This window comes from Rhodococcus sp. W8901 (assembly GCF_013348805.1).
Classification (GTDB): Bacteria; Actinomycetota; Actinomycetes; order Mycobacteriales; family Mycobacteriaceae; genus Prescottella.
On record NZ_CP054690.1, the window covers coordinates 4,911,887 to 4,969,557 of the forward strand.

31 protein-coding genes, 1 tRNA gene and 2 pseudogenes (1 of these 34 cut by a window edge) are annotated in these 57,671 nt (G+C 64.8%); 8 read left to right on the top strand and 26 right to left on the bottom strand.

Annotation, left to right across the window (positions count from 1 at the left end; genetic code table 11):
- Positions 1–17,191: the 5' portion of a non-ribosomal peptide synthetase gene (locus tag HUN07_RS23020; RefSeq protein ID WP_174913119.1), read on the bottom strand. 1,583 nt of this gene lie to the left of the window's left edge; only the first 17,191 of its 18,774 coding nucleotides appear in the window; it begins with the start codon at positions 17,189–17,191; its stop codon lies beyond the left edge, outside the window.
- A 250-nt stretch (positions 17,192–17,441) separates the two neighbouring features.
- On the opposite strand from HUN07_RS23020, the gene HUN07_RS23025 reads away from it, so the two are divergent.
- The gene (locus tag HUN07_RS23025) at positions 17,442–19,247 is read left to right on the top strand and encodes a DUF4012 domain-containing protein (protein WP_254623042.1); all 1,806 of its coding nucleotides are present in this window, start codon (positions 17,442–17,444) and stop codon (positions 19,245–19,247) included.
- A 16-nt stretch (positions 19,248–19,263) separates the two neighbouring features.
- Here HUN07_RS23025 and HUN07_RS23030 read toward each other — a convergent pair whose 3' ends face one another.
- The 12 genes from HUN07_RS23030 to dcd form a co-directional block, all read right to left on the bottom strand.
- Positions 19,264–19,848, bottom strand: coding sequence for a YdcF family protein (locus HUN07_RS23030; protein WP_174913124.1), 585 nt, complete (start codon positions 19,846–19,848; stop codon positions 19,264–19,266).
- A gap of 68 nt (positions 19,849–19,916) precedes the next feature.
- Positions 19,917–20,708, bottom strand: a complete 792-nt coding sequence (locus tag HUN07_RS23035) for a polysaccharide pyruvyl transferase family protein (RefSeq protein ID WP_254622645.1) — start codon at positions 20,706–20,708, stop codon at positions 19,917–19,919.
- Positions 20,709–20,787: 79 nt separating this feature from the next.
- Positions 20,788–22,839, bottom strand: a complete 2,052-nt coding sequence (locus tag HUN07_RS23040; protein WP_174913129.1) for an acyltransferase family protein — start codon at positions 22,837–22,839, stop codon at positions 20,788–20,790.
- Positions 22,836–24,218 (bottom strand): O-antigen ligase family protein, encoded by a 1,383-nt coding sequence (locus HUN07_RS23045; RefSeq protein ID WP_174913132.1) that lies wholly within the window; start codon positions 24,216–24,218, stop codon positions 22,836–22,838. The genes HUN07_RS23040 and HUN07_RS23045 overlap by 4 nt, the downstream gene beginning before the upstream one ends.
- Before the next feature lie 11 nt (positions 24,219–24,229).
- Positions 24,230–25,492, bottom strand: coding sequence for a glycosyltransferase (locus HUN07_RS23050; protein ID WP_174913135.1), 1,263 nt, complete (start codon positions 25,490–25,492; stop codon positions 24,230–24,232).
- On the bottom strand, positions 25,492–26,541 hold the full coding sequence (locus HUN07_RS23055; RefSeq protein WP_174913138.1) for a polysaccharide pyruvyl transferase family protein: 1,050 nt from the start codon (positions 26,539–26,541) through the stop codon (positions 25,492–25,494). The genes HUN07_RS23050 and HUN07_RS23055 overlap by 1 nt, the downstream gene beginning before the upstream one ends.
- Before the next feature lie 66 nt (positions 26,542–26,607).
- Positions 26,608–28,083: a lipopolysaccharide biosynthesis protein gene (locus HUN07_RS23060; protein WP_174913141.1), complete on the bottom strand. Its 1,476-nt coding sequence runs from the start codon at positions 28,081–28,083 to the stop codon at positions 26,608–26,610.
- Positions 28,080–29,123, bottom strand: coding sequence for a glycosyltransferase (locus HUN07_RS23065; protein WP_174913144.1), 1,044 nt, complete (start codon positions 29,121–29,123; stop codon positions 28,080–28,082). The genes HUN07_RS23060 and HUN07_RS23065 overlap by 4 nt, the downstream gene beginning before the upstream one ends.
- A gap of 57 nt (positions 29,124–29,180) precedes the next feature.
- The gene (locus HUN07_RS23070) at positions 29,181–30,140 is read right to left on the bottom strand and encodes a glycosyltransferase (RefSeq protein WP_174913147.1); all 960 of its coding nucleotides are present in this window, start codon (positions 30,138–30,140) and stop codon (positions 29,181–29,183) included.
- Positions 30,141–30,280: 140 nt separating this feature from the next.
- The gene (locus HUN07_RS23075) at positions 30,281–31,609 is read right to left on the bottom strand and encodes a UDP-glucose dehydrogenase family protein (RefSeq protein WP_174913150.1); all 1,329 of its coding nucleotides are present in this window, start codon (positions 31,607–31,609) and stop codon (positions 30,281–30,283) included.
- Between the two features lie 103 nt (positions 31,610–31,712).
- Positions 31,713–33,269, bottom strand: a complete 1,557-nt coding sequence (locus tag HUN07_RS23080) for a sugar transferase (RefSeq protein WP_174913153.1) — start codon at positions 33,267–33,269, stop codon at positions 31,713–31,715.
- Between the two features lie 763 nt (positions 33,270–34,032).
- Complete coding sequence (dcd, locus tag HUN07_RS23085; RefSeq protein ID WP_114721457.1) at positions 34,033–34,620, bottom strand: dCTP deaminase; 588 nt, start codon at positions 34,618–34,620, stop codon at positions 34,033–34,035.
- 160 nt (positions 34,621–34,780) lie between these two features.
- Between dcd and HUN07_RS23090 the strand changes: the two genes are divergently transcribed.
- A tRNA-Gly gene (locus HUN07_RS23090) sits at positions 34,781–34,854 on the top strand.
- 242 nt (positions 34,855–35,096) lie between these two features.
- Here the strand turns inward: HUN07_RS23090 and HUN07_RS27160 are convergent.
- Positions 35,097–36,113, bottom strand: coding sequence for a hypothetical protein (locus HUN07_RS27160; RefSeq protein WP_254622646.1), 1,017 nt, complete (start codon positions 36,111–36,113; stop codon positions 35,097–35,099).
- An 802-nt stretch (positions 36,114–36,915) separates the two neighbouring features.
- Positions 36,916–37,695, bottom strand: a complete 780-nt coding sequence (locus tag HUN07_RS23100) for a hypothetical protein (RefSeq protein WP_174913159.1) — start codon at positions 37,693–37,695, stop codon at positions 36,916–36,918.
- Between the two features lie 71 nt (positions 37,696–37,766).
- On the opposite strand from HUN07_RS23100, the gene HUN07_RS23105 reads away from it, so the two are divergent.
- Positions 37,767–38,944, top strand: a protein-coding gene (locus tag HUN07_RS23105; protein WP_174913161.1) for an IS3 family transposase whose coding sequence is annotated in 2 segments (ribosomal slippage) — positions 37,767–38,051 and positions 38,054–38,944 — 1,176 coding nt in all. Because the reading frame shifts where the segments join, the coding sequence is not laid out codon by codon here.
- A 288-nt stretch (positions 38,945–39,232) separates the two neighbouring features.
- Here the strand turns inward: HUN07_RS23105 and HUN07_RS23110 are convergent.
- From HUN07_RS23110 to HUN07_RS23135, 6 genes and pseudogenes are all read right to left on the bottom strand, one after another.
- Entirely contained in the window at positions 39,233–39,556 is a 324-nt protein-coding gene (locus HUN07_RS23110; RefSeq protein ID WP_174913164.1) for a hypothetical protein, read from the bottom strand.
- Positions 39,557–39,569: 13 nt separating this feature from the next.
- Positions 39,570–40,415: an IS21-like element helper ATPase IstB gene (gene istB / locus HUN07_RS23115; RefSeq protein ID WP_174913167.1), complete on the bottom strand. Its 846-nt coding sequence runs from the start codon at positions 40,413–40,415 to the stop codon at positions 39,570–39,572.
- A pseudogene (gene istA / locus HUN07_RS23120) lies at positions 40,412–41,772 on the bottom strand (IS21 family transposase). The gene istB and the pseudogene istA overlap by 4 nt, the downstream one beginning before the upstream one ends.
- 122 nt (positions 41,773–41,894) lie before the next feature.
- Positions 41,895–42,422, bottom strand: coding sequence for a hypothetical protein (locus HUN07_RS23125; RefSeq protein WP_174913170.1), 528 nt, complete (start codon positions 42,420–42,422; stop codon positions 41,895–41,897).
- A gap of 98 nt (positions 42,423–42,520) precedes the next feature.
- The gene (locus HUN07_RS23130) at positions 42,521–43,678 is read right to left on the bottom strand and encodes a hypothetical protein (RefSeq protein ID WP_174913173.1); all 1,158 of its coding nucleotides are present in this window, start codon (positions 43,676–43,678) and stop codon (positions 42,521–42,523) included.
- A 734-nt stretch (positions 43,679–44,412) separates the two neighbouring features.
- Positions 44,413–45,498: a TY-Chap domain-containing protein gene (locus HUN07_RS23135; protein WP_174913175.1), complete on the bottom strand. Its 1,086-nt coding sequence runs from the start codon at positions 45,496–45,498 to the stop codon at positions 44,413–44,415.
- 465 nt (positions 45,499–45,963) lie between these two features.
- On the opposite strand from HUN07_RS23135, the pseudogene HUN07_RS23140 reads away from it, so the two are divergent.
- Positions 45,964–46,743: pseudogene (locus HUN07_RS23140) on the top strand (transposase); the annotation flags it as partial.
- Between the two features lie 331 nt (positions 46,744–47,074).
- On the opposite strand, the gene HUN07_RS23145 reads toward HUN07_RS23140, so the two are convergent.
- Positions 47,075–48,004 (bottom strand): barstar family protein, encoded by a 930-nt coding sequence (locus HUN07_RS23145; protein WP_174913178.1) that lies wholly within the window; start codon positions 48,002–48,004, stop codon positions 47,075–47,077.
- A gap of 671 nt (positions 48,005–48,675) precedes the next feature.
- On the opposite strand from HUN07_RS23145, the gene HUN07_RS23150 reads away from it, so the two are divergent.
- Together HUN07_RS23150 and HUN07_RS23155 are read left to right on the top strand one after the other, a co-directional pair.
- On the top strand, positions 48,676–48,927 hold the full coding sequence (locus HUN07_RS23150; RefSeq protein ID WP_217487157.1) for a hypothetical protein: 252 nt from the start codon (positions 48,676–48,678) through the stop codon (positions 48,925–48,927).
- Positions 48,924–49,766, top strand: coding sequence for an alpha/beta fold hydrolase (locus HUN07_RS23155; protein WP_174913181.1), 843 nt, complete (start codon positions 48,924–48,926; stop codon positions 49,764–49,766). Before HUN07_RS23150 ends, HUN07_RS23155 begins: the two co-directional genes overlap by 4 nt.
- 253 nt (positions 49,767–50,019) lie before the next feature.
- Here the strand turns inward: HUN07_RS23155 and HUN07_RS23160 are convergent, their stop codons facing one another.
- The 3 genes from HUN07_RS23160 to HUN07_RS23170 all read right to left on the bottom strand — a co-directional run bounded on the left by HUN07_RS23160 (position 50,020) and on the right by HUN07_RS23170 (position 53,540).
- On the bottom strand, positions 50,020–51,261 hold the full coding sequence (locus tag HUN07_RS23160; RefSeq protein ID WP_174910361.1) for an IS256 family transposase: 1,242 nt from the start codon (positions 51,259–51,261) through the stop codon (positions 50,020–50,022).
- A gap of 346 nt (positions 51,262–51,607) precedes the next feature.
- The gene (locus HUN07_RS23165; protein ID WP_174913184.1) at positions 51,608–52,327 is read right to left on the bottom strand and encodes a DUF6226 family protein; all 720 of its coding nucleotides are present in this window, start codon (positions 52,325–52,327) and stop codon (positions 51,608–51,610) included.
- A gap of 352 nt (positions 52,328–52,679) precedes the next feature.
- The gene (locus HUN07_RS23170; RefSeq protein ID WP_174913186.1) at positions 52,680–53,540 is read right to left on the bottom strand and encodes a haloalkane dehalogenase; all 861 of its coding nucleotides are present in this window, start codon (positions 53,538–53,540) and stop codon (positions 52,680–52,682) included.
- A gap of 173 nt (positions 53,541–53,713) precedes the next feature.
- On the opposite strand from HUN07_RS23170, the gene HUN07_RS23175 reads away from it, so the two are divergent.
- Both HUN07_RS23175 and HUN07_RS23180 read left to right on the top strand, forming a co-directional pair.
- Positions 53,714–54,340 carry a TetR/AcrR family transcriptional regulator gene (locus HUN07_RS23175; protein ID WP_174913189.1) on the top strand — a complete coding sequence of 209 codons (627 nt, stop codon included), beginning with the start codon at positions 53,714–53,716 and terminating at the stop codon, positions 54,338–54,340.
- A 1,716-nt stretch (positions 54,341–56,056) separates the two neighbouring features.
- Complete coding sequence (locus HUN07_RS23180; protein WP_174913192.1) at positions 56,057–56,851, top strand: alpha/beta hydrolase; 795 nt, start codon at positions 56,057–56,059, stop codon at positions 56,849–56,851.
- Positions 56,852–57,025: 174 nt separating this feature from the next.
- On the opposite strand, the gene HUN07_RS23185 is transcribed toward HUN07_RS23180, so the two are convergent.
- Positions 57,026–57,412 carry a transposase gene (locus HUN07_RS23185; RefSeq protein ID WP_174913195.1) on the bottom strand — a complete coding sequence of 129 codons (387 nt, stop codon included), beginning with the start codon at positions 57,410–57,412 and terminating at the stop codon, positions 57,026–57,028.
- Between the last annotated feature and the right edge of the window lie 259 nt (positions 57,413–57,671).

The window sequence follows — 57,671 nt, forward strand, 5'->3', positions numbered from 1 at the left end:
GGGACCAACCGTGCGCCAACGGGACCGGCAACCTCTCGCCTGCCGATACCACGGTCAGGCTCCGAGTGAATCCGGCCGGTTCCAGCGTCGCGAGGACGGTAGGCGTCAGGTTCAGGTGGGTGACGGCCTCGTCCTCGACCACCGCCTGCAAGTCTGCGCCCGCGTAGGCGAACTCCGGTGCACACACCAAGGTCGCCCCGTGCGCGTGCGCCGCGAGCAGTTCGAACACCGACGCGTCGAAGATCGGCGAAGCCGCCTGCAGAACAACGGATTCGTGGGTGACGAGCAGTCGATCGGCCTGTAGATCGACGAGCGCCGACAGTCCCTCGTGCGTTACCGCGACACCCTTGGGCTCCCCGGTCGTCCCCGACGTGTACAGCAGGTAGGCCAGCGACCCGTCCGTCGATCCGCGCGCGCTGTCGAGCACCCGTCGGCGCCTGTCGTCCGGGAGCTTCGGATCGACCGGCACCCAGGCCGCTCCGATTCGGGTGATCGCCCACACGTCGAGCACCCAGTCCGGGCCGCGTACCGCTCGGATCGGGACGACGTCACCCGCGCGGACGCCCTCGGCTTGCAGAAGGTCGGCTCGCTGGGCCGCCGCGACGTCCAGTTGGGCGTACGTCCACTGCCGGTCACCGGCCCGGAGCGCGATTCGGTCGGGATATGTGCGAACCGACCCCGCCAGTATCTCGCGCAGGGTGCGGGCGACCGGGGCCGAGCTCCCGTCCGCGACGGACGGGTCGAGCGCGAGCTCGAGATCACCCACCGGGGTGGCCGCGTCGGCCGTGGCATGAGCCAGCAGGCGCACCCAGGACGTGAGCAACATGTCGGCGGTTCTGGAGTCGAACAGGTCGGTGGCAAACACCAAGCGCACGTCGATGCCCGATCCATCCGGTGACTCCACGACATCCCACGCGAGATCGAACTGCGCCGTCGGCGCACCCGCCGCGAGGTCTGCCACCTCCACGTCGGGCAGGCTCGGCAATTCCGGTGTCGCCGTCGAGTGTGCGAGCAGCACTTGGAAGATCGGGTGGTGTGCGGCAGTACGAGTGGGCGCGATGCAGGCCACGACATCGTCGAAGGGCACGTCTCCGTGGGCCAAGGCCGCGAGGTCCACGTCGCGCACCCGTCGGACGAGATCCGCGAACGGTTCGGTCGGATCGACCCGGGTCCGCAGGGCGAGCGTACCCACGAACATCCCGACGAGAGGGGCGAGTCGAGCGTCGGTCCGACCGGCGACGACGGTGCCGACCGTGACGTCGTCGCGGCCGCCGAGTCGTGCAAGGAGCGCGGCGAGGGCGGCGTGCAGGACCATGAATGCGCTGACCCCGTGGGTACGCGCCAGATCGGTCACTGCCGCGTGCAGATCCGGACCGATTTCGGCGTGTACGACGCCGCCGCGGTGCGTAGGGACGTCGGGTCGAGGGCGATCGGTCGGTAGATCCAGCGGCGTGTCAGGCGCTCCCGCGAGGGTGTGCGCCCAGTACGCGAGTTGACGACCACCGACAGTGTCCGGATCGCGGACATCGCCGAGCATCTTCGTCTGCCAATGCGCGAAATCGCTGTAGCGCAGCGGAAGCGGCGTCCACGGCGGCGCCGTACCGGCGAGACGTGCAACGTACGCGCACTCGAGGTCACGCAGAAGCGGTACGGCCGACGCGCCGTCCAGAGCGATATGGTGCACGGCGATCGCGAGGACCCACTCCGTGTCGTCCACCTGGAACAGACCCGCACGCAGAGCAGCCTGTTCCACGAGATCGAGAGGACGCTCGACAAGTTCGCGCACCCGGTGGTCCACGTCGTCAGGATCGACGGATGCAACCGTGTAGTCGATCACGAACCGATCGGCGCTCAACACCCGTTGAGTGTGTTCGTCGGGGTAGACGGTCCGGAGCGGCTCGTGGCGTTCGACGACATCGGCCAGCGCCGCCCCGAGGGCGTCCGCAACGAGGGAGCCGTTCAGCCGCAACGTGATCGGCATGACATAGCTCGCCGGGTCCGCGCGGTGCAGCATCCACAGGCGTCGTTGTGCGGGCGCCATGGGCGCAGGTTCGGGGCCGGCCGCTGTCAGCGGAGGTCGGACATCGAGCTCGGAGAGATCGAGCAGACCGGCGAGCGCCGCCAGCGTCACCGATTCGAGAACAGCTCGAGGCGGCACGTCGCGGTGCAGCGCGTCGGCGAGACGGGCGGCTACCTCGACTGCGCCGAGAGAGTGGCCACCGAGCGCGAAGAAGCCGGTGTCGATGTCGACGTCGTGGCCGAGGACGTCCCGCACGACGGCCGCGACCAGCACCTCGGTCGACGTGAGTGATCGATCTGAGGTGGTCGCCGCGAGACTGTCCGCCATCGTCGACAGTGCCGCGTGGTCGAGCTTGCCGTTCGGTGTGGTCGGCAGGCTGTCCAGTACGTGCAGGCGAGACGGCACCAACCCCGGTGGCAACTCACCCGCGATGCGAGCGAGGACGGCTGCGGCATCGATACATGCCCCCGCGACGAATGCGACGAGGACTGGTCCGCGCACGACGACGGCCGCATGACGAACACCGCTGCAGCGCATGAGCGCCGCCTCTACCTGCTCCGGCTCTACCCGGACCCCGCGGACCTTGACCTGCCGATCGACACGCCCGAGGAACACCATCCGCCCATCGGCGAGCACCTGGACGCGGTCTCCGGTGCGGTACATACGGCCCGGGCCGAACACCGATGCAACGAAGCTCGCTGCGGTCAGCGCCTGCGCGCCGAGGTAGCCACGGGCGAGACCGCCGCCGGCGAGGTACAGCTCGCCGACGCCACCGACCGCGACGGGGCGTAGCCGCGTATCCAGGACCGCGACCGAGGTTCCCGGTATCGGTGTGCCGATACCGGTGCGACCGTCGACCTCACCGAGGGTGGCGACGACAGTGCATTCGGTGGGCCCGTAGGCGTCGAGCATCGTGCGGCCCGCCCGCCACCGATCAGCGATCTCCGCGGGGAGACTCTCACCGCCGCTGGCCACCACCCGCAGGTCGTCCAGATCGTCGGATCGAATCGTCGCGAGTACCGATGGGGTGGAGAGGAAGTGGGTTACGCGATGTTGCCGCAGCAGCCCGTGCAGCGCGGGGCCGGCGTACACGTCCGGCGGCGCGACGACCAGTGTCGCGCCCGAAGTGTGCGCGAGCAGAATCTCGAGCACGGCCGCATCGAACGCCGGGTTGTATCCGTGCAGTACCCGATCGCCCGGACCCACGCGGTACCGTCCTCGCGCCGCCGATGCCAGGGCCGCCAGGCCGCGATGCGTCACGGCAACGAGCTTGGGTTCACCGGTCGAGCCCGAGGTCGAGATGACGTATGCGGGCGAATCGACCGACTGCGACTGTCTGGGTGCGGGGACCGGCGCGGCGACGCACGCATCCGTCGGCCCGAACGCCGCCCCGGTCTTGGTGACTGCCCACAGCATGCGGAGCCTGCCCAACGACCGTTCGGGATCGAGGGCCACCACATCCTCGGGTCCTACACCGTGATCCTCGATCAAGCGTCGGGCCAACTCGTTGGACTGCTCGTCGAGCTCTCGGTACGTCACGGCGGCGGAACCGTCGACGACTGCTACACAGTCCGGATGCGCGGCCGCGGTACTGCGCAGCAACCCGGCCAGGGTCCGCGGTGCATCCGCCGCGCAGCCGTGGACGACATCGGTGACCGCGATCGGCAAGTCCTGCACAGTGACGTCGGGCCGCGTTGCTGCGCCGGTGAGAGCACGGACCAACTGGTCCACGAGGCTTCGTGCTGTCTCGGCGCCGAACTTCGAGGCGTCGTAGACCAGGGTGCCGTGGAATCCTGCTGCCCCGCTTCGTGACAGCGTGAACTGGAGATCGAACTTCGCCGCGTCCTCGGTGAGTTCGTGGGATTCGATTTCGAGGTCGCCGATCCGCACGATCGGCGGGGTGAAGTCCTGGAAGGCGAGCGCTACCTGCGGCATCCGGGCCCCGGCGGCGGTGAGAACTTCCTCGATCGGGACCGCGGCCCGGTCGAATGCCGCGACATCGGTGTCTCGAGCCTGTGCGAGCAGCGCGCCGAACGGCATGTCCGACTCCACCCGGGTGCGCAGCACGACGGTGTCGACGAACAGTCCGACGAGGGAGTCGAGTTGCGGGTATCTGCGGCCTGCCACCACCGCGACGACTCCCACGTCGGCGCCACCGCAGAGCCGTGACAGGAGCGCAGCGAGCGCGGCGTGGACCACCATGAACTCGGTAGCGTGATGGGCCGTCGCGAGCTCCGTGATCGCCCGCGCCGTGTCCTCGTCGAGCGCGAACTCCACGGTCGCACCAGTTCCCGGTGCGGCGCTCCCCGCCTCGATCGGCAGCACGACCGGATCGAAGCCATCGAGTTCCCGCTGCCAGAACCCGAGATCCGCGCCGTCCGTGACCCGCGCACGCTCCCAGACCGCGTAGTCGGCGTACTGCAGCGGCAGCGGATCCCAGCGGGGAGGGGCACCTGCGTGGCGGGCCCGGTACGCCTCTCTCAGGTCGGCGAGCAGCACCGCGACCGATGTGCCGTCGGCGGCCAGGTGGTCGATCGTCACCTCCAGGACGTGCCGGTCGGCGCCGTCCTCACGCAGGCGCACGTCCAGCGCTCCCGGTGGCTGATCGGACGCGGCACTCCTCAACGGCCGAGCGACGTCCTCCGCCGGCGCGACGATCGCGTGCGGCCCGTCAGCGTCGACGGCGAACGACGTCCGCAGGGACTCGTGCCGCACCAGGACGTCGGCGAGCGCGGCGTCCAATGCATCCACGTCGAGCGGCCCCCGGAACACCACACGAGCCGGCACCCGGTACGCCTCCTCCCTGCTGATTCCGCGCAGTGCCCACATGCGGCTCTGGCTACGGCTCAGGGGAATCCGATCCGGCCGCGAGACGGCGACCGGGCCGGGGTCGATCTCGGCGAACCGGCTCCGGTCCAATTCCGCGGCGAGTTCGGCGACGGTCGGGGCAGCGAAGAGCAACCGCAGCGGGACATCCGTATGGGTGGAAGCACGCAATTGTGCGACCACGCTGGTGGCCAGCAGCGAGTCGCCGCCGACGGAGAAGAAGTCGTCGGTCCGACCGACTCGGGCGCCGAGCGCGGCCGAGAAGGCGTCGGCGACGAGTTCCTCCGTCGTGGTTACCGGTCCGGTGGCCGAGTCGAGCACAGGTTCCGGCAACCGTTCGACGTCGATCTTCCCGTTCGCGGTGAGAGGGATCTCGGCGACGCCGACAACCGACGCGGGCACCATGTACGACGGCAGCGCCGCGGCCAGGTTGCGGCGCAGCTCGGTGACGTCGGCATCGGCGGGAACGACGTACGAGACCAGGACCGGCGATCCCGTCGTCCCAACCCGTGCGACCGTCGCGGCGGTCGACACCGCCCCGCTCCGGGTGAGGACGGCGTCGATCTCCGCCGGTTCGATCCGGATCCCACGGATCTTCACCTGATGGTCGTTACGTCCGCAGAACTCCAGGACCGGTCCGCGCGCGCCGCTCACCCACCGAACGAGGTCACCGGTCCGGTACCAGCGTCGACCGTTCTCTCCCGCAACGAATCTCGCCGACGTTGTCACAGGTGCGCCCGCGTATCCGTGTGCGACGCGATCACCGGCCAGATACAGTTCGCCGGTCACCCCCGGCGGCACCGGCCGCAGTCGCACGTCGAGAACTACCGCGTCGATCCCTCGGGCGGGGCTGCCGATCACCGCCGGATCCCCGGGACCGAGTGGGCCGGCGAAGGTCGCGAACACCGTCGATTCGGCGGGGCCGTAGCCGTTGTAGAGGCGGCATTCGGGCCCCCAATGCCGCACGAGATCCGGCATGACTCGCTCGCCGCCGAGCATCAGTGCCTCGAGGTCCGGCAGGTCCCGTGGACCCACCGTTGCGAGGACCGACGGTGTCATGCAGGCGTGGGTGATCCGCTCGCGTCGGAGCAGATCGGCCAGCCCGGAACCGCCGTAGGCCTCGACCGGCGCCACCACCAACGGCGCCCCTGCGGCGCCCGCAACCAACATCTCCAGCAGGGCCGCATCGAATCCCGGAGACGCCACGTGGAGCACACGCGACCGCGGACTTGCCGCGAACACGTCGCGCAGGTCGGCTGCCAGCGCGCCGAGGCCTCGGGACGTGAGCACTACTCCCTTCGGTCGCCCGGTCGAGCCCGAGGTGAACACGACGTACGCCGGCTGATCCGGAAGCACCTCGGGCAGTGGAACGTCGGTGTCGCCGACGGCCGCGACGTCGATCCACTGCGTGTCTCCGGGTAGCTCCGCCACGAGATCGGCCGCAGTGACACCGAGGCGCGCCCGGGACTGCTCGAGCATCGCGGCGATCCGGTGGATCGGGTGAGTGGGATCGACCATCACCGGGGCGGCTCCGGTCCGGGAGATCGCCCACACCGCGAGCACCGACTCGAACGACCGCGGCAGCGCACATGCGACGGGTACCCCCGGCCCCGCGCCCCGGGCGCCCAGGGCTGCCGCCAGGCCCTCCGCGCGATCGACGAGATCGCGATAGGAGACTTCGATGCCTGGCGCCACGACCGCTGCCCTGCTGCCGCCACGGCGGGCCCCGTCGGACAGCAGTGCCCACAGACCGACCGGCGTGCCGGCTTCCCCCGAGGCCGGCACCAGTGATGCCCGCTCGACATCGGTCAGCAGGTCGACGTCTCCGACCACCTTCGCGGGATCGTCCGTCACGGCGTCGAGGAACATCTCGAACCGCTCGGCGAACGCGGTGACGGTGTCGTGATCGTAGAGATCACTCCGATAGGCGAATTCGAGTTCGAGGGCACCCGGGGTCTCGGTGACCGTCAACTGGAGATCGAACTGGACGGTGTCCTGCGCCGCGGGCTCGGCCGTGACCACCAGCCCCGAGAGGTCGATCCGCACCGTCTCGGGACGGCGCATCGACAGCGCCACCTGAAACAGCGGATGGCGAGCGGAATCCCGGAGCGGGGCGAGCCGTTCGACGATCGTCTCGAACGGGGTGTCGGCGTGGGCGAACGCCTCGACGTCGCGGCGCCGGACGTGTTCGAGCAAGCTCGCGAACGAACCGTCCCCGTCGACATCGGTCCGCAGGACCACCGTCGAGGCGAACATTCCGACCACGTCGTCGAATCTCGGATCTCCCCGGCCCGCCACCGCCGTACCGATCACGACGTCCGCGGAGCCGTTGTGCCGTGCCAGCACCGCGGCCAGAACCGCGTGCAGGACCATGAAACTCGTCGCGCGATGTCGGCGAGCCGTGGCCACAACCCGGGTCGCCAGTTCGGTCCCCAGCCGCACCCCGACGGTGGCCGAACGCGTCGAGCTCGTGCCGGATCGCGGACGATCGTTCGGGAGGGTGCACTCCTCCGGGACACCGTCCAGTGCCGCCGACCAGTACTCCAGTCCGTCCTCGCCGGCCGAGGTCTGCCAACGGGCGTAGTCGATGTACTCGATGGCCGGGACCGGCAACTGCGGTACGTGCCCGGCTGCCCGGGACCGATACGCCTGCGCGAGGTCTCGAAGCAGGGGTGTGAGCGACCATTCGTCGGCGGCGATGTGGTGAACGACGACAGCCAGCGTGTGGCGGATGGGACCGGTCCGGTAGAGACGCGCGCGAATCGGCGGCTCGGTTGCCACGTCGAACGGCGCGGTCGCGAAGGCTCGAGCCGTGTCCGACAACATGTCCGGCGCAATCGCGACGGGACCGAGGTCGAGGTCGGGGACGTCGAGCACCTGCTGGACCGGTCCGCTCGCGACGGTCGGATACACCGTGCGCAGGATCCGATGCCGTTCGATCACATCGTGGAGCGCGCACGCCAGCGCGTCCTCGACCAGTTCACCGTCGAAGTGCAGCAGGAACGGAAGGTTGTACATCGCGGAGTCCGGAGCAAAGTTCTGCTGGAACCAGAGTCGCCTTTGCGCGGGCGACAGCGGACCGGTCGTCGCTGCCGGCGTGGACGGCCGAGGACCTTCGCACCGTGCACCCCCACCCACCCGTTCCTCGACGACCAGGGCGAGTTCGGCCACCGTGGTCGCCTCGAACACGTCCCGCACTCCGACGTCGGCCCCGGTGATCGCAGCGAGTCGACCGGCGAGCCTGGTTGCCAGCAACGAGTTACCACCGAACTCGAAGAAGTCGTCGCCACGTCCCACTCGGTCGGCGCCGAGCAGTTCGCGGTAGACACCCGCAACGATTTCCTCGAACGGACCCCGTGGCCCGGTAGCTGTCTCCGCAGCAGGGGCGGGTACCGACGGTGTCGGCAGCGCCGCGAGATCGACCTTGCCGTTGGCACTCGACGGCAGGTGGTGGACCGCTACCACCACCGCGGGAACCATGTAGTCCGGCAGGATCGTTCGCAATGCACGGATCACCGCGCGTGAGTCGATATCCGGGTCCTGCCGCCCGACTCGGGGCACCGCACCCACCACGTACGCGACCAGCCGACCGTCCCGCACGTCGATCGCGGAATCGACGATCTCCGGGAGCCTGGACAGTGCCGCCCGGATCTCGCCTGGCTCGATGCGGTGACCGCGAATCTGGAGCTGACCGTCCGCCCGGCCCCGGTACTCGAGCATCCCGTCGTTGCGTAGCCGAGCCAGGTCACCCGTCCGATACCGGAGTTTGCCGTCGACATCCGCCACGAACCGGACGGCACTCAGACCCGCCCGTCCCCGGTAGCCGCGAGCGACCTGCGGTCCGGAGACGTACATCTCGCCGATCGCGCCGCGCGGCACCGGCCGGAGGAGCCGGTCGAGCAGTTGCACGCCGGTACCGGGCAGTGGAACACCGATCACACTTCGACCTGCCGGCGCCGATCGGACCTCCGTCCACGTGGCGTGCACGGTGGTCTCGGTGATGCCGAACATGTTGACCGCTCGAAGGTTCCGATGTCGCTCGAGCCAGCCACGAACGCGGTCCCCGTCCAGCGGCTCACCGCCGAAGATCAGCAGACGCAGCGACAGGTCCGCCGGGTCTCCGCTCACCTCGGCCAACTGGCCGAACGCGGTCGGCGTCTGGTTCAGCACGGTCACCCGCTCAGCGACGAGCAGCTTCCGGAACTCCTCGGGGCTGCGGGCCACGAAGTGATCGACCACGACGACGCGTCCCCCGGTGGTCAACGGCCCCCAGATCTCCCACGCAGAGAAGTCGAAGGACGGCGAGTGGAACATCGTCCACACGTCGGAAGGACCGAAGCCCAACCCCGCGTATGTGTTGGTCAGGAGCGCGAGCACGTTCGCGTGGGTCACCGCGACACCCTTCGGTGTTCCGGTCGACCCGCTCGTGTAGATCACGTAGGCGGTGCGGTCGGGGTCGCATGCCACATCGATACTTCCGCATCGATCCAGTTCGCTTGCTGCGAAGTCCATGTCGAGGGTGATCGAGCGCTCCGGGGCGGCGAACCCGTCGTGGCACACCACAAGCGCAGCCTGCGCCTGGCGGATCAGCGCGTTCAGGCGCTCGGGCGGCTGGGTGACGTCGAGTGGGAGGTAGGCCGCGCCCACGCGGACCGCGGCCAGCATCGCGACGATCAGGTCGGGTGAGCGGGGCAGCGCAATCGCGACGACGTCCTCCGCCCCGATTCCCTCGCGCACGAGGCGGCGGGCGAAGGCCCTCGAACGCGAGTCGAGGTCGGCGTAGGTCACGCGATCGTCACCGCATACGATCGCGATCGCATCTGGCGACTCGGCAGCCCGCTGTGCGAAGAGCTCCCCCAACGAGCCTGCCGCGGTGGTGATCCCGGGATGCGAATGGTCAGCGTCCGCGCCGAGCAGGGGGCGACGCGCGTCCATCGGACGTGCGCTCAGGTCGATCGAACCGACGACGATCGTCGGATCGTCCGAGACCGCTTCCAAGATCCGAAGCAGCCACGGCGCCCACCTTGCTACGGACTCGTGGTCGAACAGTGCACGCGGGTACGTGAGGCTACCGTCGAGTCCCGCCGCCTCCCCCATGTCCGCGTCCCGCGCCCGCAGCCGGACCTCGAGATCGAACCGGGTTCGCTCACTGGACAGTTCACGGGTCGTCACCTGCAGACCGGGCAGCTCGACCTCGTCCGGCACGAAGTTCTCGTACGCGAGCATCACCTGGAAGAGCGGATGATGGGCGGTCGGGGGACGCCGCGTCAGGTGAGCGACGACTTCGTCGAACGGCAGGTCCGCATGGGCAAAGGCATCGATGTCGACGCGGCGGGTACGGGCGAGCAGATCGGCGAAGGACCGGTGCGGATCGACACGGGTTCGCAGGGTGACGGTTCCGACGAGCATTCCCACCACCTCGTCCAGGCGAGGATCGGTACGCCCGGAGACCGGCGCTCCGACACTGATGTCGTCTGTACCGGCCAACTTGCCGAGCAGCACGGCCAGCGCCGCGTGCAGCACCATGAACAGGGTCGAGTCGTATTCGCGTGCGATCTTTTCCAACGCCGCCTGCAGGTTCGCCGGCACCTCGAACCGCACGGTGCCGGAAGTTGCAGTCTCGATCGGCCCGCCACGCGGCCGGTCGCTGGGCAACGCGAGGGGCGGTGCATCCGCGTCCAGAACAGATCGCCAGTAGGAGAGAACCCGATGCGCGCGACTCTCCGGGGCGGCGGGGTCACCGAGCACGGTCCGGTGCCAGCGGGCATAGTCGGCGAACTGGATCTCGAGGGACGGCCAGTGGGGCGCCTGGCCTGCGCGGCGCGCGGTGTAGGAATGGGCCAGATCACGGGAGAGCAGCACCGCCGACAACCCGTCCACCGCGATGTGGTGGGCCACCACGGCGAGCGTGTGATGGTTCCCGTCGAGTCGGTACAACTGCAGGCGCACTGGATGTTCCATCGCGAGGTCGAACTCCGACGAGGCGAGCGCGTCCAGTTCCGATTCACACCCGCCCGGAGTGTCGACGACCGCCGGGACGGGCGCCGGGGCCTCCACGATCTGTACCGGGCCGTCGCCGTTGTCGGAGATCACGGTCCGTAGAGCCGGGTGCCGCTCCAGCACATCGCCGATGGCCCGGCGCAGAGCGACCGTGTCGAGGTCGCCCTCGAAGTCCAATGCGAATGCGATGTTGTCACTACCGGACCGGTCGACGCGGTTCAGCAGCCACATCCTCTGCTGCGCGGGGGCCAGCGGCGCGGGTCCCGACGACGCCGGCGCCGTCGGGAACTCCGGCAGATCGTCCCGGCCCCACAGAGTGGCCGCAAGTTCTGCGACAGTGGGATTCTCGAAAACATCGCGGACATCTACCTGCTTGCCGAGTACGCTGCCGAGGCGTGCGACCAGTCGAGTGGCCGACAGGGAGTCGCCCCCAAGTGCAAAGAAGTCCGTGTCCCGGCCCACTGCTTCGGCCGAGAGAACCTCCTGCACAACACGGCCGACCATCTCCTCCGCCGGCCCGCGGAGGCCCGTGTCGGACGTCGACGGACGGGCGGGACTCGGCAACGCGGACCGGTCGATCTTTCCGGCCGTCGTGAGCGGCACTGCGTCGAGGACTTGGACGATGCCCGGCACCATGTGCCGCGGCAGTCGGTCGGCGGCGTATCGGCGCACCTGTTCGGTGTCGATGAGGCCGGAGCCGTGCACGTAGGCGACGACGATTCCCTCATGCAGGGCAACGACAGCGGCTTCCACGTCGGAATGCCCGGCAATCGCGGTCTCGATCTCACCCAATTCGACACGGATACCACGGATCTGGACCTGATCATCGAGACGTCCCACGAACTCGAGTTGCCCGTCCGGACGCCGCCGGACCAGATCGCCGGTGCGGTACATCCGGCCGGGGCCGAACACCGAGGCCACGAAACGTTCCGCGGTCCGAGCGGGCTGCCCCAGGTATCCGCGAGCGAGTCCCGGACCGGACAGGTACAGCTCACCGACCACACCGACAGCAACCGCTCGCAACCCACGATCCAACACCGCTGCCGTCATTCCATCGATCGGCGCGCCGATCGGGGTGGAACCGCCGTTGTCGTCGAGTCGACCGATGGTCGCGACCACGGTCACCTCGGTGGGACCGTAGAGATTCAGAAGGGTCCGACCCGCGCCCCACCGGACGGCGACGTCCGCGGCGCACGCCTCTCCGCCGAGCCCGACCACACGTAGTTGGTCGAGTCCTTCGGGCGGGATACCCGACGCGACGGAGGGAGTGGTGAACCAGTGCGTGATGCGTTGCGACTCGAGAACTTCCGCCAGTGCGGGGCCGCCGAATGCTCCCGGCGGCAGGAGCACGACGGTCGCCCGGGTCCCGAACCCCAGCAGATACTCGAGGACGGATGCGTCGAACGACGGCGATGCACCGATCAACACCCGGGAGTTCTCGGTCACGGCGAACTCCCGGCGCAGCGCCGACGCGAGCGGCGCCAGGCCGCGGTGCGTCACGACGACACCCTTGGGCGCACCCGTCGTCCCCGAGGTGTAGATCGCGTACGCCGGATTGTCCGGATGCGGGGGAACGAACCGGTACTCGCTGTTCGACGGTGCGACCGAGTTGTCCGCCTGGGGATCGATCCGCGTGACCCATTGCGGCAGAACCGCACTCCGATCGGCAACAACGAATCGTGTACCCGCGTCCGCGAGGATTGCCTCGATGCGTCGCCGCGGCTGGGCCGGGTCGACAGGTACGAACGCCGCACCGGTCCGAGCGACGGCCAACACGGCGGTCATCGCGTCGATCGAGCGTGGCAGGAGGACGCCGACGAAGTCCTCGGGACCGACACCGAGCCGCGCGAGACGGCGTGCCAGTGCCTCCGCCGCCGGACCGATGTCGACGAGGTTGCCCTCCTCGTCACAGATCCGGGTCGGACCTCCGAGCACCTCGCGCAACGTGGCAACGGCGTAGTTCGACGGCCCCCGGTCGACGGGCCCCGCGGGAAGCAGGTCGGCAATCCGCGCCGTCGGGTCCGCCACCGCAGACTCGAGCACTTCACGCAACAGCGCCGCCCACCCGCGGACGGTTCCGCCGTCCAGGATGCTCTCGTCGTAGGTGAGGCACAGTTCCACCTCGGTGCCCGGCCGCTCCCGGATGGCGACTTCAAGGTCGAATCGCGCGTCGGTCCCTGTCAGTTCGCGTCCGACGAAGTTCAGATCCGACACCCGCATCACCGGATCGTCGAAGTGCTCGTAGGTGAGCACCGCCTGAAACGCAACGCCCGCGCCCAGACGCTCCTGCACGCTGTCGAACGGAGTCGCGCTGTGCACGAATGCCTCGATGTCGTCGGCGCGGACCGCGTCGAGCAATCGGTCGAAGGTCTCCTCGGGAGTGACCTGGGCACGCAACGCGATCGTGCCGACGAACATGCCGACCAGCGCGTCCAGGGCGGGATCTCCACGTCCCGCGTCCACGGTTCCGACCACGGTGTCGCGGGATCCGGTCAGAGCCGACAGGACCACGGCAAGGGCGGCGTGCACGAGCATGAAGACGGTCGTGTCGTGCTGTCGGGCTGTGCGGTGGAGAGCGTTTCGCACCTCGGCGCCGAGCGTAGTGGTGATGCGTCCGGCAGGGCCGGCCAGCGGGCCCCGGGTCCGGTCGAGGGGAAGGCCCGGAACGTCCGCGGCACCGGCCAGCGCCGACGTCCAGTGGTCGAGGTCGTCGTCCCGGACGCCGGAGTCGAGCACAGTCTGATGCCACTGCGCATAGTCCGTGTATGTGACCGGCAGAGGCGCCCATGCCGGCTCCTCGCCCGCCGCCCGTGCACGGTAAGCGCTCACCAGGTCGTTCACCAGGGGCCCGAAGGACAGACCGTCGAGGGCGATGTGGTGAGCCACGACGACGAGTACGTGATGATCGGCGTCGAATCGCTGGAGCCTGAATCGGACCGGCACGTCCGACGCGAGCGAGAACGGTCGGCTGACGAATTCTGCTGCATCGCTATCGGACTCGGCTCTTGACGTGACGTCGACGACGGTCGGAACCGTGAACGCCCCCTCGACAGGCAACACGTGCCGCTCCGGCCCGAGGTCACCGTCGTGGATCACCGTACGCAGCGGGGCGTGCCGAACCATCACGTCCCGTAGAGCCGAGGTGAGGGCATCACCTGACAGCGGTCCGCGCATCTCCACCGCGAACGGCACGTGATAGGCGGTACTGTCGCGTCGAGTCTGCGCATGTAGCCACAGCCGCCGCTGAGCGGGCGCGAGCGAGTTCGACTCCGTCGCACCCCCGACCAGCGCGGTCCGCTCGTCGACGCCGACCACCGACCCCGCCAGCCCGGCCACCGTGCGCTGCTCGAAGACGTCCTTGACGGTGATCCGTCGACCGGTCGCGGATGCGAGGCGGCCGGCGAGCTGGGTGGCATCGAGCGAATTGCCGCCGAGCACAAAGAAGTCGGCGGATGCATCCCGAACCTCGGCGCCGAGCACCTCCCCCATCGCATCGGCGATCAACGCCTCGAGCGGGCCGTGTACCGCGCGCGTGTCGCCGTCCTCTGCGGGCGGCGTCATCGCGGCCAATGCCGCGCGGTCGATCTTGCCGCCCGGCGTGAGCGGCAGGAACTCGACGACGAGGATCCTGTCGGGAACCATGTGGCGCGGGAGTCGAGCCGTCAGCCACTTGTGCAGGTCCCTCGCCGTCGGGGAGCGGCCCGATACGTAGGAGTGCAGCCGACCGTCACGTTGTACCGTCGCGACGCCGTCGACGTCGGGGTGTGTCACGAGCGCGGCATCCACGTCACCCGGCTCGACGCGGATGCCGCGGATCTGGATCTGGTTGTCGGCTCGGCCGACGAATTCGAGTTGACCGTCGACACCCCAACGCACCAGGTCGCCGGTTCGATACATCCGGTCGCCCCCGAAGACCGAGGCGACGAAGCGCTCGGCGGTGAGCCCCGGACGGGCACCGTACCCCCGTGCCAGGGCAGGACCGATCACATAGAGCTCGCCGACGACGCCCGGCGGCACCACCCGGAGTCGCCGGTCGAGCACCACCAGCGACGTTCCGTCGACAGGACGCCCGATCGGCACGGACGGCAACCGCGTGAGGATCTCGGGATCGAGTTCTCCGCTGACCGACGCGAGGATCGTCGTCTCGGTGGGGCCGTACGCATTGATCATCGTGCGGCCCTCTGCCCACCGACGTGCGACGGGAATCGGGAGCGCCTCACCGCCGGCGTCCAACATTCGCAGGTGCGGCAGCCCCACGCTGGACGTGGCCGCCAGCACGGCCGGTGCCGAAACCAGATGGGTGACGGCGCGGTCCCCCATCAGACGCGTGAGAGCCTCACCCGCAACGGTATCCGGATCGGCCACGACCAGGACAGCACCGGCGTCCGCAGCCGTCAGGATCTCCTGGATGGACGCATCGAACGTGGGAGACGCGATGTGCAGGACACGAGAGTCCTCCGTGACGGCGTATCGCGAACGGAGCGTCGAGAGCAGTCCGGCGATCCCGCGGTGGGAGACCACCACGGGCTTCGGACGTCCGGTCGAGCCGGAGGTATGAACGATCCACGCCGGATTGTCCGGCCGCAGAGGCCGGACGCGATCCGCGTCCGTGACCGGTTCGGTCGACCAGTCGTCGGCCGCGATATCGACGCGGATCACCTCGGGCGGCAACGCGACATCCTGCTCGGCGAAGACAACCTCGATGCCATCGAGGTGTTGCGTCAGGCGCAGCGACGGAAGATCCGGGTCGACCGGTACGTACGCAGCACCGGTCTTCGCCACTGCCCACAGCGCGAGTACCGAGGCGGGGGATCGGGGAAGTGCAACCGCGACGGCACCTTCCGGACCGCAGCCCAGCGAGATCAACCGCCGAGCGAGCGCCGACGAGCGGGCGTCGAGGTCCCGATACGTGAGTGTGGTGTCACCGCTGACGAGGGCGGCTTCCGCGCTCGCGGCGTGACGGGTGAGCGCCTCGGGGAGCAAGGTGATCTCAGCACCGATGTCGGCGCCGCGGACAGGGTCGACGGGCGCCGACTCTCCAGGTCGCCCGAGGGGAAGGTCACCCACCCGTCGGTGCCCAGAGGAGACGAACTCCCCCGCGAAATCGAGGAACCGGGAATGGTGTCGCTCCAGTGAATCCTGCGAGTAGCGCGCTGGATTGGCCTCGAGATCCACTCGGGTCGCGCGATCGCCCGACCCTGGATACACGGTCAGCGACAGGTCGTCGACAGGCCCGGTCGAGAGAATATGCAGTTCACCTTCGGCCTCGCCGAACACCGAGTGCCGAGGGAACTGCATGATGTTCACGACCGGTCCGAACACCCCGCCCAACCCGGCCCCGTGGACCGCGGAGTCCGGCATCTCATCCAGCATCGCGTCGTAGCGGAAGCGCTGATGCCGCAAAGCACCGGTGATCTCCAACTGGACTCGTCGGATCAGGTCCTCGACGGTGCCCTCAGGATCGACGAACACCCGCAGCGGCACGACGTTCGAGACCGATCCTGCTGACCGGCGCAGCAAAGCGGTGGTACGGGCAGAGACCGGCAGGCTGAGAGCGATGTCATCGACGCCCGTCACCCGCGACACGTACGCGGCAAACGACGCAACGAGCGTGGGGACTTCCGGCACGGGTGCGGAATCCGCGTGGTCCAGCGCCTCGAGAAAGCGTTCCGGAAGAACACCGGCTGTGCGCAGCGCAGGTGTTGACAACGTCCCCACCCGGTCGGCCAGTGACACGACCTGCGGCAGCGCCGCCAGTCGCTCACGCCAGTACTCGCGGTCGAGTTCCTCGCGCCGGCTCCCGGAGTAGGCCTCGACACTCCTGTACAGCTCTTCGACCGGCGCGCAGGCACATTGCGGCGGCTCCACACCGCTGACCATCGCGGTGTAGAGCTCGGAGATGCGCTTGGTCAGGACTTGCGCGGCCGAGCCGTCCATCACGAGGTGGTGTGCGAAACAGTGCAGATAATGCCGGTCGTTTCCCAGCCGGATGAGCGTCATCTCCGCAAGCCGATCCGAGAACGGGTCGATCGGTCGGGACGTTCGGTCGGTCATCCACTCGATTGCCGCAGTGTGAGGATCGTCCGCACCACCGAGATCCAGAAACCTCGGCGCGTCATCGATGTCCAGGACAGGCCGCTGGTGCGGTTCACCGTCTACGTCGACGAGAACAACCGTGCCGGATTCGATGTCGCGGGCGGCACGGTCGCATGCGGCCAGGAAGGCCGGGCGATCGAGCGGCCCACGCAGATCCAGATACTGCGCGACTGTCAGGGCAGTGTCGGGCGTCAGCTGTTGAGCGAACAGAAGCGCTCTCTGTGATGGCGCAAGCGGAAACGAACGCAAGCGCGCACCCCCTCTTATCCGGCAGGTATCCCGACAGCTCCACCGCTGGCACGCAAGCGCGCTCGAGCGGAACCCACCCGATCCAACCTGCCTGGATCGGGTAGGAATAACTTACTGTGCGAGTGCACCATTCACCAGTTGAACGCCCGACCAATTCTCGATCCGGGTTAGCCTGCCCAGAGCATGCCGACCGAAGGGGGTCCACCACGTGGAGCAGTCCGAGCCCGAAGCCGCATCAAGGACGACGGAGATCGATCCGGCGCCCGCCCGTCGAACAAGCCGCCGCCGGACGTCACAACCTGCGGTAACGGCGCGGAAGCGGCGACGCCGCATCGCGATCGGCGCAACGTGCGCGGTCGCGATCGTCGGTGCCTGGGGCTGCTATCTCGCGTACGAGGCAACCCAGATCAGATTGAATCTTGAACGAGCATCGGATCACGCGACGCAATCGAAAGATGCACTACTGGCGGGTAACTCGGAGACAGGCACACGATCTGCGGCCGATGCGGACCGCTACGCAGACCAGGCCTATGACGCCGCCCACTCGGTCAGCTGGCGTGTCGCCGGAGCGATTCCGTGGCTGGGCAGTCCGTTCGACACGACCCGGCAGATATCCGACGTGGTTCGGGGGCTCACTTCTGATGTCCTGACCCCGGCAGCGCAGGCAGGATCGGCGATGGCACCCAGCCAGTTGATCCTCGACGGAGCACGAATCAACCTGCAGGCCCTGCGTGACGCCGCGCCCAGCCTTGCCGACACTGCCACCGCAGCCGAGGCGCTGGCTGCCGACGCTGCAGGCGTCGGCAGCACGTTCATCGGACCCATCGAGGACGCTCGCGTACAACTCCAACAGCAGACATCGGATCTGTCCACCCTCCTCGGAAACGTCTCGACCGCAGCGGAGATCGCCCCAGCGATGCTCGGCGCCGATGGTCCCCGCACCTACTTCATAGGATTCCAGACCAACGCCGAGGCCCGTGGCACCGGTGGGCTGCTCGGTGGTTTCGGCGAACTGCGTACTGCGGACGGCACCGTGCGCGTTGATGAGCTCGCCAGCAACCGGGAACTCTCGTTGAACGGCAATCAACCGATCGATCTCGGTCCGGACTTCGAGCGCCAGTACGGGCAGAGTCGTGCCACAACAGATTTCCGGAACAGTAACGCCAGCTCACATTTCCCTTACGCCGCGCAGATCTGGCGATCCCTATGGGCACAGGAATCCGGTGACCAGGTCGACGGAGTCATCGCAACCGATCCTGTCGCACTCAGCTACGTACTCGACGTGGTGGGACCGATCACGATGCCCGACGGCGAGAAGGTCACCGCCGAGAACGTCGTAGAGCTGACTGAATCCATCGCATACTCGCGATTCGGTGACGACAATGCCGCGCGCAAGGCGTATCTCCAGACTGTCGCTGCCAAGGTGGTCGAACGGATGACCGGGAAGATCTCGCGACCGCAGGCGCTGCTCGAAGCCTTGGGACGAGCGGCCAGCGAACGACGAATCGCAGTCTGGAGTTCACACCCCGAGGAACAGACAGTCCTCGCCGGTACCGCACTGGGGCACACCGTCCCTGAGGACGACGCCCCTTACGCCGGCGTGGTCGTCAACAACCTGGGTGGCAACAAGCTCGACTACTATCTCCGCCGTGAGATCACGTACACCGCTGAGTCGTGCACCGACGGCGTGCGGAAGAGCACCGTGAGAGTGCGCCTGACGAATACGCTTCCGAACGGTGACTACACAAAGTATGTAGCCGGAATGTTCGACAACCCAATGGGCGCACCCGCCGGAACCAACCTGACGAACCTGTCGCTGGTCGCAACCCGCGGCGCAAAGCTCGACAAGGTCACCGTCGACGGTAAGCCGGCCTTCGCCTTCACCGGAGCAGAACTGGGACACCCGGTATTCGACATCCAGTTCCCGATCGGACAGGGCAAGACCGCGGAGGTCGTCTACGAACTGACCGAACCAGCGACGGCAGGAACGGCATCGGTGCCCATCCAACCTCTCCTCGATCAACCCGATGCCGGGATAGACGTTCCGAGCTGCTGAGTTCCGACACACACCCTCAGCAATGGCCGAGCAAGGTCTCTTTGACGAAACCTCCTGTTTGGTAGAGGTACTCGTACGCCCAGCGTGGAATGCTGTACCTGTACTCCCGGGGTACCGGGAGCACGAATACCGCACCTGAAAAGCACTTTTCGAAGATGTACCGTGCACGCAGCAGGTGGTATCGCCAACTGATGACCATGACGCTGTCCCACCCGTTCTCTGATGCCAGTCTCGCTACCGCCGTCGCCTCCCCACGCGTCGTGGGCGGATCCGGAACGAAACAGGTGGTGTCGAATGAGGCGTGTTCTGTCGAACAAAGCTCTCGCATCCGCACATCAGTCCGTCGATACGGATTCGAGAGAACCACATGATCGGAATAGCCACGGAGCGCTAACTCCATGGCGTACTTCTCGCGACCATCGTGCGCACCTCCGAGCACCACAATGGCATCGACGTCGGTCAACCTATCGAAGCCTGCGTATGTGTAAGTCCTTGCCCCGAAAATTCCCGACGCAAGGACGCTTACGTACACAACGAGGACCAGGAGGAGACGCCTAGTCCTCCGTCTCGCACGCAGGGACGGCTGGAGGATCCGGTTCATCGCGCACTAGCGCAGCATCATTCGATGTCTTGTTGTCGAACCGCGGATGCAGTCCTTCTCACGTTCACTCACGGCGCCCACAGCTCGTACGGAAACGCACCCAAGACGCCAGCGGGATCCCACTCGAGTGGTTCCTCGCCTCCCATCGCCAGCGCCTCGTCCACGGTCGTCGCGGCCGTGTAGCCGCTGCGACCACTCCCGAGATAGTAGTCCTGGTACTTGAAGGGTGGTTCGTGGTCAGAGCCGATCAGCCGTGCCTCGATTCCGAACGAGTCGGCGAGGACAACTGCATGTAAGGAACTTCCGATGACGAACTCACTATTCGCGATCCGTGTGATCGTGTCCCACAGCGGCCGACAGGGATGCCAGAAGTCCGGGTGGCCTCGATACTTCTCGACGTCGTTCAGATTGGGAATGAGAGTTACGCCCGCGGACAGTCGCGGCGCCACCAAACTCTCACGCGGCCAGAGAACACCTACGAGGAGTCCAGGATCGCCGTAGACCTCCGGTACCGAAATGCCCCGACTACGGAGGAATTCGGCCGTTCGGGGCCCGCGCACCGACCTGACATCGAGATCAGAGAACTGGTACTCGAGGTCGAGACTCTTCCCGTTGACACCCGAACCCCAGACGACGTCTCCGTCGTTCGCGAGTCGAAGAATGGAACCGACACTGAGCAATCGGTGACGGATCGACGTTCCGGCAGGGTCGATTCCCTGACGGACAAGAAGTTCCTCGACGATCAGAGGACCGAGAAGATCACCAAAATTGTTGACAGGTGGCCTTCTTGGAATCACCCTTCCCAGCGGCCCACGAACACGCCGCTTCCGCGGGTTCCAGTTCACTACTTCAACCGGCATACGCACTCCAAAGCTTCATCGCACAGCCCTCGCTCGATCTGGACATTCGTAGTTGTCGATAGCAGGATCCGGACAGTCCTCAGTGAATCTGCTCGTGGGCGAGTCCGATCGGGTACAGAGCATTCTTCAACTGCTCTGCCAGCAGGTTCGATGCCTCCGTCGTCAAATGGTGCCTGTCACGGTAGACCAAGACATTCCCGACGATCGGCACGCACAAACCTCCCGGGCACAACCAGGGAAGGGGATCAACAAACCGCCCACCCGACTTCGTCGTCCATTCGTCGACCTTCTGTGACCATCGAGCCGCAACCGCGTGCTCGGCGCTCGTGACGCATTCAGCAGTCGAAGACAGGTGACCTGAAAGACAGATTGGCGGCGCCACGTCGTGCATCGGCGTATCGCCGAGCACAACCGAAACAGACTCCGCCGGCAATTGGTTCAGTAGAGCACCGACCCCGCGGGCGAAGGCTTCGTCGGCGTCTGCGACGCCGACAGGCTTCTGGCCTTGGAAGTTCGACACGATGACAAAATCAGGAGCCAGTTCGCCGATCATCGTCAGAGCGTTCTCCCGCCATGTCTCGCACTCCGTGTAGCGACGGTTCAACGAATCGCTCCAAACTGTCACCTCCGCGGCAGGGCAAGAAGACTTCGTCATCGTGACAAGCCGGTAGCCGTGGGTGGATGCCACTACTTCGAGTGCCGGGAACCACTGCGCCGCATGGGAGTCTCCCAGGAGGACGATCGATCGTTCGGAATCTCGGTCGCCGAATACGCAGTCCGAGCGCGGCACGGTTGCCGAGAAGTCGCCGTGGCACCCATTTGCGTAGATCACGGGCACGCTGCTCGACGAAGACACAAGGGAAGGTGAGAGATTCGCGGGGACCACCGCCGGTATTGCGACATCGGCGGGCAGGGTCCCCGCGATCCATTCCGTAGCAATGGTATCGGTCGACAACTTGGGAAGAGTCGACGCGGCGACACAGGCTACAACTGCAACCAGCACCGTTGCCGCGCCAAAGCCATACGTGCGTCCCAGCGAGGCGCCGATCCAACGTGCGTCTCGAAATGGGCGCTCGACGAACCGCTCTGTCAGAACTGCAGCAACGATTGCCAGCAGAACCAACCCAAGGGCCTGCAGCCAGGTCAACTGGCGGTCCGAGTACATGACCGGGACGATCAGGAGCGGCCAGTGCCACAGATACAGAGAGTAGGAAATTCGACCGACGAACTGCATCGCCACGTTCTCCATGATCAAACTTGGCCGCCCCGCAGGTCGCCCACATCCGCCCGCGATGTACATCGCCGCACCGACTACCGGAACCGCCGCCATCGCCCCGGGGAAGGTCGTGAATTGGTCGAAGAAGACGATCGCCATAAGGGTGATTCCCAGCCCCAACCACTGGAGTGCAGCGGCACTGGTCTGCCCGAGTCCGCGCAATCGGCCGACGACCGCCGCCAAGCAGACGCCCACACCGAGTTCCCATGCACGTGTGGGAAGCGTGAAGAATGCGACCGGCTGGTTCACCGTGGTCAACACGACGCACAGCACAAATGATGCCGCCGTGACGGACAAGATCACGCCCATCAATCCGCGTCGGTTACCGCGGAGGATGCGATACGCCGCCAAGACCAGCAGAGGGAATACGAAGTAGAACTGCTCCTCCAGCCCAAGGGACCAATAGTGTTGAAAGACCGACGGCGCCTCGTTGGCCAGGTAATCCGTGCCCGTCACGGCGAACCACAGATTCGAAACCGCAAGACTCGCAGCTATTCCGTCCTTGGAAACGTCACCGAACCCCAATGGCGGTATGAATATTCGCGCCAGCAGCAGCGTAACCAGCACGACGAAGATCGAAGCCGGCATGAGTCGACGTATGCGACGCGCGTAGAACCGCATCACCGAGACGCTGTTCGTTCGATCGAGCTCGCCGAGCAGATGCCCGCCGATCAGGAAGCCGGAAATCACAAAGAACACGTCTACACCGACGTATCCGCCGGTCAACCAGGGCACACCAGCGTGATAGAGGACGACTGCTCCGACAGCGACCGCCCGCAAGCCCTGGATGTCTGCGCGAAAGTCTCGCCCAGATTGGACCTTCGCCGGTAGTGCCGGCGCTTCGGTCACGCTCACTGGCACGACTCCTTTCCACATTCCGAGACCGTTGTTGGATGGGTGCCGCCCCGATCAGCGGTGCCTCCCGAATCGGCTGCGAATTCGAGCGCGAGGACCACTCCGAACAACACCCACAGGCCGATCGGCAGACCACGATTCGTGAACGCGGGCACTGTCAGCGATGCGACCAACGCCGAAACCACGAGAGCTCCGATCGGAAGCTTCCACCGCGCACGACGTTCGGCCGTACCCCTCAGGACATACCGAAGCGCGACAAGCAGCGTCAGACCGAGCAGAACCGCCACTATGACACCCGACGCTACTGCGGTGCCGAACCATTGCGACTCGGGCGATCCCCAAACAAGCTGACTCGGCCGCCAGTGCCCCGTGTAGACGCTCGAGCCCCACCCGGTCCAGAAGCGATCCTCGATGGCTGGAATCGTCTGTTGCGTCCAGATTTTCCACCTGTAGGCGATCGTGTTCGGCACCCAGCCGGGCAGATACTCCGGGCGGTAGGCGGTTTGCTGCGTGAAGCGTTCGTCCAGGTAGCTGCCGAACTGCATGTAACCGAGTAACACTACGGCGCCAAGGCCGACGACTCGACTTATACGGATCCCCATCACGAACAGCGTCACCAAGACGATCACCGCGACCGTCGCGAGCACGGACAACGTCAACGACGCGAGAGCGCCGAAGGCAGATGCAAACAGTGCCGCCGCGAGAGGCAGCGTGAACCGTCGTTGTCCCCGCTCGGCGAGCAAGACCGCCGAGCAGCATGCGGCAAGTGCCGTGCAGAAGTAGAAGCCGAGTCCAGTCCAGTGTCCGACCAGCCCGGTTGCCCGGATCAGACGCCCGTCCACGATGCGTTCGGAAAGACCCGGGCCTGGAGCAATCTTCAGCACCATGAGGGAGAAGGCCGGCGATCCCAATTGGAGCACTGACAGAATACCGGCGGGAATAGCCGGGACCGCGAACGAGGTCAAGAAGGCACGTGCACTCTGTCTGCTGTCGATGACGAGACGGGCAGCGATGTAGCCAACAAGGTAGAACAGCGGAGTCACGGCACCGACCAGGTCGAATCCGTATCCGAGGTCACCGGAATTCGTGTACTCCGCCAGCACGGAGGCAAGCGTGTATAGAAGTACCACGATATCGAGGCTGCTAATACGCAGCCGCGGCACAGCGGCGGAGGCGGCCTGCGTGCAGGCAACGAGGATCGCAACCGCGACCAACATGTGCCAGGGCCGAATACCCAGAACCGGAACGAGGGCCGGAACGCCCGGAACCGCGGCAGCCACCCCCAGCAACAGCCCGACCCACCTGACGGCCGCCCGCGTGTCGTCCACGCCCGGTCCGATCGTGGGTTCGGCTGGACGATCGCCCGAGCGGATGTCCAAAGTCTGGACCGTCATCGCGCCGGCCGCTTGCCACTCTGTGGGATGAGACCGGCTCGATCAAGCACCGCCGTCGCACGCGTACTCCAGGCATGATCGCGCACAACTGCTGCTCGACTCAGCTCGATATCGCCGCTCGAGCGCCTGGCTCCGCCGACCAATTCTTTCAGTGTTGTCTCGAACTCGCCCGTGTCGGAGAACATGTGGATGTCGGCCCCGGAACGCGCCAAGGACTCGGCGTCGGCGGATTCGGTGCAGACGATGCTCAGTCCGAGCGCCGCATACTCGTACAGCTTGAGGGGGCTGTGATACATCGACTGGCTGGACGACTTCTGGTGACCCGCGATCCCGACGTCCCACGCCGTCATCACTTCGAACGCGGCGGATTGTGGCATCCGGCCATGAAAGGAGACCAGCTCCGACAGCCCTTCATCCTTCACCAGCTGCTTCAGATTTCCGAGCTCAGCACCGTCTCCGATGATCTCGAGGCGGACCGGTTCGCTCGCCCCATTCGCCACGCGAGCGACGGACAGAATCAACTGGTCCAGATTCTGCCATTTCACCACAGACCCTACGAATCCTATTACACGGCAGGCACTCTCCGAACGCTGGTAGTCCAGCAACCTCTCGTCAACGCCATTCGGAACCACCAACACCTTGTCCCGATCGATCCGTGCAAACTCGACGAGTTCGTCACACAACCGCTCACTGACCGCAACAACGATGTCGGATCGACGCAATACTCGCCGCTCGAGATACCGCGCTATGCGCTCGGCCTTCAGGACCTTCCTGTCCTGCGCGGTTTCTCTGGACAGAATCCCGTTCGCTTCAACGACGCGCACGGCGGATCCCTTACGCGCGTGGAAGCTCGTCAGCGTTTGCAACACGGCCACTCGCTCGTAGATGAGTTGCGGCGCGGGTTGTCTCGCCGTTCGGACGAAAACGTTGACACCGCACCACACCGCCGCAGCACCCCGCACGACATCGGCGATCCAGATCTTGGATCCGTCCGCGCCTGCATAGTCGGACTGCTTGATCTGAGTGAATCGGCCCATCATCGGGAAGGACGACGCCGTCAGCAGCTCGGTTCGCCTTCCGATCTGGGACAGTCCCCGCACAAAGTTCAAAATGTGAGTCCGTGGACCAGGCGTGTTCGACTGATCACCCAGGGATATACGGAAACCCCCGACCAGATAGTGAATCGACGGCGAGGGTTCCAGGCTTCGGCCCTCCAGATCGCCGTGCGGAAGAGTCGCTGACCGACCGTCGTTACTCATCAGGCCCTCACTACTGAATCGAGCGCGCGAACGCGCGACTGTGCGATACGGGTGCTCAACTCGATCTCGTTCCGCTCGCGTGCCCTGGCGGCACCACGAATGACGATCTCCTGGGTGTCCCAGCCACGCACATCCCAACTGACGGCGTCAAACCCGGCAGCAGCGAAGTGTCTCGCAACCTTCTCGTCCTCGTGTTCCATCAAACCCAGAGGAACGGCCCCCTCGGTCAGCGCCATGATCAGTACATGTAGCCGATCGCTGACCACGACCTCACACTTGCGATACGTGTATCGCAACCTCTTCTCCTGGTCTGTGTGAGACTCGTCGATCCAATCGACGATCCTGCACTCGAGTGCGGCTGCCAATTCACGCGCTCTCGCCGAGTCCCGCTTCACCTGGACCACAACAGTCGGTATCAACCCAAGTTCCCGCGCCAGCTCGCGAATGCCTTCGGTCCATTCGGGACTCGTGGCTGGACTATCCGCCCGAAGAGAGACCGCAAGCAACCCGCGTCCCGACGACTCCTCGTCCGCCGATGGCTGTTCCAATGCCTCATCGAATGCCCAGTCCGGGCCGACGGTTCCCTTTCCGAACACATCTCTCGAAGCCGCGTCGCGCCAGACGTTGACCTTTGCCAGAAGCACAGTCACCCAGATCAGGTTCCGCCACAGTTGGCGATACTCGTGCATCCCGACACCGACACCGACACGGACACAGCGCTTCCCGTGGATGAGCGAGATCAGCATCATCGGGATGAGCAGTGCATGCATGACACTCTGCTTGCGATTGCACTTGATCTCTCCGGGATTGAATCCGAACATCCAGTCTTTTCGCAGGCTGTGAAGCGTGGCTACTGCAATGAAGCGAACGAAGCTGGTATAGATCTTGTCCTCCGGACGAGCACCGAGAGCTGAGATGAAGTCACGAGTCGCCTTGCCTACATAGATGTCACAGCTCGGGCCGGCAGCCTGAAGGCTGCGCAACATCCTCCGACGCAGAATGATGTCACCGACATTGTCGTCTTGACCCGCGCACCAGTAGTAGATCACCCGACCAGCCCCTTCAGTTCATCGTCGACAGCAGAACGGTCTCGAAACGACCAGACGTTCGCCATTTCACAACCTGCGCTTCACAAGACCGCCGATTTCTCTCATCGCAATGAGATCCGCCCGGTATCGCGGAATCAGGATCGCCATCACCGCCGCTGCCCCCGCCATAGCGGCCGCACCCACGCCCACCTCCGCTATTGGATTTGAGAGCGACCTGGCTGCCAGGTACGCCACCACGGCGGCCGCCGTGTACACCGCCAGCGTTCGCAGACCATTGGTGAACATCTCCCACACGGGGGCGTCCGAGATCCGGGAAATCCAGTACAGGCCCAGCGGCCAGGTAATTGCGATGCCCAACGCGTAGGCCGCCGCGACACCGGTGACACCGAACCAAGCACCACCGAACAACAGCGCGATCGAAATCGTACGGGCGACCACCGCATATCGAAGCATCGACCGCGTGAGCCCTTTCGAGGTGAACACCCAGTAGGTTGCGTAGCTGGCACCCTGGAAGGCCGCACCTATCGCGATCAATCGAACGATGTCAACCGATGCCAGCCATTCGGTGCCGAGAAGTATTTCCACGAACGGCTCCGCGAGGGCCGACAGAAACAAGAACACCGCGACCACCAGCGACATCAGCGCGGTCTGTCCGCGCAAGATGAAGTTGCGGTAGCGCGGGCGATCGTCCTGCAGCCGCGAGAGGATCGGTAGCGCTACTGTCGACGCCGGAACGTTCAGTTGGTTCAGCGGCCCGTTCACTATCTGCCCGGCACGGTTGTAGTAGCCGAGGCTCGTTGCGCCGAACTGGTGTCCCACGATGACCGAGTCGATGTTCTTACTTGTGTACTGCAGCAGTTGAGTGCCCATCAGATTCCACCCGAAGGACAGCAGCCCGCGCATCTCTTCACGTCGCTGCGGACAGCCCGGCGCCCACCTCCCGAGCACTGCAGTGAGTGCGAGCGTCAGAACCGCCTGAGCCACCTGCTGTCCGACGATGGCCCAATAGCCGGCCCCACCGAGGGCCATTCCGATTCCGACCCCGAGCCCACCTGCCTGGGCGACGATATCGGCAACTGCGAGCTTCCCGAACTTCAACTGCCGGGTCATGTTCGCACGGAACTGAGTTGTGAGCCCGTTCAGAAGGAACGTGACCGCAAGTACGCGCGCGACAGCTTCGAGCCGAGGCTCCCCGTACAGTCCGGCGATCAAGGGCGCGCAGAGAACGACACCCACCGACAGCGCAGCTCCGATTGCGGAGTTGATCCAGAACAGATTGCTCCGCTGCCCTGGCGTGAGCGACTTCGCCTGTACTGCAGCTGAAGACAAGCCGAAGTCACGCAGCACCTCGCCTACTCCGACGACCGCTGTCACCATGGCTACCAGTCCGAAAGCCTCCGGGGAGAGAAGCCTGGCGAGAACGATGATTCCGCCGAACTGGATTCCGAACTTGACCGCTTGACCGGCAAGCGTCACCGCCGCGCCGCGCGCTGCGACGGCGCCCAGAGACGGCTCCCGTTCCGTGATCGAATCGGCTGTCATACCCGTGCGCGACTCTTACTGCCGCCCGCGGTCAGCAGTTCTCGATACAGCGCATAGTGTCGCTCACCCACGGTGCCCCAGTCCCGATCGGACAGGTTCGGCTCTCCCGATCTCGTCAGACGATCTGTATCCACCTCGTGCAGAATTCTGCGAAGTGTCTCCGAATCCAGTGCGGGAGAATCGTAGAGATACACCCAGCCGGGACCCACTTCGTCTTTCAGGGCACGATTCACCGGAGTCGAGGGCACCAGGACAGGGCGCGCCATGGACAGGGCGAGAATCGTGGAGCCTGAGTTGTGCATTTCCCGGTACGGCAACACCACGAGCATGGCCTGGGCGATCTCCTCCCCCAGATCTGTGTCGGGTAGGAATTCGAGTCGGCACGAGATGTTGTTGTCGGATTCGGTAGCCTGGTGGATCTGGGCAGCGAGCCCCGCATCCTGAGGCTTTCCGACCACCCGAAGGCTCAGGTCGTCGGATTCCAACTCAGCGAAAGCTTGCAAGAGATCGTCGACGCCCTTGTACGGGCGAATCAGCCCGAAATACAGCAGTCGTGTCGGATCCTGAGGGACCGAGCATTGATACTCGGGACGATCTTTGTAGTGTCCATGTGGGATCGTTGTCGACGAGCTGCCCTCGGGCAGTTGTGTCGTCGTGTTCAACCGGACGAACCCGTTCGTGACCGAGTCACACAAACTGAGAAGTGCCCCCTCGGCCGCGCCGCCGTCTTCATGCGGGTCGAGATTGTGGACGGTACGGACGATCGGACGACCCGTGATCCGCAGGCGCGCTACGAGCATCAGGAACATCAGCTTCTTCAGCGCGCCGGCACCGCGACGCCGACCTCGAAGCAGATTCTCGGGCCAGTGAATGTGGAAAACATCGTATCGACCGAACAGAGCTTCGGTCCAGGAGAATGTCTCAACCTTCAGTTCCTCTGGCGCGCTGTCGATCATGTGGTCGACATACCGGGTGGTTCCGTCCGGTTTGCCCAACGCGTGGAGCACCGTGATCCTCGGCCGAAGGTCAGTCTCGGTCATTTCTGTCGCTCTCCATCAGTTCGTTCCGCGCAGCGGGTCTCTGCCCCCAGCGTCATATCAGGCGGACACACTCATGGCGCCGAACTCCGCAGCACGCACCAAGGTTCCACGTGACGGCTGCTCCAGATCCAATTCGAACGCAAGCCCTCGAGATGTCATGGCCGCGGCGATCTGCCGTTGGTGATTGTCGACATGTTCTGCGTTGTCCTGTGAGCGCACAACGATGGCCGGCGTAATGCCCATGTCGAGCAGTTCGAGGATGCTACCGACACCTGCGTGCGTGATAGTCACGTCGGCTTCCTGCGCGAGCTTGCGGAACTCCGTGGGCTTCACCTCACGGTGAACTGAACCGGGAAGGTCATCGCGCTCGCTGCAGCCCAGCTGCCAGGTAACCTCGTCCCCCGGCTGCAGCACGGCGAGAATTGCGTCGATCGCCCTGTCGAATCGGTACGGACGGATGGTCCCGAGGGTGACGAAGAATCGTTTCGGCTCGCGGCTCGTCTCTCGATTCTCGGCGGCCCAGCTGTCGAGAATCGAACCCTTCCACTGCCACTTCGTCGATGCCCATCCTTCGTGCTGGGTGAACGTGCGAATACGCGGGAAACGCTGCAGCATCCTCCCACTGAGCGACGGTCCGTCGACACGAGAAATGCTCTCCACGTATACCGTCTCGATGCCGCGGGCTGCTGCCACAGGAAGGACGGAGACCGCCAGCGCCGCACCGGTACTGATGCAGAGATCATACTTCTCGTTCCGGAGATGGCCGGCGGCCCAGCGCGCGGCCTTCGCCGCGTTCTTCACATCGCGTGGTGCGATGTAGTCCACGAAGTGCGCGTGCTTCCCGTCGAGCGCACCCAACGTCTGTGGATTCGCGAAGGTAACCCAATCGGAATCGTCAGCTGCGTCAGCAGCATCCGCAATTCGCATCAGCTGCGAGAAGTGCCCTCCCGACGACGCGACCCAAAGCACGCGCGCCTGAGGCGGTACGAGCTGAGCCAGTGGATGCTTCTCTGTCACAGGTAATCTCCTTAGTGAGGCGCGCAGTGTTCGGCGGCGGAAGTGCCGTCACCGCTCATGGCGTACGTATCGATCCAGTCGATGCTCGGTTCATTCCGAAGGGGGCTCACTCCAGGAGAAGACCGATCGCAACGAACCGCTCAGCGACGCCCCATGCCTCGGTAGTTCCAACCCGCGTCTCGCCATGCGGTTGGGTGCAGGCAGTTGCGTCCGTCGATGATGCTGCGCTGCCGAACCAACTTGCTCAGTCTGGCGGGCCGAAGATCCCGGAACTGCTGCCATTCCGTCAACACCAGGATCACGTCCGCACCCTCGACGGCCTCATTGACGTCAGCCGCATAGTTCAGGGTGGGGAAGATTCGCCGCGAGTTCTCCATCGCCTTGGGGTCGTACACCGTGACGGCTGCACCCTGGAGCTGGATCTGGCCGGCTACGTTGAGCGCCGGAGAGTCCCGTACGTCGTCGGACTCCGGCTTGAAGGCCGCGCCGAGAACCGCAACCCGTGTACCGAGAAGGTTGCCGCCACATGCCTCTCGCGCCATCTCGACCATACGCGTGCGCCGACGCATATTGACCGCATCCACCTCCCGAAGGAAGGTCAGCGCGTGATCCGCGCCGAGCTCACCGGCGCGGGCCATGAAGGCGCGGATGTCCTTGGGCAGACACCCACCGCCGAACCCGAGGCCTGCGTTCAGGAACCGCCGCCCGATCCGGGCATCGTGACCAATTGCGTCCGCGAGGACCGTGACGTCGGCATCGACAGCCTCACAGACCTCGGCCATCGCGTTGATGAACGAAATCTTCGTCGCGAGGAAGGCGTTCGCCGAGGTCTTCACCAGCTCGGCGGTTGCCAAGTCAGTCACGAGGAATGGAATCTTCTCGTCGAGGAGACGCGCATAGACCTCCCGCGCAACCTCTTCCGCGCGGCCAGGCTTCTCCCGATCGAGTCCGAGAACGAGACGGTCGGGATGGAGGGTGTCCTGCACCGCGAATCCCTCACGGAGGAACTCCGGATTCCACGCAACCTCGACCGCGTCCTTGGCCGGAGCCAACGCGCGGGCACGCGCACCGAGGCGCGCGGCCGTACCCACGGGAACCGTCGACTTGCCGAAGATCACCGCAGGACGCTTCAGAAGCGGTGCCAGCGTGTCGATCACCGCGTCGACGTACGACAGGTCTGCCGCGAACTCGCCCTTTTTCTGCGGGGTTCCGACACCGACGAAGTGCACATCCGCAAACTCCGCGGCTTCCTCGTACGACGATGTGAACCGCAACCGACCAGCCTCGATGTTGCGCTTGAGAACTTCTTCGAGCCCGGGCTCGTAGAAGGGGACCTCGCCGGCCTCGAGCTTCGCCAGCTTCGATTCGTCGACGTCCACACCGAGAACCTGGTGCCCAAGCTCTGCCATGCATGCGGCGTGTGTCGCGCCCAGGTAACCGGTACCGAATACCGCCATCGGAGTGCTCATGATCTGCCTCAATCTTCGAGTTTCGTGATCGACAAATACCGGCGTCGGACGATCGCCGGTATTTGCCGGTGGATTCGGGGATCGCGGAAGCCGCGACGGTTGGTCAGTACGCTCCGCTGCCGGCCGTGACGGCGCGGACGGTCTTGCCGACGATCAGGATGTCCTGCATCATCGACCAGTTCTCGACGTATGAAAGATCAAGTCGCACAGTCTCGTCCCAGGACAGGTCACTGCGGCCACTGACCTGCCACAGACCGGTCAGGCCCGGCTTGACGAGCATGCGGCGACGAACGGTGCCGTCGTAGGCCTCGACCTCGCGCCGCAGCGGCGGGCGGGGGCCGACGACACTCATCTCGCGGCGCAGCACGTTCACGAACTGCGGGAGTTCGTCGAGGCTGTACTTGCGCAGGAACTTTCCGACCGGCGTGATGCGGGGATCGTCCTTCATCTTGAACAGGACACCGGCGCCCTCGTTCTGGCCGAGTAGCGCTGTCACCTGCTTGTCGGCGCCGTCGACCATGGTGCGGAACTTCAACATCGGGAACGGTCGACCGTTGAGCCCGATGCGCTCCGACTTGTAGAGGACCGGTCCCTTGCTGGTGGCCTTGACCGCGATCGCCGCGACGAGCATCACCGGAGAGATCAGGATCAGCGCCGCAATCGCGAAGCACGCATCGAATGCGGTCTTCCCGAAGCGCTTCGCGCCGTGGTACCGCGGCTTCTCGACGTGGATCAGCGGGAAGCCGGCGACCGGACGCATCACCAGCCGCGGTCCGGCGACGTCCACGACTCCCGGTGCCACAACCAGGTCGACGTTCAGAGGCTCCAGATCCCATACGAGACTGCGGATTCCGTCGTGACCGAGCTGTTCGGTCGCGGTCACGACCACAGTGTCGGCACCACAGGCACGCAGTGCATCGACCACCGAGTACTCGTTACCGAGCACCGGGATCTCGCGACCGTCGACCACGACATGCTCGTCCTCGCGGTAGCCGTAGCCCGGCATGCAGACACCGACCACGCGATAGCCGGACGAAGACTCACGCTCGAAGTTTCGCGTCATCGTCAGCACGGATTGCTGGCTCCCGACAACGAGCACCGAAGTGTGGCAGTCGCCCTGGGCACGCTTGTAGGTGACGACCTTCCGCATGACCCATCGCCCGACCAGCAGTCCGGCGAGTCCGGCAGGGAAGGCGATCGCCAGGTATCCGCGGGCGATGTCGACACGGAACAGCAGGCTGAGCATGCCGATCAGCCCGAAGAGTTGGAACGTCGCGGCGACGATTCGGCGATACTCCTCGGCGCCGGCGCCGATGACACGAGTCGACCGCGTGCGGTGGATCGCGAGCATCGCGATCCACAGACCGGCCAGCGCAACGGACATCATCGTGTAGCTGAGACCGGAAATTGTTCCGGCTGCTACCGACTCGGTAGCCGTTCCGAATCGAACGACCTGCGCTGCCGCGACGGCCAATCCCACGATGGCCGCGTCGACCATCCGTAGTCGACTGACGTAGCAGTGCTGCCACAGGCTGCGCGAATTATGTTGCGGAGAAGCTTCATCCACTAGTCGAAGCGGAGCGGGACCTTCATCCAACCCCACCTCGGCTCCCGTTTCCAGGTAACGCGAAGCCGTCACGCCTTCACCTCCATCGACCATTCACATGACATGACCCCCGACGGGTCGATCTGTTGTCGAGCCCGAACTCCGCGCTCGACACGGTCGAGGCGCACAGTCCGCATCACCTGTCCCAGTCCCCCCGGCCCGGCGCACGAAGGCGACGACACCGGCTCGGGATCATCCCCCGACCCGCCGACTGGAGAGCCTGCGCGAGTCGTGAATTCACCCCTGGAACAGATGCGCATCGGGTGCGAAATGCCGCTGCACCCTCAGCTGTACGGAATCGTTCTAGCACGGCCCGATGCTCGCCAAAAGTCGAAGAGACCGACTGGAAGAGTTGGGCATTCGTCCGGTTCACGGACTCGAGGATTTGGACGAACGTCCACAATGCCGGCACACCAGGGAACAAAGTCCCTACCCGAAATTAACGGGGAGACTGACCTTTTAGCAACTACTGGTACAGCGGTACTACTCTTGGGTAACCGAATCGACCTGCGAAGACCATCCGCACCCAGTGCCTCATTGCAGCCTTCTCGGCCGGCCGTAGCAAGCCTTCCCTCCGCACAGGGGCGGCATGACCAGCCCCGCACGGACACGGAAGATCCTCTTGATTGATTCACCACCGCGGCCGAGATGGCGCCCAGCGACGCGAACCAAACGGTATGTCAATGTGTTGGAAATCACATCTTGACGATGGCGGGCGGAATGCCGAATCTGCCCACACGACGGACGCCTAGCCGCCACATACCTGAATGTTCAACTATCCCAACGGCGCTCAGAAAGCGGGCGACGAGGGCGTGGGTCAGCGCGTACGGCCGCCCGGATGCGTGGCGAAGTTCAGGTAGGCCTTGGACGGGGTCGGTCCGCGCTGACCCTGATACTTCGATCCGACCACCGAACTGCCGTACGGGTTCTCCGCAGCACTGGTGAGGCGCAGCAGGCACAGTTGGCCGATCTTCATGCCCGGCCACAGCGTGATCGGCAGGTTGGCGACGTTCGAGAGTTCGAGTGTGATGTGGCCGCTGAACCCCGGATCGATGAACCCTGCGGTGGAGTGGGTGAGCAGGCCGAGGCGTCCGAGACTCGACTTGCCCTCGAGTCGGCCGGCCAGATCGTCGGGAAGCGTGCACACCTCGAGGGTGGATCCGAGGACGAACTCCCCCGGGTGCAGTACGAACGGCTCCCCCGCCGTCGGCTCGACCAGCGACGTCAACTCGTCCTGACGGAGCGCAGGGTCGATATGGGTGTACTTGGTGTTGTCGAAGACGCGGAACAGTCCGTCGAGTCGGACGTCGACACTGGAGGGCTGCACCATCTCGGGGTCGAACGGGTCGATGCCCAGTCGTCCGGAGGAAATCTCGGCACGGATGTCACGATCTGAGAGCAGCACAGCAAGAGGCTACCGGGGCGACCATTGTGAGGGGCGCGGACCTCGGCGATTGCCGGCCGACACCAGGACACTCAGTGGCATCGAACACGCACGCGCAGGCTTCTGCTACAGTTGCCGCTTGCAAGGGCCGGATCCTCGGATCACGGTAAAACCCCTGCATGCCGATGTAGTTCAATGGTAGAACATCAGCTTCCCAAGCTGAATACGCGGGTTCGATTCCCGTCATCGGCTCCATAGGGTGTTCACCCATCACGGGCAGTTGGGTTCACCTATGCCGCCAACGAGCCGGAATCTCGGCGAATTCCAGTCAGGGTTGGTAGTCAATTCCGATTCGTTGTGACTGCAGTTGGCCGACGCACCCATTTTGTTGTCCTCAGTGGGCCGATTGGGTGTGGCGGCGGCATCAATGTGCTGGATGTCCAGATGGACGCGTGGATGACCGCCGGAACGCGTCGATTCCACGGGCTTTCGGGGAGCTAGGGTTTTCGCGGAGTTGTCTTCGGGCGCGGTCGACCGCCCCGAACCCGAGAGGCGCGAGGCCGACGCGGGATCTCCGGTATTTGTTCCCCGAGCAGCACACCCCATGGATCGATGTGGTCACGCTCGCGGTACCAGTCGCGCAGGATCATCAGATTCATCGCCGCGAGCGCGAACCCGAGAAGCAGGCGATGACCGGTCAGGCCGAAGATCCGGAAGTACCCTCGGCGCACGTGTAGCCGGTTGGTCTTGAGATCGCCGAACACTGACTCGATTCCCACTCGCCGGTGGTACGAGGCGAACCACTTCGAGGAGCCGTGCTGGAACGGCATCCGAATGTTCGGGAAGTCCTCATCATGCAGGGTCACTGTTTTGGCGCAGCCGCACTCGTGCCCGGGGCCGAGTTGGTCGCAGTGCACGGTGGGCACCTCGTAACCCTGTCGCATCGACTTCGGGGCGTGAGGGCTGCGAACACTGCCCGAGATGCCGGGCCCACGATAGCGTCGCGCTCCGTCCCACCGCCGCGCGCCGTGCGGTACAAATGCGTACGGTTGCCGTTGGCGTCGCTGCTGCTGCGCACGCTCGCGTTGTTCGCTGGTCATGTCACGTGTGATCGGTGTGACCTCGACGAGTCCGGGTGGAATACAGGTGGTGTAGAGCGTGCCGTCGATCCACATCGTTCCGGGTACAGGGCCTGGGTGAACTCCCAACTGGTTTGGATGCAAGTCGACGATCAGGATGCACCCCCGCTCGAGCAACGGAAGTGAGAAGGTGGCCGGGTGGGTGTAGTTGTAGGCGCGGTCGCACAGGACCTCGCGGGGCGCGGGCAGGTCGCCGGCCCTGTCGAGTGCGACGAGCCCCGCAGCACCTCGGTGGGATCCGGCCGGTTCGAGATCGAGTGCTCGCGCGACGTGCGGGACCTGCATGTGGCCCCGGCCGGGAATGTCGGTGACAACATGCGCTTCGTAACCGAGGTAGATCTCCGATTCCCCGAAGCTTGCGCTCCGCCAACCCATTCGGGCATCGACATCGTGGCTGTATATGCAGCGTCCGTCCGGCCCGATCGGTGCACTGGGCCGATGCCGGCCACGCGTGGGCGCGTGAGGGTGCGCTGGATCCGGTGGTGTTGCAGAACTGTCGGGGGGCGGTGGCGCGTCAGGGTCTGCGTCGACGATCGGGTTCGCAAACAGGACTCTCGCCCAGCCGGGGATGTCCGTTCCGTCGACGGCGACAGCGCCGCTCGGTGGCTGGCCCTGCAGTGACGCATCCAGGAGGGCCTGCGCTACCGTTCCCGAATCCCACTGCGTGTCGGTTGAGCACTCGCATGCCCGACAGAGCTTACGGAAGGCGTCGCACACCATCTTGTACGTCACGTCCACATGCGGATCCAGGCCGACGTCACGTCGTTGCGAGAAACTCCAGCCGCGGATGGTGGCGGTGATCATGACCAGGTGCATGTCGGGGCCCAGCAGCGGAGTGAGCAATGCGGCTGCCAGGAACGCGTCCGCAGTCAGGACCCGGTGGGCTCCGGCCCTCTTGTCGAAGGCATGGTGGATGAAATCCCCGGCCTCGCAACATTTCAGCACGGCGAGGATACGTTTCCACTGCCACGGCCGGCACACGTTCGTTCGTGTGTCGATCTCCCTCGCCGAGTGCCTCCGAACGCTCCTCATGGCGTCACCGTCTGCGGGATCAGACCCGATTGGCCGACTGCGCAGGAGCCGGGCACCGTATCAGGACTGCGATACCGACCAGGTGAGAACAGGGTTCGACACAAGTACGCGGCAGTCGTGTGAGGAAGGTGTGTGTTCATGTCACTCACCAAGGCGCGGCGTTCGATATCACGTCGATCTCGTGGGCGGTCCACCTCCGAGGTGTCACGCCGACGTGCTCAGCCAATGGACGTACATTGATCCCGATCCCGTGACCCGACAAACGGAGGAACACCGGCAAGGGAACCGACCTGAGCATCAGCACTTCCCAGGTCAGTCGTAGTCGGATGGCCGAGACGTACTGCAGCGCTGCAGGTATATCGCACCTCGCGATCACCTCCGGCACGTACGACGGTCGCGGCGGTGAATCGACGATCAACCGGCCAGCCCCTGCCCTGCGCGCAAGCTCGCGCACTGTCGGCGCGTACCGGTCAAGCACCGGAACCACCCGCGGACGTGCACCCGGGACGGCGATCAGCACGTGGGATCGACGTAAGGACACGTCCGAACCGGTCACGTCCACCATCTCCTTCGACGTCAGGCCGGCGCCGAGGCCCAACGCCACCACCCCCGTCAAGACCCGCACACGCGTCGGGGTCGACTGCCGGCCAGCGCAGTCGATCAGTCGGCGTATCTGAGTGTCGGTGTACGGCACCTTGGTCGTCTTGTAGGAGATGACCTCCCTGCGCGGCTGCCAGGGGGCCACTGTGGTGACCCTGCGGGACACGGTCGTCAGCGTCGCCCGCCTGCAGGAGCGTGTCCGTTCCGCGAACCCCTCCATCGTCTGCACATACCTATTCACCGTTGCCGGATGAAAGATCTGCTCGACATCCAGGGGCAGCCCTTGATCGACAGCCCACGACACGAGCGCGGTCACTTCCACCATCTGGGACTGCTGCACGAATAGGTGACATCTGATCTGTGGTGCCGGAAGGCACTGCTGGAAGGATGTGCCCTGTGCCGAAGCCGTATCCCAAGGAGTTCCGTGACGACGTCGTCCGCGTGGCCCGCAATCGCGAACCGGGCCAGCAGCTGAAGCGGATCGCCGCTGATTTCGGGATCAGCGAGTCCTGCCTGGCGAACTGGATGAAGGCCGCCGACGTCGAGGACGGCGTCAAGCCAGGAACCACCACAAGTGAGAACGCCGAGCTGCGCGAGGCTCGGAAACGGATCCGGCTGCTCGAACAGGAGAACGAGGTCCTGCGCCGGGCCGCGGCGTATCTGTCGCAGGCGAACCTGCCGGGAAAATGATCTACCCGCTCGTCCGCGAGTTGGCCGCCGACGGCATTCCCGTCGCGGTGACGTGCAGGGTCCTCAGAATCGCACGTCAGCCTTACTACCGGTGGCTGGCCGCACCGGTGACCGCTGCCGAGCTCGACGAGGCGTACAGGGCCAACGCACTGTTCGACGCTCACCGCGACGACCCCGAATTCGGTTACCGGTTCCTCGTCGACGAAGCCGCCGACGCAGGCCAGACGATGGCACCGCGCACCGGGTGGCGGATCTGTTCGGCTAACAAGTGGTGGAGCTCGTTCGGCAAGAAGCGCGGCACCAAAAACGTCCGTTCCGGTCCGCCGGTCCACGCCGATCTCGTCGCCCGGAACTTCACCGCCGATGAGCGGAATCGGTTGTGGCTCACAGATATCACCGAGCATCACACCGGCGAGGGCAAGCTCTACCTGTGCGCGATCAAGGACGTGCACTCGAACCGAATCGTCGGCTACTCCATCGACTCGAAGATGAAGGCCCGACTCGCGGTCGACGCCCTCGACTCGGCCGTCGCCCGCCGGGCCGCGGCCGGTGATCCGGTGGCCGGCTGCGTGGTTCACAGCGACCGCGGATCGCAGTTCCGTTCACGGAAATTCGTCCACGCCCTCGGCCGGCACGCGATGGTCGGATCGATGGGCCGAGTCGGCGCCTGCGGCGACAACGCCGCGATGGAATCGTTCTTCTCACTGCTGCAGAAGAACGTCCTCGACCGCCAGCCCTGGGCGACCCGGAACGACCTTCGGATCGCGATCGTCACCTGGATCGAACGGACCTACCACCGCCGCCGACGCCAAGCCAGGCTCGGCAAGTTGACCCCCATCGAATACGAGACCATCATGACCACACCAGCCACTCAGGCTGCGTGACCGAACCTGTCACCTGATGGTGCAGCAGTCCCGAGGTCTGTTGAGGGGATTCCAGTGCAGTTAGCGTCGCACACGACCGAGTAGGTCAAGATGTCAACCAAACCGGGGGCAGTCCCGGCCACCGTCGGGACCGCTCAGGGTTTGGAGTGCCACGAGCCTCAACACATGCTCGTTGGCGGACGCGCATTGGGACCGAATGTGCCTGGCGGGACGGTGATACAACGGTTTCAGCCCAACGCTGCAGCAGCTCAGTGGTGCATGGGATACGGCGCGTGTTGACTCAACCGATCAGAACTCCGGTCGCATCGAGGGCGGCAGCGAAGCGTCGTACTCCGCTTTCGATCGGATCCGTACCTGGGCCATCGTCGGGCAGGTCCATCCTGGCTCGCCTGGTTCCGGCCCCCAGTCGTCGAGCCACCAAGGCATGATTCCAAGCACGTGGTCGATTCTCTGATCGTCGCGCCAGACAGCGAACTGCATTCCGAACTTGCGCAGTGCAAACAGGCAGTCGCGTACGTATCTGAGGCCTGCCAGCACCTCACGCGCATCGTGCTCAGTGATGGTGATGAGGCTCAGCGATAGTGCTCGCTTGTGCTCAACGAAAGTGCCCACTCGTGGGCGGGGTTCACTGTAACGGTTGCCGGGTTCCGGTGACGGTCTTGCGGAGCTTTTCGGCGCGGGCGTGGTGGTCACGCAGGCGGTAGGAGTCGCCGTCGAGATTGAGCACGACGGAGCGGTGCAGGAGCCGGTCGAGCATCGCGGCGGCGACGGTGGTGTCGCCGAGGACCTCACCCCACTCACCGACACCGCGGTTGGTGGTGATGACGATCGATGTCTTCAGATATCGTTGTGCGACAACCTGAAACAACGCCGATGCCGCTTCGCCCGGCAGTGGCAGGTAGCCGAGTTCGTCGATCACCAGCAGCGTCGGCCCGGCGTAGAACCGCATTGTCGTCGCCCACCTGCCCTCGATCGCCGCCCGATGGCATCGGGCGGCGAGATCTGCGGCGGTGGTGAAGTAGGTGCGGTAGCCGGCGTGCGCCGCGGCGCGGGCGAGTCCGACCGACAGGTGTGTCTTCCCGACCCCAGGCGGGCCGATGAGCAGCACATTCGTCGCAGTCTCGAGGTAGCGGCAGGTGCCGAGCTCGGCGATCAACCGCCGGTCGACACCGGGTGCGGAATCGAAGTCGAAGTCCTCGAGCGAGGCCGGGGTGGGCAGGCACGCGAACCGCAGCCGCCCGGCCAGGCGACGGGCTTCGGTGGCGTCGACCTCGATCGACAACAACTCCTCGAGGGTTGCGGTCATCGACAGGCCGTCCTTCTGCGCGCGATCGAGAACCGACGGCAGCGCTTCGGCGGCGTCGTGCAGTTTCAGCGTCGCCAGGTGTCCACGGAGGCGTTGGTAGAGGCTCGCCGCCTGCGCGGTGCCTGGCGCCGGGGCAGTGTCGACGGTGGTGGGTGTGGTGGTCATGCGAGGGTGTTCCTTCCTCGGGCGGCGCGCTCATAGGCGGCCAGGTCGGTGACGGTCGAAGTGCTTGCTGGAGTTGATGTTTCGCCCGCCTTGGCGATCTCGACGACGCCCCGGCGCAACGCTTCTGCTGCTGCGAGTGCGTCCGGTCCGGGTGGGATGCGTTCCTTGCGGCGGTGCGGGCGCCCACCTGCCGAGGCGGTGGCCATCGCCGCCTGTTCGAGTGCCACGACGTGGCCGTGGTCGCGGACGATCGCCCCGGCGCCGTCGGGTGCGAGTCGGTGCCGGGCGACGGTGATCTGTGAGGAGGTGACGATATCGACGACGTCGCCGCCGAGGACCCGGGAGACGGTGACCTGTGCTGCCGCGAGCTCCGGTGGCACCGAGTAGCGGTTGCCGCGGTAGGCGACCAGCGCCTGCCGGCTGACGGCCCGCGCCTCGGTGACAACCGCCGGATACGGCGCCGGCGGCTGTGCGGTTCGGTGGCGGCGACAGCCGCGACCGAGGAGCGGCCGCCGGAGGTGGGCCGCAGGCGGGTGTCACCCCGCAGTCGACAGAACTCGTCCAGACTCGCCTGCGCCTGCTCGACTGTGATGTCGTCGGGCAGGGTTCGCCACCACCGCTGTGCGGCAGTGTGATTGGCCTTCTCGACCACACCCTTGCGGTTCCCGGACCGCGGTGGGCAGATCGCGACCGAGACGCCGTAGTGCTTGGCGACACCGGCGAACGTGGCGGTGACCTTCCCTGACTCCGGATGGCAGACCGTCGCCATGCGATCGAACCGCCAGACGCGGGTCAGGCCGCCGAGTTTGCGCACGATGCGGTCGAGGCCGTCGATCAGATGCGGCTGCGTCATCGCCGGGGCGAGCACCCCGCGCCACCGCCCCGAATGCGCGAGGGAGCCGACCAGCAGATACGCCGTCTTGCCCCGGCCCCACCCGGCCGGCGGGTTCGGCAGCTCCACCCAGTCCCATTGGATTTCCTCGCCGGGCGGGTGCTCGATCACCGCGTTCGGGCGGTCCGTTGCGCACGCGCACGACTCGCATACGGGTCGTAGTTTTCGTCGGCGGATCTGGCGGGTCAGCGTCTGATACGACGACGCATAGCCGAGCTGTTCGAGTTCGTCGCACAGGGTGCGGGCCCACAGGTGCGGGTCCTCGGCCAGGCGGGCGGTGACGTAGTCGACGAACGGTTCGAAGGGGTCCTCGCGTGCGGATTTACGCACACCGGGAGTGGTGACCCCGTTCAGGTAGTTGCGGACCGTCCTGCGGTTGCGGCCGGTGTGGCGGGCGATCGCCGAGATCGTCCAGCCTCGTTTGTGCAGTGCGTGTATCTCCAAGTCGTCCTCCCATGTCAACATGAGAAAGCGGGTCTCCTTCGGGGTGCTGGTGCGTGGTCAGAGACCACCAGCATCGAAGGAGACCCGCCCTCATTGGCGGAGCCACACGGGTGAGCACTTTCGGTGAGCAGGACTGAGCAGGATCAATGAGCGCCATCAATGGTGACTGTCACTCGGTTGTGCTGGGCCCATCCGCCGTCCGTGGACATCTCGTCGGGCTCGCGGAACGGCACTCGAAGCAGGGTTACGGTTTGGTCGGGGGTTGTTCCGGTTATCGATTTGAAATGCAGCATGTGACCGAGGTTGTCTCGCATTTCTTTGGCGCGCTTGCACTCAGCGGTCCACATCGTGTTGGCGGGCAGCCTGAGGTTGAGCTTCCGTGCGAGCCGGCGCATGTCCCGCGCGACGTTCTCACCGTCGGGATGGACGAATGGCGGCTCCGTGGGAGGTTCCTCAGCGAGGGCATAGTGAAAGAACCGAACCTCCTCGATCACTGTCTCCCATGCGCCGCACACCTGCCACAGCAGGCGCTCCACGACCAGTGAAGGGACGAACAATCGCTCCGCAGCACGGTGGTTCGCTTCGATCTGCCGCAAGCCCTCTTCCATCGTCGCCGCCAGGCTCGGCTGGTCGTCGAACTGGTCGGACGTGGACCCTTCGGTGCTCCTCATGCGGACAGTGTCCTGTAAATAGGGTCTTGTGGACAGTGGCAATGGATCCGGCTGTCGGTACGGGCGCCAAGCCCGACACTCCGAAGCCTGTGCAAAGGCTATCGGCCCTGTTCTGCATGCGTGTCTGCCTCAGCCAGTAGACCGGTGACCACATCCGTCAGAGCATCAGGGGCACTGGATAGAGGCCCAAGCATCGATACGCGCTGGACGACTTCATCATCGCCTAGCGTGTCGACCCACTGACGGATGACGTCGTCGGCTGTCCCGTTTGGCCACGAAGTCAGTATCTCGACCAAGCCTGACCGTGCCGCAGTTGCAACCCAGCGAGAGCGATCACGCTCGACGGCCGGAGTTGTTCCTGCGGAGGATAACGCCGTACGAATGTTCTCGTATCCGACGGTGATGTCGAGCTCCGGCGGCAACTCGGGAACGTCATTCGTACCCGCTACCAGGACGGGGATGGCCGTTGTCCGGATCCACTTCTCGAGCCAGCCGAGCTCTTTCATGGCGATAGGCCAGGCCCCGGTGTGTGGCCGCTGAACGGAGAACATGGGCCAGATGTCAACTGGGATCCGCACGTTCCGAGGGCCTGACGCAATCACGTCTCCGAGGCTGATCGGGAGACCGCCGTTGGCCCGGTCGTGCAATGACCTGAGCGGAATAGCGACAGTCAGATCGGGATGATCGACTTCCGGCACGACAGCACCCAGTCTGGTCATTGCTACTACGGGGGCGCGGTGCTTGGCTGCGTTGGTGTGCTCTGCCAGGACTCGCAAGGGATGATCATCAGGAGTCCGCCGCTGGAACGGCTGCAGCCGGCGGATGCGATTGACTAGCTCCGTCCCGTCCTGAAACGGTACTAATCGACGTCGGACCCGGTGGTTCAACCACGACGTGAATGCTGTTTCTGTTGTGCAGGCAGGAAATTCGATCGCCCTGACCTCTTCATCGACAAGGGTCCGCCCAAGTATGTGCTCCACTTCGGCGTACAGCGAGTGTTCTAGCGCTCCCCTCAATTGGTTCAGACAGTCGGCAATGCATCGGGGAACGGCCTCAGGGACCGGGGCGATCGCCTTCACGACCACATGCGCCCGATGACCGTCGACGACAGTGGCAAACGTCAGCGGACCTGGGCGAAGGTATCCGGCCAACAGCCGACCAACCTCTTCGATGAGCCGATCGACGTGAGCAAGTGTTCCAATCACGTGCGACTGATGATCGGGTAGCCACCGACAACTGGAGTTCGTCTGTTGCATTCGGGCAGAGTAGCCACTGGAAGACCCGCACGGCTCGGCACGAGGCGCCGATCGCTGGGCGTTCAGACCGATCCAGATCTGCGTGATCCAGCGGAACCACAACGTGTGACTACCCTGCGGTCAGCTTGGACAGTCCGTATGCGGCCCAATGCAGCGCGTTAATGGTGAACACCCTGAAAACTCTCACGGAACACCGCTGGTCACACCGCATTTCATGCGGGGTCGACGTTACGGCAGCGGGTACAAGGCACGACGCGAACACGTCGCCGTGCCCACTATGTGCCACGCCGACCGGAAAGACCCCGATGCCATGCCCACGCGACGCTCCCGTTCGTTCGGTTCCCTTTGCCGCCTGCCGTCCGGCAAGTGGCAAGCGCGCTACTCGACGCCGGATGCCCTGCATCACGTGGGCGATGACTCCGACGACGTCGACAATCTTGACATCCGAGGCGAACTGCCCCTAGCTTCAGCGACATTCGTGCAGGCGCAATCGGGTCCGAGGATGTCGGTGAAGGAATCACCATCTTCGATGTGCCTCTTGAGGTAGCGCGAGCGCTGACCGGAATCCGTCGAGACGCTGATGACATCCCGCAACTGACCAGACTTGACTGACCCAGACCCCAGTCAGTGCCCGTACGGGTGCCCACGCTCGGCATGAGCGTGCGTCGTCAGACACACGCTCATGCCGAATTGAGGGCACTTGTGAGGGTTGGATGCGGTTCGAGATCAGTCCATCATGAATCGCTGCGGGCAAGCCCCAACTCGACCTCGAGATAGGACATCGCTTCGGCTCCCCAGGAGGAAAGGGTGATTTCGCTCGGACCGGCGACACCGAGAACATCCCGGAACGTGGCGGCCGTCCGCTGTGCCACATCGCCCAACGAGACATTTCGCCAATGACGCACCCGCGGTCCGGTCCATCCCGGGTGCTCAACGCCGTTGGCCTGCTGAGGTGCCCACTTCCAGCCCAGCCGTGTCATCCTCTGATGGAACTCGTCCCGTGTCAGCCCTGCCGACTCCCACATGACCGATGAATTGACGATGGCGAACTTGTGGTTCATAAACTGGACGAAGCATTTGTCGCGATCGGCACCTGGCGCTGAGAGCGTCAGGAGCGCACCCTTGGGCAGGGTGGTGAGAACCCATTCGAAACGTTCGACGAAATCGAGCCAATCGACACATCTGTCGACGGCACCCCGGTCACTCGGACGATCCGGGGCAATCGAGGTCAGTCGGCGCGTTATTCCATAGAGAGCTTTCACGGGTCCTGCATCGTCGAACGTGCTGTAGCGCAGCCGCGCCGGTGTCGCGCCCAGCCCATCACGCAGAACCTCGATCACCGCAGCAGCGATCTTCAAGCGTTCGGCGTGGTCGTCCGGCCAATAGGTCTCCCATTGCAGCGCTGTTTCCGGACGCCGGGCGACTCGTTCGTATGCTCGGTGGTCGGCAGGCCGCGCCAACTCTTCGGCTGACCATTCTTCGGTGGCTTCCTCAGCCTGGGTGACCCACAACGGCTCAGGGTTCCAAAGGGCAACTTCGGATACGGTTCGGGTGCTCGGGGCGTCGGGGTTGGTCCTCACCGATGACATTCGATGCGATCGAAGCACCGATACCAACCGGTCCCGGACATCGGGGTCGGCAGGGACGGGAACCTTGATCTGCGGCTCGTCGCCGTCGATGTAGAACAAGACCTCGTAACCGGTCGCGGCGTCGTGCAGCCGAATACCGTTCCCGTCGCCGCGCGGTTCGTCCTCCTCGCTGAAGTTGAACAGGTACTCCGGCATCTCCTCGAGCACCCGCGCCCAGCTGTATTCAGTCATCGCTGCTTCCCCTATCCCGTTGTCAGCGCGAACCATACCGGCCCTTACCGACGACCTTGATGCTGCAGGTCAACGAGGTCAGGGTGGCTCATCTTCACTGGCACAGGACAATGTGCCGACGACCTCGGGCACCCCGGTCATGTCATGAGCGTGCGGCCGCGCGATCACCCTTGCCGACGCCGACTACCCCCTCACATCCGGCGGCCATACCAACACGACACCCTCGTCTAGGAACCGTCCTACCGCCGCTGGGTTGGCATCGAGCGCGTGGTTACGGATCTGGCAGCGCGGATCGCCGCCGGAGCACGGCTATGCGTGGTCCGACCCCCTATCCCGGACACTAGCCTCGCGCTTTCACGCTGATTGAGCGGCGGCCTGTGTCGTGAACGAAGAAAGGTGCCCTGAACTGCAAGAATGTGACTTGTCTAGGGTCATATTCGTGCGAGTTCGAGGAGCACCTTTCAGGTGGGTAAGTCTACGTCCTGTTACCCGAGGTTGTCGGTAGCCCCCTCCGGAACGGGTGTGGTGTCGCATGCCGGATCGGTGTTGCTGCTGCGGACCGCGGAGAAAGTCGGTCTGACCAGTGCGTTGTCGACCGCGCTGTCGCGGTGGCGCAAACCACTGTCCCGTCACGATCCTGGGAAGATCGTGTTGGATCTCGCGGTCAGTGTCGCGCTCGGCGGCGACTGCCTCGCTGACCTCGCCCAACTGCGGGCCTGCCCGGAGGTCTTCGGGCCGGTCGCCTCCGATCCGACCGTGTCCCGCCTGGTCACCGCACTGGCTGCGGACGTGTCGGCCGCAACGACTGCGATTGCTTCGGCGCGCGGCGCCGCCCGCGCCCAGGCGTGGTCTGCCGCGGGCGGGCGGGCACCCGATCACCGGATCGACAAGCAGGATCCGCTGATCGTCGACATCGACGCGACGCTGGTGACCGCGCATTCGGAGAAAGAAGCCGCAGCCCCGACGTTCAAGCGCGGCTTCGGGTTTCATCCGTTGTGCGCGTTCGTCGACCACGGCGACGGCCGGACCGGGGAACCGGTAGCAATGCTGCTGCGAGCCGGGAATGCCGGCTCCAACACTGCCGCCGACCACAAGACCGTGGTCCGGGAAGCGTTGACGCAACTTCCGGTCGGCTCGAATTATCGGGTCGGGCGGAAGGTGCTGATCCGCACCGACGGTGCCGGCGCCAGCCACGATTTCCTCGACTACCTCACCAAGCGGCGGTTGGCATACTCGATCGGGTTCGGAGCCCACCGCCACCCGCTATGGGCGAACACCCTTCTCTTCTTCTCTCGCTCGGTCTCTCTCTCGCGCCGGTCGGTCTGTCTTCTCTCTCTTCTCAACCGAGCACGTTTCTTCAGTGAGCCGGGTACTACTTCGCTTACTTGAACGGAAGCGCTCGCGGTCGTGATTAGGACCCGCCAGTCATGTGTCCTGCTTGACGATCGTCGACAAGAATGAAACGAGCGCGTCCCGATCGAAGCGTTCAGCGGGTGCGACGAGATCTTCGCGGCGGGCGGCATTAGCGATGGTGTCGCGCGGCGTATGGCCTTGAGCGTGGGTAGATGCTGGCAGGTTACTGATCGTCGGAGCTATCGCGCAGCTCGCTGTATTTACCGAGGACGCGCTCCTTTTCCGCGCCGAACGGGTAGCCGGCACCAGTTGAAGAACCCACTCTCAGGCCGGCATGACGCAGAGCCAGATAGATGTCCTCGTCGATCTCGCCGAGGTCGCCCACCCCGCGTATTCCCACCGACACGACCACATCGCAACTTTGCTGCTGCTCTACGAGATACTCGGCTGAATCATCAACAGCGAGTTGGACCGGGTCGAGAATCTGCCACCTCGCCCATCCGCCAACCCGCTCCTCGAGCGTGGATCCGATGACCTCGATTGCCGCGGCAGCGTCAGCGTTGGTGGTGTCAAACTGGAACTCGACGATCTCTTTCTCGGTGATCGGCCAGGAACTCGGCGGGTTGTCCCAGAGGCTCCCCACTCGGATCGGTCGTCCGCCGACGGCTCCAAGGTCCTCGGCGGTCGATTCGACGATGCACAACATCGGGTGCGAGAAGAGCGCCGCCAGGCGCGCATGCTCCGCGAAGATGGTCAGCAGCGCATCTGCCGTGTGACGGTCCAGGTTCACCAGGGCGTCGTAGCCGGCAAGGGCGAGGACTGTGCCGGTGGTATCCGGGTCGCTGCCGTATCGAAACTCCCCGACGTCGTACATCAGGTCGTTGAAGGCATCGAGGTTCTTGCCATAGAAGGAGGGGAACGACAGTGCACCGGCCAACACCGTGTGCACGTCGGTGACGGTGATGCTGTGCTGCAGATCGATCCGATGGACCAGGTAGCCGAGTTCATCGAGTCGCCGAGAAGCGCAGTCGAGCCCGAATCGGGTGTCGTACCTGTACACGGATCCGTTCTGCAACAGACTCCAGTCAAAGCGCTGCCGTTGCGTGTCGAAGAGCTCTCGATCAAGCGGGTCGAAGACAGGACCGCAAGGCATGCACGAATCGTAGATCAGCAGTCGCCCCGACCAAGGCGCGTCTTCAAGACACGGAACAGGAGAATCTGCTCTAGACGACCGGAGCACTCGGGATTAGCCAGGAGGACGGAACGTAGGCGGGCCCCGCCACCCTCGCTGTTCACAACTTCAGGATGCGTTCAGCGCCCAACTGCGCGGTGGAACCGCCCCTAGGGGCAACCCGCACGCCACTAACCTGGAACTCATCCAGATTGGTGTGATCGGGAGCCCTCCTCAAGTGTGATTACCGACTGGTCAACCTATCCAATCCGCATGCAGGCCAGAATGAACCGGCATTGGTGAACACCCCTCCACTTCTTCCACCTCTCTCCAGCCAGCTGGCCATCTTCTTCTCTCTCACGCTCGCTCGCTCCATCATCCATCCACTACTCACACCGGCGGCCACCGTGGGGCCATCTCTCCAAGCGGCGGCACAACGTGGACGCATGGACGTGACCAACGTTCACCTGGCCACCTCGAACACCAATGAAGCCATGTGCTTTCACCCGTGCAATGCGCCTCTTCGATGGTCGCGGGCGATCGTCCGGTGTACATCCGACGTGCCGCCTCACGCGTCGTGCTATCGAGTTGCATCCGCCATACGCTTCATGCGTCAGCGATGAGTTTGGGCGGCGGATCGGGTCTGCCTTGGCATGACTCGAATTGTTGCCGACATCTCGGTCTCTCTGGACGGCTTCGTCACCGGGCCCGATCCCAGCCCGGACTACAGTCTGGGCACCGGCGGCGAGGCCCTGCACACGGGGGCTCTTTCCGACTACCCCGACGACCGCCGGATCCTGCGCGAGGGGGCCACCCGCTCGGGCGCCGCCGTCCTCGGCCGCGACCTCCAGCTCGACATCGACCGTGACGCAACTGACCTACGACTTCTTCGGGTGATCCGATGACCACTATCAACGCCAATGGGATCGCCTTGGGCATCGAGTCGTTCGGTGACGACGACGCGCCACTGGTTCTGCTCGCGGGCGGAACGACGATGTTCTCCTGGCCAGACGCGCTGTGCGAGCGCCTCGTCGCCGGCGGGCGCCGTGTGGTGCGCTACGACCTGCGCGATAGCGGGGAGTCGACGACGACGGATCCGGAGGCGCCCGCCTACACCTTGCGCGGCCTCGCCGCCGACGCCGCTGCCCTTGCTGACGCGCTCGCCGGCGGGCCTGCACACCTCGCGGGAATCGGCGTCGGCGGGATGGTCGCCCAGGTGGCCGTGCTCGACCATCCAGGCGCCTTCTCGGCGCTCACCCTGGTCGGCACCCGCCCGGTTGCCCCTGGCCCGCCCGACGATGACCTCCCCAACCATGACCAGGCGACGATGAGCCGACTGTTCGCGCGCCCGATGCCCGATTGGACCGACCGCGAGGCGGTCGCGGAGTTCGCCGCCGCCGGCGCGGAGATCCTCGGCGACGACCCGGTCGCCGCGCGAGCAATCGCAGGGCGCATCTGGGACCGCACGCCCGGCACCGCACCCCCGGTCCAGATGGCCAACCAGATGGGCCTGGTGTTTTCCAGGCTCGACTGCAAACCCCGCTGGCGCGAGCGCCTGCCCGAGATCGAGGTCCCCACGCTCGTCGTCCACGGCCGCCGCAACCGGTTCTTCCCCGTCGGCAACGGCCAGGCGATCGCGCGCGAGATCCCCACGGCACGGCTGCTCGTCCTCGAAGAAGCCGCCACCGCGATACCCGATGCGGCGGTCGGCGAGGTCACCGAGGCGATGCTCACGCTCGGATAGAGGTAGGTGCCGTGCGTGTCCGGCTTCCACGCAGCACATCGCCGCTGAGGTGCCCACAGCACGAGCGAGTCAGCAAAGTGGAAGACGGGCCATCCCGAGCTTGTCCGCGAACACTGAACCCAGAGCCAGGCACTCGGCTACTGCACCAAGTGGCACCCATCCAGATCTGTGTGATCAGAAGCCCTCGTCAAGTGTGATTAGGTCAAGTCCAGAGGCGTGGTGTAACGAGGTCGCCGCGTGATTCCTCGCGGGGCTATGCGGTCAGGGCGGGTGTGACCTCCTCGGTGGGTTCGGTGGTGTCGGCGGGCTTGTCTCCGCGGGCGTGGGCGAGGACGTCGAGGCCGAGGTAGCGGCGTCCCTCGATCCACTCGTCGTGTTGTTCGGCGAGCACGGCGCCAACGAGGCGGATCAGGGCGGCGCGGTCGGGGAAGATCCCGACGACGTCGGTGCGTCGGCGGATCTCCTTGTTCAACCGCTCTTGCGGGTTGTTGGACCAGATCTGTCGCCAGATCTGTTTCGGGAACGCAGTGAACGCGAGTAGATCGACCCGGGCTCCGTCGAGGTGGTCGGCGACCTTCGGGAGCTTCTCGGTGAGGGCTTCGATGATCCGATCATATTGTGCGTGAACGGATTCCGAATCGGGTTGGTCGTAGACCGAGTGCAGCAGCGTGCGCACCCACGGCCACGACGACTTCGGGGTGACCGACATCAAATTCGTCGCGTAGTGGGTGCGGCAACGCTGCCAGGAAGCACCGGGCAGGGTGGCGCCGATCGCCGCGACCAGGCCGGCGTGGGCATCGGAGGTCACCAACTTCACCCCGGACAGGCCGCGGGCGACCATCCCGCGGAAGAACGTGAGCCAGCCGGCACCGTCCTCGGCGGAGGTGACATCGATGCCCAGGATTTCGCGGTAGCCGTCCGCGTTGACCCCGACCGCGACCAGGGCGTGGACGTTCACCACCCGCCCGTTCTCGCGGACCTTGAGCACGAGGGCGTCGGCGGCGACGAACGTGTACGGGCCGGCGTCGAGGGGGCGGCTGCGGAACGCCTCGACCTGCTCGTCCAACTCTTTCGCCATGATGCTGACCTGGGACTTCGAGAGCGAGGTGATGCCCAACGTCTCGACCAGCTTCTCCATCCGGCGGGTCGACACCCCGAGCAGATAGCAGGTCGCGACCACCGTGGTCAGGGCCCGCTCCGCGCGCTTGCGGCGCTCGAGCAGCCAATCCGGGAAGTAGCTTCCCGAACGCAGTTTCGGGATCGCGACGTCGAGGGTCCCGACGCGGGTGTCGAAGTCTCGGTGCCGGTATCCGTTGCGCGAGTTGATACGTTCGTCGGAGCGTTGCCCGTAGCCGGCGCCGCACAGGACGTCGGCTTCGGCGCCCATCAGCGCGCGGATGAACATTGTGAGCAGCTCGCGCAGCAGGTCCGGGCTTGCTCCGGTGAGTCGGTCTTCGACGAGCTGGCGCAGGTCTATATCGTGGGCAGTGGTCATCGTGTGGTCCTGTCTCGAGTCGACTTGGTAGGTCTCTCGAAGAATCACGCGGTGACCGTCTTTCGTTCGGCTACGACACGCCGGCCATCTCAATCGGCTCCGGTTCGTACACCATCTTCATGGACGCAACCTGTGATTACCGACTGGTCAACCCATCCAATCCGCATGCAACCCAGAACGAACCGCCATAGGTGAACACCTATCCACTGTCGCGCTCTCTCCGTCGGTGAAACACAACGGGCATGAAAGGGTGACCCCCTTTGGATGGTTGGATGCCCACCCATCCGTTGGGGCCACAACCGATCATGGAAACGCTGGTCCTGCGAGCGGCAGTTTCGACCTGGTTTCAGACGGGGCGCGACACCCAGTTCGGGGGCCACGGTGCTGCTGTGAACGATGTGGGTTCGGCGACATTCTGAACGGTGCCACCTTCATTGGCGAATGATGCGCGCACCGAGTAGCGGTTGGTTGTGAGGTGAACGGCGAGGGAACCATCGACGATGGACAGCACCCATCGGTCCATATCTCTGAGCAGTTCAGCGGACCCGCGATCGCACGCGTCGCATCCACAATCGGGAATTGATGCCAACCTCATTGCAGGGTCTCCCGCTGCAACGGTGACGGTGACGATGTGGTCGTTGTCCACCGGTGTGTGCGTCGTCAGAACCAGGGGGACTGCTCCGTCGGCTGCGGGCTCGAGGACGGTGTCGGCACCGCCTGTATCAAAGGGGCGGAGCGCCCAATCTATTTGCGATGCTTCTCGCGCCCAGCCGCGGTCGAGGAGAACCTTCGTCCACGCTCGCGCTCTGGCCACCACGATCAGGAACTTCTCCGGGTTGGTGACTTTCTCGTACGCTGCCGCGTCAGGAGCGTGGCCATCCTTGTACGGGTGCGGCCATCCAGGAGTGGCTGCACCGGTGGTCGCGAATGCCGCGTCGACGTCGGCGAGTAACTCGCACATCTGTCGGGACAGCAGCGGCTCGTACCGTCCCCAACCGGTTTCGCGTGCGCGGAGAATATCGTCGTTGTATTCGTCCCACCACGACCGCGCTTGATCTGTCCCCACGACAGCGACGCTACCTGCCGTGGGGGGGCATCTGATCCGACGACGCTTGCGAGTGCTCGGCTTTTCACCGGCAGAGGTGCGAAGCTGCAACCTGTCGCGACGGCCCCGCCTACCCGACCGCCGCCAACCGTGGAACCAGTCCAGATTCGGCGTGATCAGCGGCCACTCCCAAGCGTGATTACCGATCCGTCAGTTCACGCAATGAACCGACGGCACAACAGGACCAGCTACAGGTGAACACCTCTCCATCCATCCATCCACTCCACTCCATCTCACGGTTCTCTTCCTCAGCCAGCCGCCATCCAGCCATCATGAGCCACCCGGGCGCACGCATTCGCACCCTCCGCGCTGTTCACGGGAACCGATTGGCGATTGCCGAGATGATCTCGTCTGGCTCGCGCTCCTGGATGAAGTGCCGCGCACGGGGTAGCTCGACGACGTCGAGATCGGCAAATGCGGCATGCATCCGCGGGATACACACCTTCGGACGGAAGATCATGTCCCGCATCCCCCACACTGCCAGCGTCGGCTTGTGTCCCAGCAGGGCGGGTACGTCTTGGGCGAGTTGGTCCAATAACGGGCGTGCGGCGCGAATTTCCTTGGGCATGAACGTGAGCCCCCGTCGCGCTTCCTCGGTGGGTTGCACCATGCGGTAGTGGTCGGCCTCTGCCTCGGTGAGCGTGCGGCCCAGCTCCCCGAGCAGGAATCGCTCCACAAGCAGGTTCTGCCCGAGTATGCGACGTTGCATGGGACGGCTGCTCATGATCACGCTGAATGCCCTATTGACCAGTGGATCGATCGGCCAGAACACCGTGTTGCCCAGCACGACCCCTCTGACTCGATCTGCCCGCGCGGTTGCCGCGCTCAGCCCGATGGGGCCGCCCCAGTCGTGCCCCATCACGACGAAGCCGTCCAGTTGCAGATGGTCGATCAGTTCGCCCAGGACCGTCGCATGCTCAGCGATCCTGTAGTCGAAATTCTCCGGCCTTTCGGACAGTCCGAAGCCCAGATGATCCACGGCGATGCACCGATACTGGTCACGCAGGCCCTTCACGATGTGGCGGTATAGGAAACTCCACGTCGGTGAGCCGTGACAGAACAGAATCGGCGGTCCGGATCCCTCATCGATGTAGTGCACCCGACCGACAGACGAGTCGAACCATCGCGACTCGAACGGATACAGGGTCTCGTCGGGAACGAAATCGATCATCATTGAGCGCCCTCCTCGTCCGGACCATCTCTTCACGTCGCTCTTAAGGGCCGGCGCGCGCTCGGTGACCAAACCCAGGCCACCGAATCCCACCCCTGCGCAGCAACCCTCACCGCGAGGTTGCGCTACAGGTGTAGCACATTCTCGCCAGTACGCTACACCTGTAGCATGCGGTTGTGTCTACACGAGCAACCGGCGCCGATGAACGCCGAGAACTGGTCGCAAACAGCGCCATCCGCATCATTTCCCGCGACGGACTTCGGGCGCTCACACACCGAGCCGTCGACCGGGAAGCCGGGATCCCGCAGGGGTCGACCTCCCATCATGCAAGAACCCGGCTCGCACTACTCGAACTTGTAGTCGACACGCTCGCCGAACGCGCGATAGCTGACGCCAAGCACGCCGCAGACGCCCTGGCCGCAACGCCTCAGGGCGAACACCAGCTGAACATCACCGAGCTTGCAGGCGTGATCGGCGCACTCGTCGAGAGACTCTCGGACCGCCGCGACGACATGAAAGCCCGCTACGCACTCATCCTCGAACTCGATGACGTTCCCCTACTTCAGGGGAAGTTGACTACGCAGTCCGAAGTCCATGCGGTTACCCGAGAGGTGACCTCGTCACTCCTCACCAGCGCGGGTCTTCCCAATTCCGACGAACGGATCGAGGAACTGATCTCGCTCACGGACTCCTTGGTGTTCACGCGAACGGTCATCCACGGAACCACCCCCCTGGAATCCATCCTCACTGCCTATCTGCGAGGTGTCGTCCCACTTTCGGCCACCTCTACCGGGAAGTCGTGAGGTCCGGCGCCATATCGGGTCGACAGGTGTCGTGTGGTCAGGGGCCTCCGAAAAGTATGGTCACCGACCGAGCACATAGCGAATCAATCTGCCTCAGCGGGCAAACCGTCGTCGAAGCCCGCACGGACGGACTCCTCGAGCAGATGCTGGTGCTGTTCACCGTATCGGCGATCCGCTGCATGTTTCGGTTGTCGTTGGAGCGGGCGGCGGCGCGCGAGTTCGCCGCGCCTCCGCCTAGCGAGAGAAGCCGGAACGGTTCCTGCACAGCAGGATCCACGCAATACGTACTGAACACGGCACACCGTGCGATGCTTGGAGCATGAACATTTCACATCGATTTACTTCAGCCGCGGCTGCCGGGCTCATGGGCGCTGCCATGTTCGTTGCGGCGCCGGGCGTGGCCAGCGCCGCTGATCCTTGCCAGCTCGGGTGGTCGAATGTGGGACCACGAACGTGCGCTATGACAGACGTCGGGATGGCTCCGGTGTGGACACTGGGAGACGGCATCTGTCCAGGGATGCTGGTCGCCTCCGGGAATGCGTTCGACGGACCACTGTCGGAGTACTCCAACGCTCCAGGGGCGGTCCATTCCGTCGAACTGCGAGTTACGCAGGGCCTCTCACCTTTGGGCGAGTGGGGGTCGACTGTCCTGGCCTGCAACGCAACTGCGATCATCGATTGGCAGAACCTCGATACCGGTCAAACCGGCACAGTGAGTCGATACATCCCTGCGAGCAACACGAGCGCCTGGCCGGTATACGTGCATGTGGGTACGGGCCCGGGACGTGTTCGGCTCACCATGCGGACCGACCACCCGAGCATTCCGGTCTCGACGGACGTGGTCGTCCCCTGACGTCACTGTGCACGTAGTGGCGACCTTCTGGTCCCCATCGACACCCCACTGATCGTGTGCACCTTGCCAATCCTTTCGCTGTTGGCGATGTGACGACCCGAGACCAGCGGGGCCGCCACGCCCTCGACATTGCCTTACGCCATCCGATCCGAGCCGCCTGCGCGAAGTATTTTCGGGGACTGCGGCATTCAGTGGTGACAAGACAAGTGGCCTGCACTCTGGAACTCATCCAGATTTGTGTGATCAGGGGCCCTCGTTAAGTGTGACTACCGATCGGTCGGTCTAGCCAAAAAGTCTGCCGTCCAGGGCCGGCCGCCATTGGTGAACACCTCTCCATCCAGGTCGAGTCCCTCCATCCATCGGTGGTGCTCTCACAGGTGGTTTGTTCGGTTCCGTCCATTCATCTCTCGCACGGTCCTCTCTTTCGCTCGCGCTCACACGCTCACCCACCCATAGGGTGTTCACCCTGAATGCCCGTTTGGGTTCACCCATCGACACCGCGAACGATTCCCTCACGCGGAGATTGGCCCCGTTCAGGGGTCTTCATGGGGACTGCCGTGAGGGGTATGGTGGCTAATTGGAGGCGCTGGGTGCACGCGGAAACTCAGTGGCAGCGGTGTACGAGTGCCGTGGCGGAGCTGGCAGGGTCTAGGGCGTCGCGTGGGGCCGGGGGACCATGCGCCAACCCCATTCAGGACCACATGACGCTCTGATTCGAGACCACCGACGTGTGGTTGAGTGGTGATGCGGTCTGGGGACCCAGCGGTGAGCGGTCCGTCGAAAGGAACACATTCGCCGTGTTCGACGAAGTCGCACTCTGCAGATCAGCTTTAGTTGAAAGCTGCTGTTACGGAGGGTAGATCGTGCCGAAACTCGAACTGATTCATCGCAAACCAGCTGGAACTCCGAACGGCCCGCCGATCCTGCTCGTGCACGGCGGTTGGGGTGGTGCTTGGTGCTGGGAGTACGGGTTCATCGACAAGCTGACCGGCCTCGGCTGGGAAGTGTATGCACTGAGCCTGCGCGGTCACGGCAAGAGTGAGGGCAGGGACAAACTCCGCTGGGCGAGCATCAAGAACTACGTTGACGACGTCCGCTCGGTCGCGGATTCACTGCCCACGCCGCCACTGATTGTCGGCCACTCGATGGGCGCGTTTGTCCTTCAACGGTATTTGACGAAGGGACACCCCGCTGCGGCCGTCGTATTGCTCAGTTCGGTGCCAGCGGCGGGGATTCGCGGGTTCACAAAGCGTTTGATTCGCCGCCATCCGGTGTTGTGGCTTCGCTGTAATCTCACGCTGAGCCTGATGCCGATCATCGAAAAGCCGGAACACTTCCGTGAATGGGTTCTCGGGCCCGAAACGACCGAAGAGCGAGTGCTTGAACTGCACAGCCATGTTCAAGACGAGTCGTATCGTGCCGTCGTCGACATGACCTTCGCGCTGCCTCCTCGACGCAAGAACATCCCCGCCATCCCGATGACGGTCATTGCCGGTGAGAATGACGCGATCGTCACGGTCAAGGAAGCACGAAGAACTGCCAGGAGGTTCGGCGTCACCGCTGATGTTGTCCCTGGCATGCCGCATGGACTGTTCGAACCGCAGTGGCGTGATGAAGTAGCCGAACGTGTCGACAAGTTCGCACGTTCGCTGACCTGACTCACGGAGGGTGAGCCCTGCGTTCGCGTGTGACTGAGTCGGTATGAGGTGGTGCCGGTTTCGATGATGGTGCGGTGAAAAGTGTGGTGGGTGGAAGGAAGGGTGTTCACCAATGGTGGAGCGTGCTGGGCTGCATACGGATTGGATAGGTTGACCAGCTGGTGTAATCACACTTTACGAGGTCTCCAGATCACACAAAATCTGGATCAGTTCCAGTGACAGCACTCGGCTCGACCAGACCCGATCCGGGGCACCGACAACGCGTTCATCATGATCGGGAACATTTGGCGTGTCACCGGCCTGACCTGGCCCGATCAGTAGGACAAGAGGGCGGCCGTGGCCGTCGGCGAGCTGGTGGATCTTCGTGCCGAGCCCACCGCGCGAACGTCCGAGCGCATGGTCGGCCGGCTCGGCGAAAAGGTTCGTGTAATTCGACAGATCGCTCCCATTCGCATCGGCGTGTGCGAGTAGCGCATTCAAGATCGTGTCCCAGGTCCCGTCGCCGGCATAGCGGCGGTGACGCTTCCAGATCGTCTGCCACGGAACAAAATCCGTCGGCACGTCTCGCTACGCGATCCCCGCCCGATAGCGGTAGACGCTGCCCTCGACAACCCGACGATTGTCCCGGAACGAGCGGCCCCGACATCCGTCGGACGAGGGAAGCGACGGTTCGATCAACGACCACTGCTCATCGGTCAGATACTCGGTGCGCGACACACTGAACGGTGTCGCGCACCGACTACGCGTATTCGGGAGACACGCCCTAGACGGTATGTAGTGACACACGACTTGTCGTGAGTTCACTCCAAGTGGTCGGCGT

Bases quoted from the DNA above. Each gene is read 5' to 3' on its own strand.
- HUN07_RS23035 (WP_254622645.1), bottom strand. From the start codon at position 20,708: ATGCCGGTTGAAGTAGTGAACTGGAACCCGCGGAAGCGGCGTGTTCGT.
- HUN07_RS23145 (WP_174913178.1), bottom strand. From the start codon at position 48,004: ATGCCTTGCGGTCCTGTCTTCGACCCGCTTGATCGAGAGCTCTTCGAC.
- HUN07_RS23065 (WP_174913144.1), bottom strand. From the start codon at position 29,123: ATGACCGAGACTGACCTTCGGCCGAGGATCACGGTGCTCCACGCGTTG.
- HUN07_RS23150 (WP_217487157.1), top strand. From the start codon at position 48,676: ATGACTCGAATTGTTGCCGACATCTCGGTCTCTCTGGACGGCTTCGTC.
- HUN07_RS23080 (WP_174913153.1), bottom strand. From the start codon at position 33,269: ATGGTCGATGGAGGTGAAGGCGTGACGGCTTCGCGTTACCTGGAAACG.
- HUN07_RS27160 (WP_254622646.1), bottom strand. From the start codon at position 36,113: ATGGGTTGGCGGAGCGCAAGCTTCGGGGAATCGGAGATCTACCTCGGT.
- HUN07_RS23060 (WP_174913141.1), bottom strand. From the start codon at position 28,083: ATGACAGCCGATTCGATCACGGAACGGGAGCCGTCTCTGGGCGCCGTC.
- HUN07_RS23030 (WP_174913124.1), bottom strand. From the start codon at position 19,848: ATGAACCGGATCCTCCAGCCGTCCCTGCGTGCGAGACGGAGGACTAGG.
- HUN07_RS23155 (WP_174913181.1), top strand. From the start codon at position 48,924: ATGACCACTATCAACGCCAATGGGATCGCCTTGGGCATCGAGTCGTTC.
- HUN07_RS23075 (WP_174913150.1), bottom strand. From the start codon at position 31,609: ATGAGCACTCCGATGGCGGTATTCGGTACCGGTTACCTGGGCGCGACA.
- HUN07_RS23160 (WP_174910361.1), bottom strand. From the start codon at position 51,261: ATGACCACTGCCCACGATATAGACCTGCGCCAGCTCGTCGAAGACCGA.
- istB (WP_174913167.1), bottom strand. From the start codon at position 40,415: ATGACCACCACACCCACCACCGTCGACACTGCCCCGGCGCCAGGCACC.
- HUN07_RS23170 (WP_174913186.1), bottom strand. From the start codon at position 53,540: ATGATGATCGATTTCGTTCCCGACGAGACCCTGTATCCGTTCGAGTCG.
- HUN07_RS23050 (WP_174913135.1), bottom strand. From the start codon at position 25,492: ATGAGTAACGACGGTCGGTCAGCGACTCTTCCGCACGGCGATCTGGAG.
- HUN07_RS23125 (WP_174913170.1), bottom strand. From the start codon at position 42,422: ATGAGGAGCACCGAAGGGTCCACGTCCGACCAGTTCGACGACCAGCCG.
- HUN07_RS23130 (WP_174913173.1), bottom strand. From the start codon at position 43,678: ATGCAACAGACGAACTCCAGTTGTCGGTGGCTACCCGATCATCAGTCG.
- HUN07_RS23135 (WP_174913175.1), bottom strand. From the start codon at position 45,498: ATGACTGAATACAGCTGGGCGCGGGTGCTCGAGGAGATGCCGGAGTAC.
- HUN07_RS23100 (WP_174913159.1), bottom strand. From the start codon at position 37,695: ATGGTGGAAGTGACCGCGCTCGTGTCGTGGGCTGTCGATCAAGGGCTG.